Raw genomic sequence first — 52,067 nt, 5'->3', positions numbered from 1 at the left:
TATAGTTGTCTTGTGCTCGCTTTTGACAAGCTAGCATATTGCTTTTTTCTTCTTTTACATACTGGTTGTTTTGTTCAGTTTTCAATGATCAATGTAATTCTTTCGTCGTTTTTGGCGACCTCTTAAATATATCACATACACTTTTTGAAGTCAACAACTTTTTTAAAAAAACTTATTTAGGTTGTTTCATGTAAAAAAGCGACTTTTACATTCTGTCATATTCAATTAAGAAAAGCAAGTCTTTTTTTATTATCTTAGTATGAACTTTTTATAGAATGACTATGCAGATATTATCCTCCCTTCTTATTTCTTTTAATTTAAAAGATCCACTGTTGATAGTCTCAGAGCAAGTATGATACAATTACGGAAACATAAAATAGGTTATCATGTGACTAACTCGATTAGGCATGGTGAGTATATTGGCCTTTAAAAGCTGATGTTCTCACTATGCCTTTTTTTATTTATCTAAAACAAAGGGGGGTAGAAGGAACAGCTGGTTATGACCTATTTTATTAAAAATCATTTCAGGAGGCTTTAAATTAATGAAAACGAAATTTTTAACCTTATTGTTCAGCATATTTTTAATAGCTGGTTTAGCAGCATGCGAAAATGCAGAAAATGATACAACTGAGCAGACAGACTTGTCGGGTAACACAAGTACAGAGGAAACCGACGCAGAAGAACAAGATGTGGATGAACTCTTTAACCAAATTAGAAACAATTCTCCTACCAGCGAACGTATTCAAGCCTTAAAAGATATTGCAATGCATTACTATTGGTATGGCGGTGATTTAAAAGAAGCGGAAGCAGAAGTATTTAAAGGCATTACCTTACACGGTGACTATGATGTTGTTGAAGAAGCGTTTAAACAAGCAATAGCTATCGAACCACATGATATGGACTTAAAATTTGCTCTAGCCTCCGCTCAAATTTTGCAAACAGAGGTCTCAGAAGCTTTAAACACTTATGAAGAAATCATAAATTATGACGAAGAGTATTTTAATGCTTGGTTAATGCATGGAATTTATTCAAAACTAGAGGAAGATAACGAAACTTTCGAAACCGATTTTGAACAATTAAAAGAGTTAGATGAAATAAAAGCCGAGGAATATGCGGACAGAATCACTATGGTTGATGAAATAAAAGGAGTTACATTAGAAACCGAGATACCCAGCGATTTAAATGAGGAAAATCATGCCTTTGTTCTTCTAGGATATGCACTTTCTGATGATGGAGAAATGGAAGATACGCTCCTTAAGAGACTAGAGGTTGCTAAAGAAGCTGCCGAGGCCTATCCTAATTCAAAAATTATTGTATCTGGCGGTGTACCAAAACAAGGAATTACAGAAGCCGATGTCATGTTTGATTGGCTTGTTGAAAATGGCATTGAAGAAGAGCGGATTATTAAGGAAGAACTTGCCACCGATACTATCGAAAACGCATTATTCTCTATGAACATTGCTAAAGAAGAAGAAATCAAGGATATTACCGTCATCTCCAGTGCAACACATATGAGAAGAGCTTTAGTTATTTTTAATGAAGTAAATAATATGCTGCAAAAACAAGGAGAAAATATCGAACGGGATATCAGCAATCTAGTTTACATGGATTTCGATAATGAGGAAGAAGCTGAAAAAGCTACGAAAGATGAGGAATTGGTGATCTACCGTGACTTAATTCGCGCAAGTGGTATTTGGCAGTTCCCTGGCATGCAAAGATAAGCAGTATTTTAAACAAAGCGCTGGGCACAGTCAGTGCTCAGCGTTTATCAATTAGAGACCAGCAAGGTAAAAGGAATGGTCTCTTTATTGCTTCATCTAAAGAGATCAAGGAAAACCCCTGCCGGTAAACACCTCCATTTACGTGGTTTCTACTTCTATTTTTTTAACTGTAGGAATACCTCGGATGATCGAATAAACATCATTGGCGTTTAAACTTTGGTGAAGTGTAATATTTAACTGCAATAAACGCTCATTCTTATCTACATCCTTCACTCTCATCTTATTTATAATCATGTCATGTGACTTCATTTTCTGCAGCACATTATCAAACACATTTTCTTCGTTCGAATAAATCGTAACCTTTAAGTCTTGTCGATTAAATTGTTTTGGTCCAAACTTTTTCACTAAATATGGAAGCACCTCTACACTAAACAAAATAATGAGTGCCCCAATAATCGACTCCAAATAAAAACCAGCCCCGGCGCCGATACCTAAGCCAGCAGCTCCCCAGATAATGGCGGCAGTCGTAATGCCGGAAATCACATTATCTCCTCGTTTCAAAATTACCCCGGCACCTATAAAACCAATACCACTCACTATTTGTGCCGCTAAACGCATCGGATCCGTTCGCATCGTATGGGTCATTTCCCCATATCTTACCGCCGCCTCAATGGAAATAATAGTTAACAAACAGCTGGATACTGAAATGACAATACATGTTTTTAACCCAAGTGGCTTATTCTTCAACTTCCTCTCCAACCCGATCATAATCCCTAATAAAGCAGCTAATCCAAGCCTAAGCAAACTTGTTCCTATGTCCATTTTTTTCTCTCTCCTAATGATACTCTTCTAAAAGGGTAATACCCTTCTATTCCATACCTATACAGAATAGGAATAATTAATGAACACAAATTAGTGTTTCATCATTATTCCTATTCTGGGTTATCACAATTAAAGTAACTGAAGAATTCGCTTACATTCCTTTAATATTAAGTATACATCATGGAGGCGGTGAAAATCCAATAAGGCACACACATAGTGATTATTATTTTTTCTATAGCTGAATCATCATCCCATCATACGCAACATTAATTTTTCCTTTTTTAAGACAAGCATTCATAATTAGTTGATCATAAGGTTCACCATCACTTAAATGCACCAAAATCACTTGTTCTATATCTTGCAAAGGATGAAAGTCGATTATTTCCCTTAAACTCGTATGATAAGGCAATTTTTCCTGTGCAGTGGTTGCTTCATGTATAAGAAAATCAACCTTTTTAAAATTTTTAATAATTGGATTGATGGACGTATCGGATGAATATACGATTATCTTCTCTTTGCATTCGATGAGTAACCCGACATTCGGCATACCATGTATTGCCGGAAATGTAGTAATAGAAAGTTCTTCCTCTGTTAATATTTTATTTTCCTTTTCCCAATCAAAGGTTTGAATCTCGATTTTAATTGAGTTTAACCATGTATCCACCTCTATTGCTGCCTAGCTAATATGCTATAGTAATGGATTTGTAATTATCCAATCAAAATGCCGATTATCAAAAGCAATCAAAAACTAAACATTCTAATGTTACCAAGTCCTTCAACAGAAGGGTTAAAGAAATTGATACCACACTTCAAGAAAACGACAGGAATTAGTAAATATATGGAGTATTATTAAATATTGGAACGTACAAAAATATGACATCATCCGAATAGATATGGCAAGCCTGCCTTGGTTTGCTGAAAATGCTTTTAAGCCCTTAAACGATCATTTAAAGGAGTTAGTTTTTAATTATCCTCAATTGATTTTGGACCACTTTTCTATAGTAAAGGGGACACCATTCGCTGTTCCTTTAGATCCTAGTATCCAGATGCTGTTTTATCGCAAAGATATCTTTCAAGACTCTATGGTCAAGCGTATGTTTTATGAGAAACATAAACAAGAATTAAAACCGCCCGTAATTTTTGAAGAATATAATCGCATAGCACAATTTTTTTCAGAAGATTTTTCTACTGCCAATATGGAATTACAAGGAACTTGTGTCACAACTGGCAATACAGAAATTATCGCATCTGAGTTTTTACTAAGGTATTATGCAGAAAGTGGTTCGCTATTTCAATCTAACAATAAAATAGGCCTAGACAAAGACAAGGCTCTTAAGGCCTTCAAAACCTATTTTGACAGCCTAAATCAAGCGCTGAATTTATCTGCTAATTGGTGGGATGCGTTACTGAATTTATCAAAGGAAATGTGGCTATGATCATTGTTTATATGAACCTTTTTTCGGGAATCAATCAAAACACTGATTTTCCCTCATTCGGTTATTCAGAAGTACCAGGCGGAAAGCCATTATTAGGAGGAGGATCTTTAGGAATCTCTAAATTGACTTAAGAAGGGTGGAGAAGATTATAGGACTTGGTGTGAAAAATGTCCTCCACTATATTATGAATATCGATCAAGCAATCACCTATATTAATGACCGCTTAGCAAAGGAAGTACATCCGAAGTAGTATGGACAAAGCCCCGCATTTAGTTGTTTCTCTCTAACATGCGGGGCAATTAAACAATTGCCTTCTCTATCAACTTCTTACTTAATTTATTTAATGCCTGTACTTGCCGCTGCTTTAAAGGAAGAAATAAGCTGGTAGTCAAATTCTGTTGTAATGAGCTCGGCAGTTCTGACAGATAATGATCAAGCACTTTACCTCTTGATGTTGCGAAATATAGTCCCAAGGCTTCTCCAGACATTTGCCAGTATGTATGAAAATACTGCCTCTTATCACTTAATCTCTTTATTTTCTGTTCACAGAGCCCATGGTGGAGATCAGCTAATTCATAATGATTATAGCCTGCTGCTCGTAAGAAATCCCGGTACTCACGCAATACCAGAGATATCTTCGCAGGAGTCAGTTCACCTGGGACAGAAATGATTTGCTGAAATGCTGTTAAATCATATTGCTCTTCCATAAAAGGAAGCAGTGCACCTGTAGCAACAGAATGCTTCTCGAGAAACAGAAGTAAAAAGGCAGCCTCTGTCCATGCACCCGCAGCTGCAATATGGGCGGCATAATCAAATCCTTGTTCACTAAAGGCATATGCTGTTTGAGACCTTTCTTCCACTATACTTTTCACTTGTTTTATCATTTGCTGCTTTCCTTGATCGGAAAGCAAATAACTCTTTGCCCAATCTGTTAATTCTTGATAATGGTGCGCGGAGTCTGTGATAATAACTGTTTCGATAAAAGACCGATAATCCCATGGGTTGGCAGTAATCTCTTCCTGAAGTGGCAGTTCTTTTCCCCCTTGGATATGTAGTTGTAAAATTTCTCCCTGGTAATAAGTATCCATGGAATATGCAGAGGCTTCTCCTTCCAGATAAACCGTTAAATCGGCATCACTATACTGATCTGCCTCTCCCCTGGCAACCGATCCATGCAGACTAGCATATAAAACAGGCTTTTCCCATTCTTGAATATATTTTTTGGCCAAATCCGTTAAATATTTACTTCGATAAGACATGCTCTATCCCCCTCTCTCAAATAGGCAAACATAAAAAAAACCAAGAAAATCTCTTGGTCAACAGACGCCTAGCAAGAAGGTAAACAGGTGCTGCTTTAGTTTCGTTTCTCTCTTTTCCTCATATTACCCAAAAATGCAGAGCCGTTAAACACACAATACCCGGAATCCCCAGTATACCGGCAATACCAGCCGTAAATAGGTTAATAGGCACATAGAGTCCAAAAGATGCACCTAACAAATTAACAAAAAATAAAAACAAGACACCGATTGTTATTTTCATCACTATGCGCCCGCTGCCTTTAACCAGATTGGCAGGTATGCCCTTTGCCAATAACAGCCCGATCAGAATAACTATTCCGCCAATAATCCACCAATTCATAAACCCGTCTCCTTTTCTCTATCAAGGTTGTATTATATATATATGAGACGAGCCCATGAAATATACCCCTTACAGGCAGAGGTACATTGTCTTTATTTGATGGCAGACAGCTTCTGGGCTTTGGCTTCTCTTAATAAGTAAAAATATTTCACCTTAGTAATAGCCAGATCAAATTGCCCTTGCTCTGTTGGTTCGATGCTGCGTTGCATAATGTCTTCTAAGTATGACCATTCCTTTTTCATATGAAAAATCTGATCCAATAGTTGCTGGTTAAATTCTGTCTTCTTGATTTTTTTTGAACGAAACATATCTCTCACCTACTGTTTAGACTTCTCTTCTTCCTTCCAGCGCCTTCGACAACGTGACTTCATCCGCATATTCCAGATCGCCTCCCATTGGCAAGCCATGAGCAATTCTCGTTGTTTTAATACCAGACGGTTTTACTAACCGTGATATATACATTGCCGTTGCTTCCCCTTCAATATTCGGGTTCGTTGCCAAAATCAGTTCCTTGATTTCCTCATCCTTCAGGCGGTTGATTAAGGAAGCAACATTAATATCTTCCGGACCAATACCATCCATTGGGGAAATAGCCCCGTGTAATACATGATATTTGCCATTAAACTCTTTCATTTTCTCCATGGCAATTACATCCTTTGGATCTTGGACAACACAGATAACCGATTGATCACGCAAATCATCTTGACAAATCGCACATGGATCTGTATCTGTAATATGACCGCAGACACTGCAGTGTGTCAGCTCCCGCTTGGCGGTAGCTAAGGCCTTGGCAAAATCAAGCACATCATCTTCTTTCATACTCAAAACAAAAAATGCCAGGCGGACGGCGGTTTTGGGACCGATTCCTGGCAATTTAGTAAAGCTGTCAATCAGCTTTGATATCGGTTCAGGATAATACATAAAGAACCCTCCTAGAACATGCCTCCAGGTAAATTTAATCCTTTTGTGAATTTACCCATGGTGTCGTTCGTTTTATCTTCTACTTCTTTTAACACTTCGTTTGTTGCGGCAATAATTAAATCTTGCAGCATTTCCACATCATCTGGATCTACTACTTCTTCTTTGATTTCAATATCTGTAATCTCTTTCTTTCCATTAGCAACTACTTTAACCATTCCACCGCCGGCTGTTGCCTCAAACGTCATTTCCTGTAATTCTTCTTGTGCCTTCAGCATATCTTTCTGCATTTTCTGCATTTGCTTCATCATCTTGTTCATGTTTCCTCCACCACGCATGGTAATACCTCCTAATATTTATCTTTTATTTTTTAATCATGTATTTCTAACAGGTCGTCTCCAACTAGTTCCCTTGCCGCATCTATTAATGGATCGGCTGACTCTTCCGCTGGGGAAGTCTCCGGTTGATCGGCTGATTCCTGTTGCTTCTGTTTACGAACATATTCTTCCCGCAGACCGGTCCATTCTGTTTCTGGAATAGGAATAAAGCTAAAGGTCTGACCCATTGTTTCTGCTAACATTAATTCTATCGTTTGTTTATGTTCTAATGCAAGTGAACAATGTATCTCATAACGAAAAGCAATCACTACTACATCCTCGGAAGCAGCACTTGGCTTACTGTTTTGAATCGTTGCATGTGCTGGTGCACTCTGACGCTTTAATGCCTCCATAAACGATGACCATTGAGAACGGACCTTTTGGAGAGCAGGTTTAGAGGCCTCATTTAATACATGCCGTATGCGGTCAAAAGGTACCTTGTAGCTATTACGTGTTGCTGGTGCATTTCGTTTCTGTTTTGCTTGCTGTGCCGCTTGGGACGGTTGGGACGGTTGGGAAGGCGGCTGAGATTGTATCTGCTGCAGCTGCTGTTCTAATTGTTTGATACGTTCATTCAATTGTTCAACTTGCGGTATAGATGTTACGGACTTGCTGGCTGGGTCTTGGCTGCAAATTTTTAATACAGCTACTTCGATAAATACCTTAGGACTATTGGTCCATTTGATTTCCTGCTGACACTGATTAAGTTCTTTGATCGCCTGTTGAATCCAATGAGAATCCAACTGCTCTGCCAGCTGCTGGAACATATCATCTACGATCGCTCGTTCTAACACATCAGCAAGGCTTGGTGCTGTTTGGTATAAGAGTAAGTCACGTAAATAATAAATTAAATCAAAGACAAACCTGCCGGGATCTTTCCCATCCTGAATCAAATGGTCAATCTCTATAATAGCTTGATTGACATCATTTGCCTGCATCGTTTGGACAACCTTGGCTAGTTTGGCCTGAGAGACAGATCCTGTAACAGCTAAAACGTCCTCCACCTCAACTTGATCTTCACTATAGGATATCGCTTGATCTAAAAGGCTAAGTGCATCACGCATACCACCTTCTGCTGCTAAAGCAACAGCTTCTAAGGCTTCATCACTTACCAAAATACCTTCCGCCTCAATGATACGCTTCATTCGCTCTACTATCGCTGCTTGTGCAATTCTTTTGAAATCAAAGCGCTGACACCTCGAAATTATCGTTAATGGTATCTTATGCGGCTCAGTGGTAGCCAGAATAAAAATGACATGCTTTGGCGGTTCTTCCAGCGTTTTGAGCAATGCATTGAAGGCACCAATGGACAACATATGCACCTCATCAATAATATATACCTTATAAGTCACGACGCTCGGTGCATATTTTACTTTATCACGAATATCACGAATCTGCTCTACCCCATTGTTTGAGGCAGCATCAATTTCGACTACATCGGAAATTGAGCCATCCTGAATTCCTTTACAAGCGTCACATTGATTGCACGGCTCCAAGGCAGGTCCATTTTGACAGTTTACCGCCTTGGCAAATATCTTGGCAGCACTTGTCTTACCCGTTCCTCGGGGACCTGAAAAGAGGTAAGCATGGGTAAACTTGTTCTGCATAATCGCATTTTGCAAAGTACGGGTAATATGCACTTGCCCTACTACATCTTCGAAATTCTTTGGACGCCAGACGCGATATAATGCTTGATAGCCCATAACGTTTCCCCTTTACTAAATAAATTCCTCATTATTATATTGTAGCAAATTAACCCTTGAAAAACGAGTGAAAATATCCTGACATATAGAAAGGTTGTTGTTACTTAGTCCGTTTACCTCTTGCTTCCTAACCATATGAAGCCATGTTTCTTGCAAGAAGTTTATTATTTCCTGAAAAAAAGCATAGGATATTACGAATACCACTCGAAACAGCAGTTGTTACTTTTCTATTGACATTTGTTATGAGAGTTTGTTGTACTGATAATGAAGGCGGTTACTCATGTCATCATAAAGTTAAGATGTCCTTCAAAAAGGCCTATTTTCCTTGCCGATGGTTCGCGTGAAACTTATCAAGGCGTAACAACCTTGATAAAGTGGAAGACTACTTAAATATAACGGAGTCAAAAACTACTTTCATCAAGGAGGAATTTTCATGAAACGAAAAGAAACACAGGCATTAATTGAAATGGTAATGAGCAGCTTAAGTCATCAAGACAATTTCTTAGGGATTTCTGATCCAGAGAAGCGAAAAACCATCTGTGGATCTGCCAAGGAAATTATTAAGACAACCGACAAAATCATTAAATGTTACATAAGGGTTTCCACAGAGAAAAATGGCATCGTCCGTATACCCGCTTACCGTGTACAGCACAACAATATCAGTGGCTACTATAAAGGTGGAATTCGATTTAGCGAAGTGGTAACAGAGGAAGAAGTAGAGAACTTAGCCATTTTAATGACCTTAAAAAACGCACTGCATCGGCTTCCTTTCGGCGGTGCCAAAGGCGGGGTACATATTAATCCCCGTTTGGTATCAGAGAGAGAACTTAATCTGATCAGCAAAAAATATGTACAGAATTTCTCCCGTGATATCGGGCCAAATCAAGATGTACCTGCCCCTGACCTAGGAACCAATGAAAAAGTGATTGACTGGATGGTAGGAGAATATAAAACCATTAATCCAGGAAAACCCTATGCAGGATCCTTCACTGGTAAAAGTGTTGCTAATGGCGGGGTCAAAGGCAGGCGCGAATCAACAGGAAGGGGAGTGTTTCTAAGTTATTCCTGGTTAATCGATCATTGGGCCAAACAGTATGACAAGAATCAAGCCATCCCGCGTACTAAACAATGGCAGACACTCCAAGCCCTGCGTCAAAAGACGAAAGAAGGAAAAAATATTAGAGTAGCTATCCAAGGCTTTGGCAATGTGGGAAGTGTATCCGCTCAAGAAGCGGTTCAATATGACAAGAATAAATACACTGTCGTCGCCGTAGGGGATCATGCAGTTACATTATATCATCCAGATGGCTTAGATATTGAGGCCTTAATTACCTTTACTAATCAATCTGGCGGTGATCTGCCTACAAATGCTGCTGAATTAAAACAGGCAGGCATTAAAGCAACGCTCCTGCCGGCAACAGCTGTACTTACTGCAGATTGCGATATTCTCGTTCTGGCCGCGATTGAAGGGCAGGTTCATAAAGAGAATATGGATCAAGTGCAGGCCTCGGTATTAGTAGAAGGAGCCAATGCACCGATCTCTACGGAGGCCGATAACTACCTCGAAGCAAAAGGGGCTGTTATCATACCAGATATCCTTGCTAATGCAGGGGGAGTAATTGTCTCCTATTTAGAATGGAAACAAACACTTGCTGTCCATAACTTTACAGAAGAAGAAATTATTGCAGCGATGTCTAAACAGATGATCACTACCTTCCAAAATGTATATGACAGCTACTTTCTTTCTAATGAATATTCGATGAGATATACCTGTTATTTGTTATCCTTAGAAAGACTGACTACCTTATTATATCGGCATGGCAAGCTCTTTTAAATACCTAAATTAAGAAGCAAAAGACTACTCACCAAACAAGCGGTAAATGGATTAGCACCATAATCGTTATTCAGAATGTAATGGTAAAATCCAATTGTTGAGGGTGCTTTGCTTGATTGTTTCTGTGATAAATGCCTTCCTATTATCCGTGGTGAGTTATTTTTGACTGCCGCTGATGTTAGTTGGGCTTTTTTTATGGTTATGCAATTGTTACAGTGGTGTATGGAAAGTTAGCCGATTGAAAGTAAATGGTTGCAATAAAATAAGCGATAATGAATGCCATATCACTTCTAACGCTCTTCTCAATATGATTCGGTGATTTGTCCGAAGAAATTTTTTAACTATTTAAACGGTCTTGTACTATTTGCAGTCTTTTTTCAAATTTTTCACCCCCTCCATAAATTAAAAGACAACCTTAATAGATACATAGCAACACATTCTGCCGTGATCTATTAAAGATTGTCTCATTGACTCAAAACCATTTCTTATCTACTTGCCTTCTTAATTATAGAGAGCTTTCATTGAACCGCCATAAAACAAAAGTAAATATATTGTAAACGATAAAGCGGGCTTATCGGTATTAGCCGTTATCCCCCCTTAGACTACTTTAACATCTCTCCAAGTCTGGAAGTGAAGAGCTTACGGAAGATTAGTTTTCAGCTTTATAGTCTTGACCCTTTAGTAACTGAAAAGAAGAGAGCTTTTCAAAATATTTTAGTAATGCACTATGATCACTTTTTTCTTGCCTATCTTTTATTAACTCATCAACAAATTCTGTTACCATTGAGGTTAGTGGCATTTTATAATTTATTGAATCAGCAGTGCTTAGAACATTATCTAAATCTTTCTTATGTAGCTCCAACGTAAACCCTGGTTCATAATTATTTTCCATCATCATAGGAAACTTTGCGTTTAATACATTACTTCCAGCTAAACCTTCATTAATTGCCTTATAGATATCCGGAGGATTTACTCCACACTTTGCACCTAATAAAAGCGCTTCCGATATAGCTGCAATATTTAGCGCAACGATCGATTGATTGACTAGTTTAACTACATTGCCACTCCCGATTTCTCCAACTCGTGTGACAGTTTTACCCATAGCAGATAATATGCCGTAGCATTTAGAGAAATCCTCTTTATTAGCTCCAACCATGATGGCCAAAGTACCTTCTTTAGCTCCTGGTTCTCCACCACTTACTGGTGCATCTATCATAGCAATGTTCTTTTCATGAAGAACACCAGCTATTCTTTTAGCAACAATAGGTGAAATTGAACTCATATCAATTACTGTATTCCCTGGCGATAATCCTAGAATTGCCCCATCTTCCCCTAATAGAACTTCTTCCACATCAGGGCCATTCGGTAACATAGTTATGAGTACATCCACCTTATTAGCAACTTCTTTAGGAGAATGACCAAATTCTGCTCCTTCTTCTGCTAGCTCAAGAGTTGCTTCTCGACTTCTATTATATATAACTAATTGATAACCACTTTTAATTAAATTTTTAGCCATTGGTTTTCCCATTATACCAAGACCTATAAAACCAATACGTTCCACATTATCACCTCTTATTTTCATAATTAACCCTTAATAGAACCGAGCATAACACCTTTCGCAAAATGCTTTTGCAAGAATGGGTAAACTATTAATATGGGCAGCATTGATAAGACAATAGATGCCATACGAATCGTTTCAGAAGGAGGTTGAGTTGAATCATCACTAACTGCTCCACTAGATGCTGCCCCTATTGCTTCTGAATCAATTACAAGGGATTTAACTAAAACTTGCAAAGTCCATTTCTCAGAATCAGTTAAATAAACTAATGCTTGGAAATATTGATTCCAATGTGCAACAGCGAAGAATAAGGTAAATGCAGCAATTACTGGCATACTTAAAGGCAAAATCACTTTTAAAAACACACCTAGTTCATTGCAGCCATCTATAATCGCGGCTTCCTCAAGTTCTGTTGGTAAATTATCTATGAAACTTTTGACTACAATAAGGCTCCATGCATTGGTTAAATTAGGTAGTATGAGCGCCCATAATGAGTTCAAAAGCCCTAATTCTTTTACGAGCAAATAATTAGGTACAATCCCAGCACTAAAAACAAGCGTAAAAATAACACACCCCATCATAAACTTCATTCCAGGAACTTTCTTTTTTGTTAAAGCATAAGCCATCGTCAACGTAAAAAGTAAATTTAGGATGGTACCAACAACTGTAATAAAAACTGTACTCATCAAAGAATTAATAAAACTAGCAGTAGATAGAATATATTTGTATGCTGCTAGAGACCAATTTTCTGGGAAGAGGTAAAGTTTTAAAGGGATATATGATTCAGGATCTGTAAATGAAACACTGAATACATAGACAAAAGGGAACAAACTTATGATTGCTATGATCGCCAATAAGACGTAATTAATCCAGTCAATGGTTGTTAATCTTTTTTTATAAACAAAGCTCAACTTATAAACCCTCCGTTAAATATTTAGTATAAACCTTCATAACCCATGCGCTTCACAATTCGGTTTGCTGCAACCACTAATATTAAGCCTACTACTCCTTTAAACATCCCTACCGTAACCCCAACACTTATCTGTCCGCGTAAGATTCCTTGTGTATAGGCATAAGTATCAAAAACTTCTGCAACATCACGAACAACAGGACTGTACATGAGTAAAACTTGTTCGAATCCTATATCCATCATACTACCAAGACGCAGTATCAAGAGAATGATTATGGTAGGTCTTATAGCTGGCAGTGTAATATGCCATATTTGTCTCAGTCTACTTGCACCATCCATCACTGCTGCTTCATATCGTTGTGGATCTACACCTGCTATAGCTGCCAAAAATATAATCGTACCCCATCCAGCATCCTTCCAAATGCTTTGAAGAGTTAGTAATATCCAAAAGTACTTTGAATCTGACATTAAGGCTACTTGATTCATACCTAGTTGATTCAATAACTTATTTAATACTCCTACATCGGCAGACAACATAAAATATGTCATACTTACCACGACAACCCATGATAGAAAATGAGGTAAGTAAACGATAGATTGGTTTACTCGTTTAAAAACTTCATGCCTAACTTCATTAAGCATTAAAGCTAGAATAATAGGAAGGGGAAAATAGAATACTAAACTAAAAATATTGATCACTAAAGTATTTCTAAACATCATATAAAATTGCTCACTAGTAAACAAATCTTTAAAGTTTTTGAGTCCAACCCATTCACTACCAATAATCCCTTGAAAAGGGTTATACTCTTGAAATGATAGAATTAACCCCCACATCGGAATAAATTTAAAAATAATTAAGAATAAAAAACCAGGCATTACGAGTAAATATACATATCGGTATCTTAGTATCCTTTTTAATAACCCATTTGCTTTCGAAGATATATTTTGTGTTTCCATTCCTAATTGGTTCATATATCCTTCTCCCTCCAAGGAATTACTGAATTACCCTCTTATTATCTAGTCAGGTTATTTATTTAAAATGAGGCAGTGGTATTTATAGTTGGTGAATCTAGATTAACTATTTACTTTTTCTTACTCTAACCCTCGCTTAGAAATACCACTGCGATTACCTACAGTAAATAAGAGAAATTAATCTAATATCAGTTCTCTATCTTTATGAGGTTCATATGATTCTGCAAATTCTAAAAAGGCTTGTTTAATCTGTTCGTCATTCCTCAGTTCTTCCACATAAGATCTAAAATCCTCGATTGATATTTCGCCAACAATTGCTTGAGTTACTTTACTATCAAATTCACTTTGGTAATTAGGCCAAACATCCACCCATGTTGAAGAATGTAACCAATTGAAGGGATTCTGCTTTCCAAGCTCCTCATATCCAGCCACTTCTTCTTCCTTTGCTTCATTTTCTTCTTTAGATGCACCTGGGTAATGAACTTTCCCCCATTTCACATAACCTGGAGTAAATGGCTGTAATGCAGTTGTATCAACCTGCTCTCTACCTAGCTCAGTTAATACTTTCATGTCATTTTCTATCTCGTGATGTACACCTTCTATTCCATAATAGGCAAAGTCAGTCATCTCTTCACTTGCTGTTTGTTCAAAATACTGAAGAATTCTTCTGACTTTATCCTCAGGTACTTTTTTAGATATATAATATGCTCCACTTGACCCTGTAGCTAATTGAGCTGTATAGCCAGCCGGTCCTTCTAAAGGTGGGAGGGTCATTAATTCCCCTTCTGGTTGCACTTTTTGTATATCTTCCGTCCAAGAAAAATCTCTGTAAATACTATAGGTATAACTTGCTAGCCTACCAGAACGAAGCATGTCTTGTTGCTGAAATCCATTTAACCCTGAAAACTCTGTTGCAATAAGCCCTTCTTCATAAAGTCCGTTCAACCATTCAATCAAATCAATATACTGTGGCGTTAAGATATCTTTTATCATCCCGCCTTCTTCATTATAGGTAGGTGTTGTTGCACCGAATGCCATCAATAATGAACTAGTAACTCCTTCTGCAACACCTATTGTTCCCTGGCCACTAGGATCATTTTCGACAATAATAGAAAGTGCCTCTTTATAATCTTCTAAAGTTTCAGGAATTGGAATATCATACTCCTCCAACCAATCTTTTCTGAACTTTATACCTGAATCAATTAATGATCGTGATCTAGGAATACCCCAAATTTGTTCATTTTCTGTAACAAAATCCCAGATGCCTGGTGTTACATTGTTTGCCAAATTTGGAAACTCTGAAAAATCCCCCAAGAAAGGCGCTAAATCCCAAAATGCCCCTTGCTCTATGGATTGCAATAATGTGGGCTTTGTAAAATCTAATTGCCAAATAACTTCTGGGATATCACCTGACGCTAGCACTAGATCAAACCTCGTATTATATTCAGCATCTGGCACCCATATCATATCTAACTCTGTATCGGTCTTCTCTTGAAGCTCTGAGAAAAACTCGTTATCCATATCAGGCACTTCGGAAAATAACCCTGTCATAATCTCTATATTTAGAGTTTCTTCACTACTCTCCACATTTGATTCGTCCTCTTGAACATCAGAGCTACTTCCTGTATTTTGATTAGAACAGCCAACTAGAATCATATATGACAAACAAATCATAAATCCGCATAAGAGCAATTTTCTCATAAGCAAATTCCTCCCCATATTAATGATAAAATCAAATTTGCAAAACTAATGCTTCGTATTTTTCTATTTTATTAACTTTTAACTTGAGCCTATCTTTCTGTATTTCAAACGGAATTGTATTGTTTTTAACTAAACTATAAATATTTTTTATTGCGCAATCATTTATACTTACGTTCACTTCCCTTATTTCATTGGCAGCATGATAGGTGGTTCCATTAAACCCAGAAAGATTTAAAAATTGTAGTAAATAATTCTTATTGTCATACTTGTTTAAGAATATCTCTACACTTTCAGGTGCATCTGTTGTCAATACAACATGGTCCTGAAGGAGATTATCAATAAGATCTGTCATAATATTTTTGTGATCTTCAAATCCATGTTTGTAATATAGGCAACCTATTTTCCATGGTATATAAACGCTTTCACTTTCTTCTAGCGTATGTCTACCCATTCCAAAATCATTACTTTTACGATGTCCTCCAACTCTCTCAGGGGGGCCAAAACGGGCTGTTTCTATATGCGGCAATAATCTTGTGACACTCGATTGGAACTTTATCCTAGTGAATTCTTCATCAATAAAAATCCAATCTCGGTTTTTAAAGCTTGAAAATACGCTTTTATTCTTCACTTCAAAATAATCGGAACGAGAATTTTGTTTAATACCTTTAAAACTGCCACCAAATACATTAGATAGCTTATTACGATTAAATGAATTCCCTGTAAAGGATTGACCAGTAGCAATCATAGAAACACCTGATTTTAAGGAGGATTCCATTATATTCCATTCATTTTCTTTCAATTGTTTTATATTTGGAAAGATAACTGCTTTATATTCATTTAGAGAACGGACAGGGGTTTTCATGTTCTCTTGTAATAAAACATCAAATATAACGTGCTGCTCCTTTAACATTTTATAAATACCCAAATACTCCATTACAGAATCTCTTCCCGCGCTTTGTTCAGGCTTAATCAATAATACATCAGCAACTGAGCTGAAGTTGCCAAAGTACCTTTCATTCTTTTGGTGAAAGTGGAAGATATCTTTTACCACCGAGAAATTATCACGATCAGGATAGCCTTCAAAGTCACCTATTATACAAAAATCCAGTCCTGAGCCACTCGCTATACTCTCATATAGTCTAATTTCAATTTCATGTTTTGAAACCCCAACAAATCTATAGAAGATATCAACTGCATTAATAACACAATTACTAATTAATTTATCTTGCCAGGAATCTTCTATTGATTGTACGTTTTCCGATGCTGAATACAACCACTTAGGATAAGGTCTATCTATTGCTGTGTTGGATTCCTTACGAACAATATCCACTTTTTGGTCATGATAAGTTGAAATTGCAATATTTTTATTTTTTGCTTTAACTAATGTATGAATGCGATCTAGCATTTCATTTGTCGTGATATCTTTAAAAGCAATATAATCTTGATACACTGGATCATCAGGGTTTTCTTCAGTTGGTAACATTTGATTAAACATTTCTTTAAACCTTGTTTTACAGTTATTACAATGACAAATTCCATAATAATTATTACTATAATCTCTTGTCTGATAGCCAAACATATTAAAGAAGATTCCATCTACATCATATAGATCAATAACTTCCTCAATTATTTTTAACGCATACTCCTTCTGGTAAAAACCATTTACACAAGTGTGAATCATCTCATTATAATTTACGATCTCTTTATCCTTTGAAAGATAAAACCACTCCGGCTTCTTCGCATAAATGCTTTCATGAGCTTTGCTAAAATCAAATCGAGCTATGAATTTAATATGATTGGCGTGACATTTTTGAATAACTTCTTTAATTAGATCCTTCTCTAGATATGGTGAAGAATACTGATATTCTAATTTAGTCGGATAAAAAGCCTCTATTCCACCTGTATTTAACATAAGCGTATTTGCTGAAAATTCTTTTAGTTGTTGAATTAATTGATCAACATCTAAATTGGCATTTGTTTCACTTATATTATTTTGAATCAATCTTAGGTGGTTTTCTGTCCACCACGTCATGTCCTCACCCCCAAAAATTAGTCATTTCATGTGTTTCTAATTAAATTTAACCTCTCCTCCTCTAGCTTAAGTAAACTTCGTTATTAGAATACCATCACTATTCTACATTTGTAAGCGCTAACTTTTTTAGGTTTGTTCTGTTTTTTTTGGATTTTTCAGAAGTAGGTAGAATGTTTATTCGTAAACCTTTGTTCACTCTATTATGTTTTCCATCTGTTTTTGGTTTAATCGATGAAGTTGATACTATTTCGTTCCTCAGCGTTATGTACCCCAATCCATGTAGGTGTAAAAAAATAAACAACACTTAATAAATTGTGTTGTTTGACTGTTTTCTATATTGACCTGGTGTTAATCCTGTATTTTTCTTAAATAACTCACTAAAATATCTATGATTGATATAGCCTACTTCTTCGCTAACTTTGTGAATACTATTTCCTTGCTTTAACATTTCTTTTGCTTTTTCAATCCTTATATTGGTTACATATTTAATAAAAGTCGTTCCAACCTCCTCTTTAAATAGAATACTAAAATAAGACGGATTCATTTTAACCATTGAGGCTATCGATTCAAGAGAAATATCATTAGGAAAATTTTGTTCTATAAATGCACAAGCTTGTTGGACAGATATATGTCTTTGTTTATTCCTTAATTTCCTCATCCAGTTTAGCATGTCATTAAAACGGTTTCGAAGCCATTCCTCAATGTCATCTAATGAGTTTAGTTTTTCAATATCTTTATGTGGAATAAAACCATTTCCTATCGGGTATTTTACGCCTGTTTCCTGTACAACCTCTAATCCTAAATAAATTAATCTAAGACATTCTTGTTTAATAACGTCTGGTGATAAGTTATTTTGTTGTATGTCTACTAAGAATCTTTGTAATAGTTTTAGCATCTTTTCACTATCAGCTGATCTGATACTAAATATAATATTCTGTTCCAATGTAGTTAAGGTCTCTGGTAGTCTGTGATTAAAATTTAGTTCCTCAAACCCAATAATACCGACATCTCTAATAAATTTCCCCATTCTAAGTGCATCAAGGGCTTCCAAGTACGACTTCCTTAGATTTTTAGGTTCCCTATAAATTGTTCCTACACCAATTAATATACTTAATTCCGTTAAGTTCTCTATTATGTTGGATATTCGATTTGGATGACTAGTCTGAACCCATAGAATTATTCGATGGTTTCCATTCTTTATAAGAAACACCTTCATATCAGGATATGATTTCGAAACTGTCATTAACTCAACAACATCCTCATAAGATGACTGATTTGAATAAAAGACACCAACTCTCACTCCGCTAATTAATTCTTTATTAATCCCAAGAAGCTCATTCCACTGTTCTTGAACAAAATCACCTTGATTTAGGATATCAAGTACTTTTTTCTCTACGATCAAACTTTGAGAATCATTCCATTTCTGTTTTAAGTGCTGAAACTCATAAGTTGCTTGGATTTTTTTGAACATCTTGTCCAAGCTCTTCTCGATTCTTTCCACAGTTATCGGTTTTTCCAAATAATCCACCACATCAAACTGGATCGCTTTCTTATAATACTCTATCTCATTGAAACCACTCATTATGACGCATTGGGTAGTTGGAGCCATTCTATTTATTTCCTCTATTAGTTCTAAACCATCTAGACCAGGCATTCTTATATCTGTAAAGATAATCTCAGGTTTTTGCTCCTTTACTATCTCTAAAGCGTCAATACCATTTGCAGCTGTCCCCACTAAAGTTAATCCCCACCGTTCCCAATCTATAATTGTTTGGACTCCATCCAAAACAATTTCCTCGTCATCAAAAATCACTACTTTTGTCATCTAATCTACCTCCAACTTTAATGGAATTCTCAATTTTACAGTGGTTCCTACATTACGTTCGCTTTTCACCTCAACCGAGCTCTTCTCTCCATATAATAAATCTAAACGCTCCCGAACATTTTTAATTCCATACCCGCTATTTAAGAAATTAATATCTTCCACCCCTACTCCATTATCTTTAATTACAAAAATCATACAGTTATTCTCCAAATATCCTGTTAATTTAACATAACCTTCCCCCACCTTCGTTTCCAAACCATGATAATAAGAATTCTCTACGAAAGGTTGAAGTACTAATTTAAGTATTAATTTATCCTTCAGTTCCGGTTGAACACATTCAATATATTCAAACCGTTTTCCATATCTAATTGATTGAATCGAACAGTAGTGCTGTATATGTTCTAATTCTTCTTGAACCCTAAGAAATTCTTTTCCTTTATTTAAGCTCAATTTAAAACTTTCAGATAAGGAAATAGATATTTTTGCAATATCATTTTCATTATTTTTACGTGCCATCCAATAAATAGTCGATAGAGTATTATATAAAAAATGTGGTTTTATTTGTGCTTGTAACGCCCTTAATTCTGATTCTTTTTCTTTTAATCTGGATTCCATTAAATTTTCACGCAAATCCAAATTATTTTTAACAAGTACATTGATTTGATTTCCGATTTTCCCAACTTCATCATCATCAAATACTTCTTCAAAATTTGAAGCTGGATTTCCAGTATTAGCAACCATTTTCTTCAATTTTAGTAAAGGATATAAAATAGATCCTGAAAGATATATAGATACTAATACCGCAGTAGTTCCCATTATTCCCACAATTGTAAAGGTAATCAAACCAATTTTATTTGAATCTTTCAACAGATGGCTTTGTTTAATGAGATGGATGTAAGACCAGCCGGTTGTTGGATTTGTATAATAACTACTAACATAACCATTATTTTGAAATGACTCCATATCAATGCCCTCTCCATCTTTCCAATCAATACTAGTAAGTCCATCATGTTGGTTATTAACATATATAGGTGATGTTGCACCATCATCACTAGAATCTACTATCATAAAGGTATTATCTCTATAGTTTACTGATATAGCATCAAACATTTCTTTATTTAAATTTATAACGAGTACGCCTAACTCATCTTGATATAAATTGTTTGGATTTCTTAAAAATTTCACAGAGGAGAAACTATCATTACTTCCATTTAAAATATTATACCCAAGAAAAATTTCTTTCCCTTCAGCTAGTTTTGCCTGTTTATACCAATTTTTTGTTTTTATCTCCTGTACGTTATTAAAAAAATATGTTCCTCTTCTAGATATACCATAACAATATGAATTATCTTCAATATCAAATAAACAGACGGATTCAATATATTTGGTGTTTAAGTAATATTTTGAAAGAATATCATGGAGAATAATTGCAGTTTTATAATATTCAGCAGATTCATTGGATGCTAGTAACAATTCATTTCTAATCTCTTCATTGGATAGGATTAACCTGTGTAGGTTAATCACATTTTCATATGTAAGTTCAGACATTTCACTCGAAATTCTTAATAAATCTTCATAATTTTGAACATGATTATCTACTATTGTTTGTTTAGAAATAAGATAAGAAATCGCCCCTAGCACAATCATAGAAGGTATAGCCAGGGAAATCATTGCAACCCAAAAACGTGTCCTTAACCTTTTTATTCTTGGCTTGATAAAAAATTTTCTATTCAATGTGACGTCCTCCTTTCAGTCTGTTTTAATTAATATACGCCCATTAAGGAAGCGTTTACAAAAATTGTATTATAGCATTATTATAAATAATACTTTATATTTATCAAACATTTCTTCTAAACATTTCTTCTTATTAAAAGTATTTTGTAACAAAGTATGTAAAATCAATACAAGAACACACGGATAACGATAGGCAAATGGCATACAATAATCGATTTTTCTCAAACAGTTGATTAAAAAGTCAGATACAAAGGACACATCTTAGTGGAACTTCCACTAAAACCGCCGCTGCCCTTGGACTACGGTTATTCGTCTCACCGAAAACCTTTGTGTGCAACTAGAAGTCACCAACTTCTGTGAAAGTCCGTTACTCAAAGCCGCGCTATCTCTGGTAAGTCTCTCAAACAGTGTAGAATCAAACCGGAGCGGAGGCCGACCGTTTCTCCTGTTTGAAAAGTGAAGTGCCGGGGGGAAGATGAGCAATGATAAATGCAATTTTACATCAACTATTACTTATATTTAAGTGCGTGTTCAAAACCAGTATGTCCTGACAGATACCACTATCCATTAACTAAGTGCAAGCAATAAGTCAGCGTTTACGTATAAAATATTCGGAAAATAATTGTTTTTAATTCTGAAAAGCATGATGAATGAGTTGTATTTTTTAGGTCTCCCCAGAGACATTCTTCTTATTGGCTTAGTACCCCCAATAAACACCAGGACATAACTAAATAGGGAGAATGAGAATTCTAATAATCATAATTTTCTGACGCAGCGTAGACAAAATACGTATCCTCTTGTGGAACAACACGGGCTGAGGATCCACTTTGAAAAGTTAGCAGAACCGTGCCCACATATAGGAAACACTGCGAAAGTTTACTGAAGCAATGTTGACTGGTGCCCTATGAGTAAAAGCGAAGTATATTGCCGGAGCGGTGACCGTACATTCTAGAAAGCCGTAAACTGCATTAGGTAAATAAATCCAAAGTGTATTAGTAAGAAAATTCAAAGAAAATATTAGAGTAGCTCCTTTTAAGTTAAAAATAGCACTAATAACACCTAGAATACTTATCAAAACAGGGTAAGAGTACTTACTTCATAAATGTATTCCCAAAGATTATTTTCCAATCTAGAGAAAGTAAAGGAAAAAAATGCAAAATCACAAGCAAACAATTGATAAAGCAGTAAAAAAATTCTTATTTTATCATCACATTTAGACAATCCTTTGCTCTTCAAGCTTTGTTAATGCATTTCTGACTGTCATTCTAGGCACTCTGTATTTTTCTGAAAGTTCATTTTCCGACGACAGCTTAACTCCAGCTCTTAATGTTTCTGAAACAATTTGTTACATTATATTATCTATGATTTGCACATCTGATGTAATGGAAACCGCCTCCTTCCAAGCGATTGATTTTTCGCTCGAAACTAACATGCATGCTGATTTTGAAGACACAACCTTATACTATAACATGTTCATAAAATTGATTTTCTCCTGATACATAAAAACAGGACATCCCATTTTAGACGGATGTCCTGTTATGTACTAGTGTTATATGTAACGCCGTGCGCCAAGCTTCGATGGCGTTACCCTATGCGTTACGTAAGTTCATAGCTAGACCCAGGCTTCCCCACGGCACACAGAAAGATTCGCTTAATGCTGCTTCCTTCCGGACCTGACATGGTTCACGAGTTCCTGTTGCGCAGGACCCGAGCGTCAACACTACTCCGTTACGGCAGACCATAAAATAACGACACCTCAGCAAGGCAACTCAGTCTCGCTCTAGCGGATTGCGAGTACAGGGCACCGCTACCTCCCCACCTAGCACGGCAAGTTTTTAGATGCATACAGAAATGCGCTAATTAAGAAGCGCAATAACTAGTATACCCTGTTTTACGCAAAAATGCAATCCATACCATCAAAAAGCTACTATCATGCCGGCTCAGTATCCCTTGATCCATATACAAAACAGCCCGTTTTCTCCACAGTTACTCTTGCCATACAGGTACATGGTTTTCAGCGCCTATATTCGGATTGTTTTGCAGTGGACCGATCGGATTAACTAGCTCCATTTCTCTTCGGATACTACCTTCATCCAATTGCATTGCGGTGGTTCGACACCTTCCAGTGTGTAATCAAGGCCGAGATTCTCCAGCTTGTGACAAGGTAATTCCTCCATTTTTTTCCTCATTATTTAAGGTAGCGATAAAGTCAGCTAACCGTTGTAAATAGACCACTAAAATATCATTCTATACTATTCCTGTATATTGGACTCTGCCTTTTTCTTTTCTCTCAACCTTTTAAAAAAGTCGGTCAGTAGCTGACTGCATGCTTCCGCCTCTACACCTGGCACCACTTCTGCCTGGTGATTAAAACGATCATCCTCTAATAGATTCAGCAGGGAACCGGCACAGCCTGCCTTTGGATCCTTTGCTCCGTATACAATCCGCGGGATTCTTGCCTGCAGAATGGCACCAGCACACATCGGACACGGCTCAAGTGTAACATATAATGTACAATCTTCTAACCGCCAGCTGCCAAGCACTTGGTTTGCCTTATCAATCGCTAAGAGTTCTGCATGTGAGTTAGTCGTCTGCAGCTTTTCGCGCAGGTTAAAAGCCGTCGCGATCACTTCCTCCTGATGAACAATAACCGCTCCAATCGGAACCTCACCCAATACGGCAGCTTTATTCGCCTCTTCCAATGCCAGTAACATATATTCTTGATCAGTCATAAGAATCCTCCTTCGTACACATTCCTTAGTCCTATAGTGCCGAAAAAAAACCAAGAGTGCAAGTAATCGATGCATGTTTTCTGCTAAGATAGGGTATCTTGCAGATAAGAGAATAACCTCTAGGGAGTGTCTATATGAAGAAGGCCTTATTAGTAATTGATTTAATCAATGATTTTAATTTTCACGAAGGGGAACAATTACTGGAAAATACCAAACAAATCTTACCTAACATTCAAGAAATAAAGAACTATGCCAAAGCCAATCAGTATCCAATTATTTATATCAATGATCACTATGAGACATGGGAAACGGACTATAAGAAAATTGCCGAGACATGCAGAACAGCGAAAAATGCGGAAGTAATTGAGCTTGGACTACCGGCAGAGGAAGATTATTTTATTATGAAACCTCAAATGTCCGGATTCTTCCGTACCCCTTTGCGTTCGCTATTGGAGCATTTAGGCATAGAACATCTTATTCTCACCGGAATAGCAGGCAATATCTGTGTATTGTTTACTGCCAATGATGCGCATATGCGAGGCTATACCCTCCATATTCCGGAAAACTGTGTTGCTTCTAATACAGATCAACATAATCAAGAGGCATTAAAATTAATGGCAGAGGTATTTAAAGCTAATATCAGCCCGATTTGATCCTAGTTCTATTTCTCCTTTTTTATCATACATATAAGTGATAGGAATATCTTTTTCGATAAGAAGGGAGAACAGCTTTGTGCAAATTTATGTCGTGAAACAAGGAGATAGTTTATATCAAATTGCCAATCAATTTGGTATTTCAAGTGAGGCGATCGCAACCGCTAATGAAATTAATCCTGAACAGTCCTTAGTAGTAGGTCAAGCCCTTGTGATTCCAACCTATGGCCGTTTCTATACGGTTCAGCCAGGAGACAGTTTGTATACGATCGGCCAGCGTTTCCAGATCTCCGTAGCAGAACTTGCCAGCATCAATCAAATTAATGTTTATCAGCCACTTTCAATCGGTATGACCTTATATATCCCGGAACAGGCTAAAACAGACATTGTTGCAAATGCTTATATTGAACCGACTGGAAATACCGTCTCTCCTGCATTGGAAAGTGCCGCCAGAAAACATGCTGAAAAACTTACGTATCTAGCCCCTTCCTTCTATCGTGTAGATCGGGAAGGCAACCTGACTGCCCCGCCGCTCAATGACTTTCCAGCGATTGCCCGAGAAAATGGGGTTACGTTGATGATGCCTATTACCAACTTGGAAGAGGGAGCCTTCAGTGCAGATTTAGGACAGATTATCTTAACCAATGAAACAGTGCAGAATAGGCTGTTAGATCAGATTATTGCCACTGCAAAGGAAGTTGGCTTTGGCGATATTCACTTTGATTTTGAGTTCCTGCCTCCAGAGAATCGAGAAGATTACAACCGCTTTTTAGAAAAAGCAACCGAGCGGCTTCATCAAGAAGGATTACAAGTTTCTACTGCTTTAGCACCAAAGACCAGTGCCACCCAAGAGGGAATGTGGTATGAAGCTCATGACTATAAAGCACACGGGGAAATTGTCGACTTCGTTGTGTTAATGACCTATGAGTGGGGATACAGCGGCGGCCCGCCAATGGCGGTTTCTCCTATTGGCCCAGTCCGTGATGTTGTTAATTATGCCTTAAGTGAAATGCCTGCCAACAAAATTCTTTTAGGTCAGAATTTATATGGGTACGACTGGACACTTCCATATGAGCCAGGCGGAGAATACGCCCGAGCCATCAGTCCGCAGCGGGCCATCCAGATTGCCAGAGATTATCAGCAAGCTATCCTGTTCGATGAGAGGGCAATGGCACCTTACTTTTTCTATACGGACGAAGACGGCAATCGGCATGAGGTATGGTTTGAGGATGCTCGTTCGATTGAAGCAAAATTTGACTTAATTAAGGAAAAACAGCTATTAGGGATCAGCTATTGGAAGTTAGGACTGTCCTTCCCGCAGAATTGGTTACTGTTAACCGATCAATTCTATGTCCAAAAACTTCGGTAGCCGGCATATATAAATATATCTTGAAGGCAGCGGATTTTGTAAATAGAAAAAGTATCTCTTTTTAAAAAAACGGATTGCTCAGGAAGTGTTGACTTCTGATGAAGGTGATCTTAGTAGCGGTTCCACTACCAGCTCCAACCATTCGCTACACTATTTTTATGAAACTTTTTCAGCAAAAAAATGGAGCGGCTCTTTTTTAGGGCTGCTCTATTTCTATTCCCATCAATGTTTGCAATTCCTCTTTGTTTGCCAACAAGTCAGACAAAGTATATTGATGTAATACGTCAAAAAAGGCGTGCATAGCTTTTCCTAGTAAGCCGCGCAGTTTACATGCTGGCGTAATTACACATTGATTCTCCCCTTCATTAAAGCATTCCACTAGGTAAAAGTCATTCTCCATCAACCGGACTACATCACCAATATTAATATCTTCTGGCTTTTTTGCCAGTCTGATACCGCCATTCCTTCCTCTTGTCGTTTGAATATAATCATTCACACTTAACTGATGAACGACCTTCCGGATATGTTCTGTCGATATAAAAAAGGTTTCAGAAATTTCCTTGATGCTGACCTTCTTATCACTAGAACCTGTATATATAAGTACCCTTAACGCGTAGTCTGTATATTTTTTCAATCGCATAAGTAAACTCCCCCCTCTTCCATTCTACCGAAAAATCATTAGGATCGCTATGCTTAACAAAATTGTCATATTTATCTAGAAAATGCTATTGAATCAAATTTTTTCTTCTCCTATAATTAAAGATGTATAATAAATACATGTTTAAAAGTATAGGAGTGTTACTTTTGACAACGACAAACCTTGATCAAAAAACAATTGAAACTATTAAAGCTACCGTACCAGTACTAGCAGAACGTGGTAAAGAAATTACAGCTCATTTCTATCAACAATTATTTATTACTCATCCTTCGTTGAAAAACATCTTTAATCAATCTAATCAACGTAAAGGAGAACAGCCGCAAGCATTAGCTAATGCCGTATATGCAGCAGCGGCGAATATTGATCAGCTGGAGACCATTTTACCAGTTGTCCAGCAAATTGCCCATAAACACCGCAGTCTCCATATTAAACCTGAGCACTATCCGATTGTTGGCGAGAATTTATTAAAAGCCATGAAACATGTCTTACAAGAAGCAGCTACAGATGAAATTATCGAGGCTTGGGCAAAAGCATACAATGTAATTGCAGACGTATTTATTCAAGTAGAAAAAGAAATGTATGAGGAAATAGAACAGAAACCAGGCGGCTGGGTAGGCTATCGTTCCTTTTTTGTTGCCAAAAAGGTAAAAGAAAGTGATGTGATTACTTCTTTCTATTTAAAACCGAATGATGAAGGGTTACTGCCAGACTATGAACCTGGACAATATATCACAGTTAAAGTAAATATTCCAGGTGTCCCTTATACCTGTCAGCGTCAGTACAGTTTATCATGCAAGCCAAATCCTGATTATTTTCGCATCAGTGTCAAACGGGAAGAAGGAACAGTAGGAAATCCAGACGGTGTTGTATCACATTTCTTGCATGAGACGATTCAGGAAGACGATATCCTTGAATTAAGTGCACCTGCAGGAGACTTTGTATTAGATAACGAAGAGCGGCCGCTTGTATTAATCAGCGGTGGTGTCGGCCTAACACCGTTAATCTGTATGTTAGAAGCGGCCGTCACAGAACAGCCGCAGCGGGAGATTTATTATATTCATGCTGCAAAAAATGAACGGGTACATGCCTTACAGCAAAGGATAAACGAAATTACAGATCAGTATAAACAAGTAAAGGCATTCACTATTTATGAACAGCCAGAACAAGCCAATAACTGTGACAAAACAGGCTTTATTGATCTGGATTTTATTCAATCCGTTGTACCGCATAAAGAGGCATCCTTCTATTTCTGCGGCCCTACACCCTTTATGCAAACCGTTAGCCAAGCATTAAGCAACTGGGGAATTAATCCGGCGCATATTTATTACGAATTCTTTGGTCCAAAAGGAAGCTTAGGGGCATAAATTCATCGTCTGCGCTGCTTTAAAAAGTAGCGGACATTAGCTTTATCGTAAAAACAGCAAGAAACCTTCTGCTCATGACAGAAGGTTTCTTTCCTATATTTATTCTTCTAATGTAGAGGTATCGCCTGTCGGCAGTCCCAACTCCCATGATTTCAGCAAACGGCGCATAATTTTACCGCTTCGTGTTTTTGGAATACTATCCTTAATCTCAATTTCACGTGGAGCCGCATGAGCACTTAGACCGGTCTTTACAAATTGGCGGATATCGTCCAGTAATTCATCTGACGCTTCATATCCCGGATTTAAGGTAACGAACGCCTTAATAATTTCACCGCGCTCCGGATCTGGCTTACCAATAACCCCTGCCTCAGCAACAGCTTCATGTTCAATTAGTTTACTCTCTACCTCAAACGGTCCTACACGTTCACCTGACGTATTAATTACATCATCTAAACGGCCTTGGAACCAGAAATAGCCATCTTCATCCATATAGGCACTATCTCCTGAAACATACCAATCTTTAATAAAATAGCTCTCAAATTTACCTGGGTTCTTCCATACTGCCCGCATCATCGATGGCCAGCCTTTTCTAATTGCCAAGTTCCCCATCTGATTCGGCGGCAATATATTACCCTCATTATCAACAATGGCGGCTTCTACACCTGGAACTGGTTTCCCCATCGAACCAGGACGGATTTCCATACACGGAAGATTCACAATTAATTGTCCGCCAGTCTCGGTCATCCACCATGTGTCATGGATACGCAGATCCAGCACCCGAAGTGCCCAAGTAATAACCTCTGGATTGAGCGGTTCACCTACACTCAGGACATGACGTAAATGCGAAAAATCATATTGTTTCACTAAATCCTCACCAGCACTAACGAACATACGCAAAGCGGTCGGTGCTGTATACCAAATCGTTACTTTATATTTTTCTAATGTTTCATACCATGACTCTGGTGTAAAACGTCCGCCTCTCACCACATTGGTTACACCATTAAGCCAAGGCGCAAAGATACCATAACTAGTCCCTGTAACCCAACCTGGATCAGCTGTACACCAGTAAATATCATCGTCCTTTAAATCAAGCACCCATTTACCGGTAGCATAATGCTGAATCATCGCATGGTGAACATGATAAACCCCTTTTGGCTTACCGGTAGAACCAGATGTATAGTGGATTAACATCCCATCTTCCAAGTCCACCCACTCGATATCAAAGGATTCTGAGGCTGTCTCCATTTCTTTATGGTAATCGATATAGTCTTCCTCTACATCGTCACCGATTAATACAACATTTTTTAAGTTTGGCAATTCATCTACAGGAACCCGGTGTAATAGTTCAGGCGTGGTGATCAACATAGATGCCTCACTGTCTTCTAAGCGGTCACGAACCGCTTGCTCCATAAATGCCTCAAATAAAGGGCCGGCAATCGCCCCTACCTTCAATATTCCAAAAAAGGAGGCATAGAATTCAGGTGATCTCGGCATAAATAAGAAAACTCGGTCTCCTTTTTCCACACCATATTTCTTCCATATATTTGCTGTTTGATTACTTAGTTTGCTTAATTGCTCAAATGTCAGGGTTTCTTCTCTGTCTGGTGCAGAATATATTAAGGCCGCTTGATCCTTCTTCTCAGGATTTTCTGCATGACGATCAATAGCTTCATAAGCCATATTGACCTTACCGGTTTCACTCCAGCTAAATTCTTTTTTAATCTCTTCCCAATCGAAACTTTCTCTTAATGCTTCAAGGTCAGCGACATTATGGTTACCTGATCTTGAAGGTACCTTTGTCATATCCATCTAAATCACCTCTCCAATAATGTTAACGCATACATAAATTAATCAATAAATGAATGTAAACTCTTACAAATACATTGTAACGCAATCAAATGAGAAAGCAAGAATTTCCGCTAGAAAAAATTACAACAAAAAGGAAAAATCCCCGCGAATCATTGGTATAGAGGTGTGGATCGGTTGTAAAAATTTTTTGATAAACATAAAACTCCCTTTTTCAGGGCTAACACTCTACATAGCTAAAATTGGAACAAAATTCCTTTTGTGTTTATCTTGCTCTCACAGCTGTAGATGCCGGAAATAACTGAATTTAAAACGACATGCTCATTCTGGAATAAGGCTGCGAGTTTACCTATCTTACTATCTCTCGTACTAGGAATGGTATGACTAGAAAAACCCTTCCGATAAATGGTAATATGGAAGCGCTAAATATAAACAAAGAGGATGTAAATAATTAAGAAATGCAGCGTATACCAAATCATAAGCATAATAGGCTTAGGTATTTTTTTCTTTTTTGTTGAAAAGATAGGACATGACTTTTTTTCTTCACTTGTATCCTCTCAGCAAGGAAACGAAATGCAACTAAGTATTGCATTATTTATATTGGTGATTTTAGGATTTAATTACCTTATGCTTTTTTTCAAATCAAGAAACATCAAGACTTTTTTAAAAATAAATTTTGGAAAAAGGCACCGTTTATTTTTATAGCGGCAGAACTATTTCTTATGATTCTTTTTATTTTATTTGGGGTTACTGGAGGTCTTTTTGTTTCGATCGAAGAGCAAAGATGGTTAATTTCTCTTTTCGCGGCCCTGTTCATATCGGGATTTTATTTAATAGTGGTTTCGCTTCTATCCAGATATAACCATTCAGCAGAATCTATTACAAGAATTGGGTTTTATGTTACATTAATTTTTTTAATGATCAGCATTTTTTTGATTTGATGTGTTCAGAAGGGCAGATTTCTGATATAGGCAGCATGGGTTTCTTTTTCAATATGGACCAAAAAAACGCCTATCCGTTGCAGGACAAGCGTTTTACCTAGCGACCTCGAGAGGATTCGAACCTCCGACACCTTCTTTAGGAGAGAAGTGCTCTATCCTACTGAGCTACGAGGTCATGGAGAAAAGAAATATTGCTCGCCTCATCTATGATAATAAAAAATAGGCCATTTTGCAATATTTCTCTTCTAATCTTTAGTCTTCAAACATCTCCCGCATTTCCTTCGATCGCTCAGCTGTACGATCTAAACAGGCGATCACCGCTTGCTTGAACTGATGATCGGCTAACGTATTTAAGCCGGCCTCTGTCGTGCCGCCTGGACTGGTGATTTTTTTCCGTAAGACGGCTGGTGAATCAGTAGAGACTGCCAGCATTTCGGATACACCCTTAATAGTCTGATTAATTAATGGTTTGGCTACTTCTGGATCAAGTCCTTTATCCTTCACAAATGCTTCGATCGCTTCCACCATATAATAATAAAAGGCTGGTCCGCTGCCTGCAATAGCCGTAAAGGCATCCATATCTGCCTCATTGATCCTAGTCGTTGTCCCAATCGATTGCATTAACTGCTCCACTAATACTGTCTGTTCAGCCGTCACATGCTGTCCAACAGCAATCGTAGTAGCAGACTCCCCGATCATTGCAGAGGTATTAGGCATCACACGGATAACTGGATTATCCAATGGTAGCTGCTGCTCAATAAAGGCTGTAGAAATACCAGCCAATAACGACACAACCACATGATCTTCTGTCAGCCAATCCTTGATCTCAGCCAGTGATTCCTTGATATGTTTCGGCTTCATCGCTAGAATGATCACATCACTCTGTGTCAATAATGCTTGTTTTGATGTAGTGGTTTGAATCCCATATCTTTGCTGTAATTCCTCGAGCCGCTCCCGATTTGATTGGTTCGTTGCAAAGATTTGTTTTGCTGGAATAACTGCCTTGGCCGTCATTCCGGAAATAATCGCCTCTGCCATCGACCCTGCCCCTAGAAATCCTACTATTGTTTTCATCACGACACATCCTTTGTTTGTTGCTGTATTGTTATTATAATTTATGACAGACATACTTTCCATACTGAGTATGTATACAGATTTACCACCTGGTCAAGCATATTTGTTATGCTTCCTTTGTTTGACTTCCGCCATTTTTTTATAAAAACTATCCTCTAAATCAATTTCAAAATAATTCACAAACTTAAGCATATAAGCCAGACAATCGGCAAATTCTTTACTGATATCTTCCTTCACCTCTTGTTTGGCCCATGTGAATGCCTCTTCTGGATCTGCACCAGCTTCGATCTTCTTATGGGCAATTGTAAACGCCTTACGCAACTCCTCTGCCACTTCTGCTACCTCAGTTGTTAATAACATATAATTTTGTAAAAGTGAAGCTTTTGACTGCTCATACGTCTCATTAGAAATCTCCCAATTCATCTCCTGATGGTACTGCTTAGCAAATTGTTGTAACTCTTTCAAAGCTTACTCCCTCGCTCTCGTTTTATCCAAAGTTAGTTATTATTATCCTATCATTCTTGCTATAATAAAGCGAGACTGCCATCAGTGTGGATCTTACCTACAATGAAAGACCTTTATCCTGACATCAGCAAAATCAAACAAAGCCCCCTTCCATAAAGTAATGAGGCTTTGTTTGAATAGAATGATCCGCAGCTGTCTAAATAAGAAAACGCATAAAGGCTGTTGCTAAACCAAAATAAATAAAAACGGAAATTAAGTCATTCAACGTAGTAATAAACGGTCCAGAGGCAACAGCTGGATCAATCTTTAAGCGGTGCATAATTAACGGAATAACCGCACCAGATATGGTGGCTACCAATAAGGTTGCCATAATAGAAATACCTACCAGAACGCCCAAGAAAAAATCACTATATAAGAAAGCGATCAGCAAGGTAATGATGCCGCCACAAGATACACCTGTAATCATACCAGTCTTCGTTTCCTGCCAAATAACAGACGCCTTGCCTCTTTTGTCCATTTCACCAGTTGAAATACTTCTTACTGCAACTGCTAATGCTTGTGTACCTGTATTACCAGCCATCCCAGCAATCAATGGAATAAACACAGCCAGAATCGCTACTTGTTCTAATGTTGCTTCAAAACGACCAATTACACTAGCCGTTACCATACCAAGAAATAATAAAATAATCAGCCATGGCAGACGCTTCTTAGCAGACGAAAAGGCCGTATCGCCACTGCTGTCTACATCTGAAATACCAGCCAGTTTGGAATAATCCTCACTTGCCTCTTCCTCCATAACATCCATAATATCATCAACCGTAATAATCCCCAGCAAATGATTCTGAAAATCAACAACAGGCAAAGCAAGGAAATCATAGTCACGCATCATTTGGGCAATATCTTCTTGATCTTCCCCAACTGGTACGGAAACAACCCGGTCACTCATAACATCTTGGATTTTCAGGTTTCCTTCTGCAATAATCAAGTCTCTTAATGAAATAACCCCAACTAGCTTCTCATTGGAATCAACGACATAAATATAATAGATCGTCTCTGCATCAGGTGCTTCTTTCCTTAAATGACGCATGGCTTCTTTTACCGTCATTTGTGTATGGATAACCACATATTCCGTGGTCATAATACTTCCAGCTGTTTTCTCTTCAAAATGCAAAAGCTTCTTTATTTCATCCGCCTCTTCTTGATCCATCATCGTTAAAAAGCTGGCTAGTTTGTTGTTGTCTAAATCATTCAGTATATCTACTGCATCGTCAATCGCCATATGTTCTAACACCTTGGCAGCAAAAGCCGGCACCATTTCTGTAATAAAAGTGGTTTCCAAATCCCGGTCTACATTTTCCATTACCTCTGCCACTTCCTCCGGAGATAAATAGGAATATATTAAAAAACGAATATCTTCTTGCTGTTCTTCAAAAATCTTTGCTTGATCATATGGATGCAAAGCTAAAAACTCAGCCCGAAATTGGCTAATCTGTTCCTCCATTAATGCCTCTTGAATCTTGTTCCACATTTCCATTCTTTCTTGTTTCTCTAAATGTTCCATCGATTCCTCCCCCATTTCTTGTTGATTTTATGGTGACATGAAAAAAAGCCTCAACTATCTTAGATACCACCTATTCTATTTACCATAAAAGGTACCCAAACTCTTTCATCAGTTTGGGTACCTCAATTTTTCTATATCAATTGTTTTGGTTTCACCCATCTTGAAAGTAAGCCATGCGTGGGCGATGAAAGAAAACTAACAATAAAGATCAGTCCTGTTGTTAGTGCCATCGCACCAGAAATAGATGTATCTAACCAGGCAGCAATACCATAACCAATAAAGGCCGACAGCACGCCAAAGCCTCCGCTCAATATCAACATCAACATTAATCGATCAGTCCATAGATAAGCCGTAGCTGCCGGTGTAATTAACATCGCTACTACCAAGATAGCTCCTACTGCATCGAATGACGCAACGGTAGTGATAGACACCAATGTCATAAATAAATAATGAAGCAATAGAACAGGCAGCCCCAAACTTGCCGCCAATACTGGATCAAATGATGTGATTTTCCATTCTTTATAAAAGACGATAATAAAGAACACAACGATAAGCAGTACCACCATTAGTAATAAGGTTGCCTTAGGTATATCCCCTAACCCCGGTACATAGGTAGTTGTAAATGGTATAAAGGTTATCTCTCCCATCAATGCATGCTGTACATCTAAATGTACATTACCTACCGAAGTAGAAATCAAGATAACCCCAATCGCAAACAAGGTCGTAAACACAATACCTAAGGAGGCATCATGCCGCACTTTCATCGAATGTAGAGACTGAACAAGGAAAGCCGTTAATAAGCCGGCCAATATACCGCCAATCAACATAGACATTCCTGTTATTTGCTGAGACACCATATAAGCAACGACAATGCCTAATAATACCGTATGACTAATGGCATCGGCCATCATTGCCTGTTTACGCAGAATCAAAAAGACCCCCATTAAACCACAAGAAAGACCGACTAAGGCAGCCGTTACAATAATCCAAGCTGTAAATGTCATGACACTTCCTTCTTTCTAACCGTAAATTGTTTTTGTTGCGATTTAAACTGAAGGACGTGAATAATAAGACCCTTTTCTTTACCAAACAGCAGGGCTATTAAAAAGAGTCCCGCAGAAACAATCACAATAAACGGACCTGTTGGCAGTCCGCTTCCAGTTGCACTGATCCATGTACCTAGCGCACCTGCCATTCCTCCAAATATGCCGGACAGCCAAATCATACTCTTAAACGAATGAGTCCAATAGCGAGAACTAACTGCTGGAATAATCAGCATAGCTGCCATGAGAATTACACCAACTGCTTGAATACCAATCACAATTGTAATGACTAATATAATCGTATATAAGGTATTCATTCCTTTGATGGAACGTCCCAAACCTTGAGCAAATCCAGCATCAAACAAATACAGCTTCCACTCTTTGAATATAACAGCAATAAGAAAAATAACAAAACCAGCTAAGACAATCATGGTGATTACGTCCGACCTTACCATGGCAGCAGCCTGCCCATAAATAAAATTGTTTAAACCACTTTGATTACCTCCTGCCGATCGGTTCGCAATCGACAGCAGCATAACGCCGAAGCCATAAAACACCGATAACACAATCCCCATTGCTGTATCCTCGGTAATACGGCTGGATGTGGTGACCCATTGAATCAATAACGCTCCAACTAAGGAAGTAGCTGCAGCACCAATCACTAATATCAGCAGATTTTTTTCTCCGATAATTAAAAAGGCGATCACTACTCCAGGTAATGCTGCATGTGACAAGGCATCACTCATCAGATTTTGCCGCTTCCAATAGGCTAAGCAGCCGACCACACCAGCAGCAATGCCTAGTATGGTAGTGCTAAGCATAACCCAAATGGTATTACTATGAAGTAGTATGGACCACATTTTTATCTCCCTCTCTCAGCCAAGACATATTACCGCCATACGTTTTTATGATATTTGAATCAGTAAATGTCTCCTCTACTGTACCGTGGGCATATACCGTGTGATTTAAAAATAACACATGATCAAAATATTCTGGTACAGTCTGCAGGTCATGGTGAACTACCATGACTGTTTTGCCTTGTTTTTTTAGTTCTTCTAAGATAGCCATAATCGCTTTCTCTGTGGAGGCATCCACCCCAGCAAGCGGCTCATCCATAAAGTAAAGATCAGCTTCTTGTACCAAAGCCCGGGCGAGAAACACTCGTTGCTGCTGTCCACCGGATAATTGGCTGATCTGTCGGTTAGCATATGCAGACATTCCCATTTTTTCAAGGGCTTCAAAAGCTTTCTGTTTATCTTTTTTCATAGGAATACGGAAAAAACCAATTTTGCCGTACAACCCCATGGTAACGACATCTAAGGCATTGGTTGGAAAGTCCCAATCAACGGAACCTCGTTGCGGGACATAACCAATTTGTTTTTTTGCCTTTTCAAACGATTTTCCAAAAAAACTAACCTTGCCAGTTAAGGTTGGATGTAAGGCTAACATCGTTTTGATTAAAGTAGATTTACCAGCACCATTAGGACCAACGATACTTGTTAACGTACCTGCCTTCACTTCAAAATTGATATCTGTTAATACTGTATTTTTTTGATAGGCAGCTGATAAATGTTCCACTTGAATAATGGAGTTACTCACTATCATTTCCCCCTCCTGTTAATGCATCATGGATGGTGTTTACATTGTATTTATACATTCCAATATAAGTACCTTCTTCCGTGCCTTCTTCACCCATAGCATCGGAATACAATTCTCCACCGATTGATACATCTGCACCGTTATTTTTGGTACCTTCCACCACGGCATTAATGGTGTCTTGATTGACACTGCTTTCTACAAAAATAGCAGGTACTTGATACTCTTCAATTAAAGCAATCGTATCATTGATATCAGAAACACCCGCTTCTGATTCGGTACTCAATCCTTGCAATCCAACTACTTCCATATTGTGTGAATTGCCGAAATATCCAAATGCATCGTGAGCTGTTACTAGTACTCTTTGTTCTTTAGGGATCTCTTGCAGAAGCTCTGCTTCCTCTCTTAGTTCTTCTAGCTGCACAGAATATTTTTCCATATTGGCGTCAAAATCATCTGCATATTCTGGGGCATATTCCTTTAATTTTGCTACAGCTGCTTCTAATCCCTGCTCCCATAAATCAATATCAAACCAAATATGCGGATCTGTTGCTCCTTCTTCATCTTCCAATAATTGATCTTTCGAAAGAGCATCTCCTAATGCCAGCACAGGTTTTTCTGAGGCAATCGATTCAAGCATTTCTTCCATCTGTGCCTCTAAGTATAACCCATTATAAAAGACGACATCTGCCTCATTTACTTTATTAATATCACTATTCGTTGGGTTATATAAATGAGGATCAACGGATGGCCCCATTAGAGTTTCCACTTTCACATGCTCGCCGCCGATAACAGATAATGGCTCACCAATTTGCGCAATCGTTGCTAATACATGAATGGGTTCTTCTGATCCTGCTTCGGATGATTTATTTGATGAACCACAAGCTGCTAAAAATAATACAAACATAGCGAAAAAAACACTTATTTTTTTCCAATTATTCATATGACCCTCTCCTTTTCCATTAGGAAACTTTTTGTCTGTCTACTAATTTACACGCTAAATTTCCCTTTGTCAATAATGTTTCCTTAAGGAAATAATTTATTTTATTTATATGTTGATATCATGGGCTTTATGCTGATTTATTTTTTTAGAAAAAGGCTGCTTTGCCTTAATGAGATACGTTTTTACACAAATTTCTCTAACATTCACTTGACAATTAATTGTCACACTGTTATGGTTATACACATAAGTATATAACCATATAACAGTAATACCTAATTTCCAAAAAGGAGGGAATATATATGGGTTATTCTGTAGAAGTAAAAGATGTAACCTTAAGTTATAAACAGTTTAAAGCAATTGATCAATTGAGTTTCCGTCTAACAGCAAACAAGATTCATGGCCTGTTAGGAAGGAATGGGGCAGGAAAGACAACCTTATTAACGGTGTTAGCTTCCTTTCGCCCAGCAAAACAAGGGACCGTCTTAATTGATGGCGAAGATCCCTTTGAAAACGAGCGCATTATGGAAGGTACAGCCTTTATTTATGACCAAGATCATACCTACAATTACGACAAAGTCGATACACTGTTAAAAGAAATGCGTTATTTTCGACCGAATTATGATGTAGAATATGCCCACAGTCTGGCAAAAAAGTTCAAGATTCCGTTAGATAAAGGCCTCGATCAATTATCAAAAGGAAAGCAATCAGCCTTTCAAGCCACCATTGGTTTAGCAAGCCGCGCTCCGCTTACAATCTTTGATGAGGCCTATCTAGGGATGGACGCACCGACAAGAGAGCTGTTCTACCAAGAGATATTAGCAGAACAGGAACGATATCCACGAACCATCATCTTTTCTACCCATTTGGTGTCAGAGATGGATTATCTGTTTGATGAGATATTGATTATCAATGAGGGAAAACTACTGCTGCAGGACAGTAATGAGCGAGTAATGGAAAAAGGCGTCTCTATTACTGGAGCACAAGCTGATGTCGAGTCCTTTACCGATACCCTTGAGGTAATTAACAGCCACAGCTTAGGCGGAACGAAATCAGTGATGGTTTATGGTGCTTTAACCGAGCAACAACAACGAGAGGCGCAAGAATTGGGATTAGAAATAGGAAGATTATCTCTTCATGACTTGTTTGTACATGTAACGAAGGAGGAAGAATCATGAATCAGACTATAACAAGATCCAAGAAGTTAGGCTGGGGATTATTAAGTGAACAGTTAAAATGGGCGGCATGGTTTTTAGTAATTATGTTTATCATTTTGATTGGACTTACTTTTATTGCAGGAATTCAATTAGAAGATTTTTTGATTAGTAATAATGCTTCGGCTATCTTTATGCTAATTGTCGGAATCCTGTACACATATGGATTCCTTGATTATTATGTTAAATTCGGAATAACTCGAAAGAATTTCTTTAAGGCAGCCCTTTTCGCCTCTGTCCTATTGTCGATCGTCTTGGCCTTTTTCTTTGTCCTAATGGTCCTTTTATTAGAAGGTGTGTTTTCATTAATAGGCATTCCGATCCCTTGGACAGAGGGAATCAGTGAAAATGGCATTCTATCGGCGCTGACTAGCTTCAGCACCTTCACGATCACTCATTTCGCTTATTTTTTGATTGGCTGGCTAATAGGTCTTGGCTTTTATCGTTTTCTCTGGAAAATTGGCTTACTGTTTGTTGCGGCCAGTGTTGTATTAGTCAGTCTGTTGGAACTATTACACGGCAGCTTATTTAGCACGGCTCCGATCTCACTTTTTCCGGACGCTTGGATGATTACAGGTTTTCCTGCTTATCTTATCACAGCACTGCTTTTTCTTGCCTTAATTACTGTCAATTATCGATTAGTAAAGGATGTAACGATTCGACTACATTAAACAAGGAGTGTTTCACGTGAAAAAATTGCTGCGCGATTTTGTTTATTGCAGCGATTCTAATCCTAGTTCTCGTCATTACTTTATTTAGTTTGAGATTCTATAACGTCAATAAATATAATGTCTCAGACATGCAAGAAACAGAGAATTATCATGACTTGTCCGATTATCCAGAACAATTTTCATACGGAACAGTCCGGTACTTTAAAAACGGAATGGCAAGTGGTTTTCATTTACAACCAGATACACCGATAGCGGCGGAACCCATTGTTGTCTTTGGCGGCTCTGAAGGAAGCAGTAATTTCCCTTTGGCAGAACAAATATCCGAACAAGGCTATGAGGTGTATTCCTTGTTCTTTTTTGGAGCCGATAATCAGGTGGATACATTGAACAAAATACTATTGGAATTCTTCCAAGATTTCTTGGATGAGGCCGAATTAAATAATGAGGATATAACGATTATTGGAGGCTCAAAAGGTGCAGAGCTCGCTTTAGTGCTTACTAATTATTATAACGAAGTCCATCATTTGGTGTTATACACACCTAGCAGCTATATCTATCAAGGCTTAGTTTTTAACGAGGAAGCAAGATCTTCTTGGATATGGGAAGATACCGAGATGCTTTATATTGATATAACACACAATCCAGTTTCCCTTCTTTTATCAAATTGATGTTTGATATGTTTGTGTTAAACCCTGTATCCTATCGTCCCACTTATGAAACAGCTGTTGAGATGAATGATCACAGCCAAGAAGCGCGAATTGATCTATCTCACATTGACGGTCATGCCTTACTGTTAGCCGGTGAACAAAACGAAGGGGATATTGCTGCTAAGGAAATCGGGGAAGTCTTAGATGATCAAGCAAAGTGGTAATTTATCCAGAAGCAGGACATGTATTTGGTGCACCGCCTCAACTGGTCGGGATGAAATTAGGCGATACAGAAGAGCAGAAGAGGCCAATATGGAGGCAAAACAGGATAGCGATCAGAAACTATTCGAATTTTTAAATAAATACAGCGCGGATTAAACGGGACGAAAGGATGGTGAAAGACAGATGTCTACTTCATTTCACGATAGTAAACCTATTTTTGTTCAAGTACGTGAACGAATTGAAGACCAGATTGTTAATGATCAGCTGAAAGAAGGAGAGCAAGCCCCTTCTACTAATCAACTGGTACAGTTTTATAAAATTAACCATGCGACCATTTCCAAAGGCGTCACTCAATTAGTTGAGGAAGGAATTTTGTTTAAGAAACGGGGTGTTGGTATGTTTGTGGCAGAAGGAGCTAAACAAAAGCTCATACAGAAACGGAAGCAAGCCTTTATGGATAACTATGTAATTGGCTTAGTACAAGAAGCTAAGAAGCTGCAGATTAGTGAGAATGAAATTATTGAATTAATTAAACAGGCAAAAGGGAGGTAATTAACATGCGGCCTACCCCGAGAAATCTTTTATCAAGAAATATTGGTTGATCAAGAACGATACCCTCGTACGATCATTTTATCCACGCATCTTGTTTCTGAAATGGAATATCTATTTGATGAGGTGTGATCATTGATCAAGGAAAAGTGATCTTACAAGATACAAATGATAATTTGATGGAACATGGAACAAGGGGTCTCCATTACAGGAACAGTCAAAAGCAGTTGATACCTTTACTTAACCCTTCCAAGTCCTGAGCACACACCAATTAGCTGGAATGTGGTCTACGGCTCCTTAACAGAGCAACAGCACAGCTAGGCGCAAACACTGGGCTTAGAAATTGGACCGATATCACTGCATGATTTATTTGTCCATTTTACCTGTTTCTATTTGTTCATGAAGCCGGTTAATCTTGATTTCCTTGCGGATAACAGGATCGTCTCCACTTACATGCTTGTGCTGGGAATTATTCATTTTTATGCTAGCTTCGATTTCTATACAAAAAACGGGGGCACACGAAGGAATTTCTCTTGGCAGGTCTGTTAACCGGAGCAATCTACTAACTAGTCAAAAATGCAGATATGCGTTTTTCATAAGGAAGATGAAGGGCATCCCCTCTCTTTCTAATCGACGGAATAGCAATCTATCCATTCAACACGAAAAAAACGCCAAAAAGTCTGTACTTGGCGTTTTTTTTCTAAATATTAAGTCAATTGCTGTTCAGCAAAAGAACGATACAGTTCATGCTGCTCCAATAACTCTTGATGAGTCCCTCTCCCTGTAATCTTACCTTGCTCAATAAAAATAATTTGATCGGCATGGACAATGGTTGCCAGACGGTGGGCAATAACAAAGGTTGTTCGGCCTTCCATTAAACGATGCAATGCCTTTTGCACCACTTGTTCTGACTGGCTGTCAAGACTTGCCGTCGCTTCATCCAGCAACAATAATTTCGGATTGCGCAGGAAGGCGCGGGCAATATTGATCCGTTGGCGCTGTCCGCCTGATAATTTGGTTCCTCTTTCTCCTACTTCTGTATCTAATCCTTTCGGAAGCTCTTTGATAAATTGTTCGGCATAAGCCATTCTTGCTACTTCCCATAGCTGTTCATCTGTTACTTCACTGGCATTCGCTAGGCCGTAGGTTAAATTCTCTCTGACTGTACCAGACATCATGGAGCTTTCTTGTGATACATAACCAAGCTGTGAACGCCAAGATCGCATCGATAATTCATCAATCGACTGATCGCCAATCAATACTTGACCCTGGGTTGGATTGTAATAGCGCTCGATCAAACCGAATACCGTTGTTTTCCCGCCGCCACTAGGGCCAGCAAAGGCAATCATTTCGCCAGAAGCAGCCGAAAAAGACATATCGGTAATAACCGGCTCTCCCTCTTCATAAGCAAAATGAACATTTTGGAAGGTTAGCGGTAACCCATCAATCGAACGGTCTACCCCTTGATTCCTTTCTTCTACATCTTCATCTAGAATCTCCATAATACGGCCAGTAGCACCTTTTGCTTTTTGTAATTCGGTAAAGAACATAGCAAAGGTTGTAATCGGGAAAACAATTTGGAATAGATATAACAAGAAGGCAACCAATGACCCCGTTGACATCGTTCCTTCTTCGACCCGAATCCCGCCATAACCGATAATAGCGACGATCACCAACATAACGATCATATACATAAATGGTGCGATTACAGAAAAAATCTTTGCTTCCCTTAATCCAGTTTTAAGTAAATGAAGAATACCTGTGTTACCTTTTTTAGCCTCTACATCCTCTGCGGTAGAGGATTTCATTAACTTAATTTCACTAATGGTTTGCTGGATTTCTCCTTGAAAGGTAGCAGTCTGATCCTGCAATTTTCTGGATATTTTCGACATTTTTGAACCTAATGGCATCATCACGGCTACGGTAAGCGGCACCGCGATAAACATCATTAAGGTCATGCGCCAATCCATTACTAAAAGTATAATGACCGCACCGATAATCGAAATTAAACCAGATATAAACTGGGGAAAATGTTGAGATACCAGATCTTTCACAATTCCGGTATCATTAATGACACGACTGACCGATTCGCCACTCGGCTGTTGCTCAAAATAACGTACTGGCAGCCGAATGAGCTTAGACCAAATCGATTCCCGCAATCCAGCCACTACCTTTTGCCCGACAAAAGCCAGCGCATAGGCAGAAAAACCATCTATTAAGGCATGCAGAATAAAGATACCAATGATCAGCGCGATAAATCCGATACTGATAGACGTAATAGAAAATCCATCCACTAATTCTCTGGTCAGTAATGGAATGGTTAAGCCTACCAATGTGGTTAACACACTGCCTAGTAAACCGAGCACTAAAACAAACTTGGGCAGTTTAAGTGAAAAAATGAGTGATACAAAAGCTTTAACTGATTGGTTTTCCATATCATATCTCCTTATGCTTTACTTTTTTCTTCATCGACTCTACTATCAATACATAAATACCCACATCATTTGGACATCCGTCATTACTGCATTCCTCCTTTACCTTTTCTTCCTCTATCATATAACATTTATGCAAGTGCCGGCTTTTTCATCCATACCGCTTATTTTACAAATGACCACACAGAAAAACTCGTCACGGTACTAGAATGTTTTAGTTTAAAGTTTTACTTCATAGTGTAATCATCTGTTTTAGAACTTTCAGATTGGAACGAAAAGCGCAAAGTGCCCTTTTAAAAACGTAGAGATTGGAGCGTCACAACGGAGATAAAGGCAACACGACGACGGAAGGAGTCGATGTGGACTTATCGTAGGGCGTGACATGAAATCTCTAAAGTGTGGCGCTTGGAGCTGGAAATGGCTATTCTTAAATAAAAATGTACGCATGAAAAATTATATACTTTCTGACCTTGTAAAAAAGACTGTCGAAATAAGTTTTTCTATCCATCCGTTTGTCTTTCCCTGATAGACTCTAACAGCTTCTCGGGCTGATCCGCCCTAAACACAACAGAATTTACCAACCTCTGCTTGCCAAAAAATCCTTTCACCTGTACTGGTTGTTTTAAGAAAATCTCATACTGTGGTGAATCGATCTTTAATAAAGAATCATAGGTATGTTTTACTTCTTTTTCAAATAAATCCCCTGCCTTAGCATGCTTAATGCTTTCAATATTGTCAACAGCTACAGTAATACTGCTCTGGTATCCTAATCGAATAAGCAGTGCATCTTGTTCTAACTTATGTGGCAAATAACGGACCGAATTATAGAAACCAATCATATACAATAGGCCATAAATATGCAGAATTGTAAAAATCCAAGCCGCTATACTGCTCCACTGATGAAGGAGAAAATGAAACAATGTTCCCTCCACCGTAATTAGAATCAAACATAGGATAATGATGGTTTTTATTTGCGAATCCTTATGATACGTAAAATCTCTTTCTGTATCCACATTAGGCGGTTTAAACCAAATAAACAGGGAGTAATAGATTACACGAAATTCCCTTAACACGGCATGCAAGACCAAACGCTTAGACATCGCATGCGGCCTAATCCATAAGACATATATTGATAATGTGGCAATAAATATTATCGCAAGTGTTATAGCAATATAAATTATGTCGTTCACCATCCCTACATGCAGCAGATAATAACTGCCCCCAAAATCAGCAGCAGTAATACAAATAAAACAGATAATCTTCTCATTCTCCTACATCCTTATGAGCATTTTCTTCCTTTTCCATCATATAATTCATCGTTTCTTCGAGCCACTTTTTATACACGCCGTCAGGAATAACTTCCATCACCTCATCCTGAATTTCAAGAAAAGCCTGATGATCTGGATTCAGACCTCCGACTGATTTGGAATGATCGGTATAGTTCACGGTAAGATAAGCAAAGCGTCCATCTTCCGAATTAGTCGATAAATCTTCCGTTAATGTATGGAATGAATGATCCGTAATACTCTTTTTTACTTGTTGTACTTGTTCTGGGACAATTTGTACTTCTATTATCGGGGCTTTTGGGTCTATATCTCCATCGTTTTCTTCTGTTGAGTATACATTTACACGTCCGTCCTCATAAAGAGCTATATTACGGTAGAATGATTCATGAATTTGAATCGGCCCAGCTGGTGCGGTTGTTGCGATAATAACAGGCTGATCCGTTGAAAAATCCGATTCAGCATCGCAGCCCAGCAAAACAGTCAGCAGCAGCAGACTAGATAGGACTGCTTTCATTGTTCATTCTCCTTTTTAGCACTTTCATAAAAATGGCCAAAGGCTGCTTCCAGCCATGCTTCTTCTTGTTTTGTTAAGGGGATATAGGTTAGCTTCTCCATCTCTTTCAAAAACTGATTGATTTGTTCCTCATTCTCCTGTTGATATATATCTATTTGAAAGATATGTTCCAAATCTTCCAGACTATCTAATCCTAACAACTCGACCAAATAGTTAAGGAGCTGCTTTAGCAATGTGGTTACTTCTGGATCATCAACCGGCATGCCAGCTACCCGTTTCACCTCTTTTAGAAATTGAAGCATAAACTGCTCCCATCGCATCTTTTCTGTTACGCTGGAGTCAAATAACCTAGACCATACCTCTTCTTTCATAATCGGTTTGGCAATCTCCATTTGTCTTTTCTCTGATTGCATATTTGACAATAGACTGAACAGAAGCTGACTGTCAATTTCCTGTTCTTGATCTATTAGATGAACGGTACGCTCAATCGTTTCTAAGGCCATTTCAATCCGTTCTTTATCCTCTTTTAATTTAGCTTCCTGCATCCGTAAGGTATCTTTAAAACGTAAATCCAGCTGGTCGGATTGGATATACTTTTTGATTTCCCCTAACTGGAAACCGAGAAATTTCATCGTCATAATTTGATGTAATCGAATCGCATCATCCTTCTTATATGTGCGATGACCAGTTGTTTGGTTACGGTTCGGCTGCATAAGTCCCTTCTCTTCATAATAGTGCAAGGTTCGAACAGAGACACCGGTATAGGTCGCAAATTGACTAACGGTAAAGGATTCTTCCTCCATCATACATTACCTCCTATTCGTTAATCTTATCCTATCATCTAACGTAACGTGAGATGCAAGGGATTTTATAAAAATTCTTTCAAAAAGCGATTTCCCAATTAAGAAAAAGCAAGTAGTACTTGGGACTTTTTAGCCAAGTGTGGTGTCCGCTCCGAAAAGTCGCTTTCCGGGGGCATGGCTTCAACCCTTGGAAAACGGAGCCTATTTCTGGAGAAATTACACACCCATTTTTGATACTCTCCCTATATACTAAAAAAAGTCGCTACCGATAAAGATAGCGACTTTTCTATGTATGTATATTCATTATTTTAATGGTATGGCGGAGGAGGAGGGATTCGAACCCCCGCGAGCCGTGAAGCCCCTGTCGGTTTTCAAGACCGATCCCTTCAGCCGGACTTGGGTACTCCTCCGTATCACTGACGACAAATAACAATATAGCATATACAGTAAGACAAGTCAAGAATATTTTTAAAGAATCTATGTGTCTTGTTCCGTTAATTACAGCCAATAGAATTAATTAATTTTTTACAGATAGAGTTAATACTTTTTTTATTTCTGCTCTTTTATTTTAGCAAGCATGTACTCATTCCTCACAGACAAGCTGCTGTTATGAATGTTTTAATAAACCTACCGGAAAATCCGAACTCATTCACATACTAGCATTTAATGATCATTCGAATTTTTCGTTTAATAAAGTCTAGTCTTCTTATCCCTTATACCTTTCTTCTGTTACTCCCATCGTCAGAATAAACTTACCGATATAATCCCCATTGGCATATCCTGAAGTGATTGACCTGCAGCAGCGTCTCTGCTGGTAAATCAAGCAGCAGTTGAATCGATGTCTGCGTATCCTTTACCTTAATAATTGTATCTGGCGCCACTGAATAGGCGGTATAATCTCGGTTGTTGTGATTGATTCTTTGGACTCTTCTTTAGTGTTTTCTGGTGCTACTTCTACAACTACTTGACTTAACATATTATTTAAAAGTAATATACAAAAATATTTCTTTCTATGAAATTATAATCCATACAATATTATCACTCTCCTTGAAGAAAATTCATTTTTGATTAAAACGACCTATATAATCTGAAACTAATCACCTATAAAAATAGGCCAGATACATATTAGTGGTTATTTGTAAAATAAGTACCTTTTGGTTAATACATGGTTTTCAGATTAATGAATAAGTCGTCCAAATACAGCTTTTTTAATTATATTAGTTGAATATTACTTATAAGTAATATAAAATAAGTAGTAAATTTGCACGAGAAAATCCATCCCACAGTTAATCTATATCTGTGACTGTAAATACCTTTTGTAGAACTTTTGATCTAATTTTTATAAAGAGGAGGAGTCAGAATGAAAAAAAAGAAAAGAGTGTTCACAGCCAAGTTTAAAAAAGATGGAACCGTTATTATCACTGAATCGAATGCCTTCAATCATCTGGATGTAAAGGGCTGGACAGTACTACAGAGGTCATCACTGGCAGGCCATACGATTGGGCTTAATTAAAAAACTTAATTACTGGTGGAAATAATGATTTATGGTCAAAGGAAGGTAGAAAACTGGGAGAACATTGTTCAAGTCGCTGCTGGTGGAGATCATACAGTTGGCATGAAAAAAGCAGCCGACTTCCCCCGTGCAAGTACTCATTGTACAAATATATAAATTAGGAAGACTAATACGCCGCGATTGGACAGGAAAGGATGGATAAAATGTCGAAACGAAAATGCAAAACAGGAATTTTTTTGCTGATTATCTTACTGATCAGCGCGTTATTTCCCCCAATAGAGACACAGAATGTTTATGCTGAAGAATCAGGACCTAAACAATTGCAAGAGTTAGAACAAGGAGAGGAAATCATTTTTGCTAGTGCGGAATGGATTGTGCTAGAGCCGAGCGAGGGCTATATCTTAAGGAAGGAATCAATTGGAAATAGACAGTTTGATAACGGGACATCTTTGTCGAACCGATTTGACCCATCGGATGCAAGCAATCTCGCTCACTATTTAAATGGGGACTACTATGATGAGGCGTTCACATCTGCGGAACAAGCTGTCATTGAAGAAAGAATTTGGGGAATTGGAGATGAACATGATGAGAATGCGGATCAAGTCAACGCCAATATAGGTTTATTATCCTATGAAGAATGGCGTGCGTACAGCAAATCTTATAATAGCAGTGATGGTTTTTTAGATGATCCTGCAAGCAGGATGTGGTTACGGACACCGACTTCCTCCACGGATGGTGCTGTTTGGACCGCTTGGTACGGGAGTCCAATGGGAGCTCTTGTGTACAATCTCAGCTTAGCTATGCATCCCGTTTTAACATTGAAATCTGACATCGCAGTATCTGATGACAATGAAGTAATATTGCCTCCCAAACAATTGCAAGATTTAGAGCAAGGAGAGGAAATTACCTTTGCCGGTACAGAATGGATTGTGCTGGAGCCGGATGAGGGGTATGTCTTAAGGAAGGAATCGATTAGAAATAGACAGTTTAATACAAATTGGTGGCTGGAAAGTTCAAACCGATTTGATCCATGGAAGCAATATAATCTTGCTCATTATTTGAATGTGGATTACTATAACGAAGCGTTCACCTCTGCGGAACAATCTGCCATTGAACCGAGAGACTGGGGAATTGGAGATGAGACAGATGAGAATGCGGATCAAGTCAACACCAACATTGGTTTACTGTCTTATGGAGAATGGGAGGAGTACAGCAAATTTTATAATAGCAGTAATGGTTTTTTAGATAACCCTGAACGTGAAATGTGGTTACGGACACCTTCTTCCAGTCGTAATACTGACGTTTGGTATGTAGGGCAGACTGGTATTCTGGGTGCTTGTCATGTGAGCGTCTGCAACTTCGCTGTACGTCCAGCTTTGACTCTGAAATCTGACATCTTTGTATTGGATGAGAAGGAATTGATTGTGGCAGATATAACGTTTGATCCAAACGGAACAGGGGATACATGGACACAGGAACACGAAACAACGGTAACAGTAAACAAATTTGTTAAGGCTTCTGATGTGCAATATACATGGTCGACAGAAACAACGAAACCAAATGAAGAGGAAGACTGGAAAGCATTAGAAGTAAATGAGGAAGGTAGAGCAAAATCTATCAAAACGCCAGAAAAAGCGACAGGAGAATATTATCTCCATATGCAAGGGAAAGACATCACCGATAGAGATTTTCATATACATTCGAAAGTGTTTAAGATAGATAATAGAAACCCAACAGCCCCATCAATCGACACACCAACCGAGTGGACGAATGTTCCAACAGTGAAAATTACAGCTGGAGAAGATGAAGACAGTGGTGTGGATGATACGAAATATCGACTTCAAGGAAATGATGACGAGGAATGGGGAGAATGGCAGACACTTGATGAAACAGGTAAAGTGAAGATAGAAGCAGAAGGAGAAACAATGATACAAGCACGTACGATTGATCGGGCAGGAAATCAGAGCGAGGTGACGGAGGTAACAGTCAAAATCGATCAAACGAAACCTGATATTGCTTTTAATCCGAATGGTAATAATAAAGTGGCAAAAGAAGGCTCTACAAAGGTAACGGTGACAGATGAGGGAAGTGGTGTAGACGAAGATTCTCTTTTCTATATTTGGTCACAAAGTGAGACGTCACCAGACGAGGAGGCGGAATGGTCTGCCTTTACCAATGGAGAAAAACTGACAAAAACAAGAGCTGATGGTGACTGGTATTTGCATATTCAAGCGACAGACCGTGCGGGAAATCAAGCATATGCGGTGACTAATGTTTTTGTGTTGGATAATACGCCACCAGAGGCTCCAGAGATACATCCAGATACAGCCGATTGGACAAATAACGATGTCACTGTGCGTATCGAGGGGGAGGAAGAAGATGCGACCATTCAATACCAACTCAATGGAACAGAGGATGAGGCTTGGAGAGAGTATAAAGAAGAACTGGTTATTACAGAGGAAGGCGAAACAACGATTTATGCCCGAGCAATAGACGAAGTAGGAAATATCAGTGACATAGCTGACGTAACGGTAAAAATCGATCGAAGTAATCCAGAAATTACGATAGACATGACACAAGGTAACGATGGAACGGCCTATGAAAACGATACTTGGACGCATCAAGCCGTACATCTATCACTGAAAGTGACAGATCAAGCCATCAAGGATTGGACGATTAAGGTCAATGGGGAGATTGTGGCAGATGTAAACAACTTTACGCATGCTTTTTCCATCACAAAAGCAGGAACACATTCGCTAACAGTGACAGCGGCGGATAAGGCAGGAAATCAGGCGGAAGAAACCCGCACCATCCGTATCGATCAAACACCTCCTTCTAAACCAGTCATTCAGTTGAGTGCAGAAGGTTGGACGAATGCCGAAGTGGTAACAGCAACCATCATTGCCGGAGAAGATCAAGAAAGTGGTGTAGACCAGACACAGTATCGGATCGGGGAAGGAGAATGGGCGGCCTATGATCAGCCTTTATCCATCGACGAAGCAGGTGAGACAAAGATCGAAGCACGTACCATTGATCAAGCAGGAAATATCAGTGACATAGCTGAAGTTATTGTAAAAATAAAACGGAACATACCGGCTAAACCAGTGATCCATGTGGAAACAAGCGATTGGACGAATGCAGAGATGGTTTCTGTGGAGCTGACAACCGATGAAGCGGGTGGAACGCTCGAATATCAGTTGAATGATACAGAAGAAGGCTGGTTGACCTATACAGAAGGAATGGCAATTTCAGAAGAGGGAATAACAAAAATTTATGCCCGAGTGGTAGACCAAGCAGGAAATGTAAGTGAGGTGGCCGAAGCCATGGTCAAAATCGACCGTCACGCTCCCACACTAACCTTGTTAGGTGATAATCCTATGTACGTTGGATATAAGGAAATATTTGAAGATCCTGGCTACGAAGTGGAGGATAACTTTACTGAGGATGTAACTGTGAAAGTGACAGGAGAAGTAAATACCAGCCAAGTAGATGTGTATGAGCTGACCTACAAGGTGCAAGATATGGCAGGAAATGAAACAAGCAAGACCCGATCAGTACATGTCGTGTATGAGGAATCTCCCATCATCCTCTTAGATGGAGAAAACCCACTCATATTAGAAGTGGGTACAGCCTACGAAGAACCCGGTGCAACTGCAACAGATCAAGCAGGGAACGACATTAGTGAACAAATGAAAATTACCGATACTATCGATACGTCCAAACTAGGAAGCTATCAAGTCACCTATGAGGTGGAAGATGACTCTGGAAACAAATCCAAAGCCACTCGTAATGTAGAAGTAGTTGACACAACAGCACCAGAAATCACCCTGAATGGCGAAGCAGAAATTACGCTAGAACTAGGTGACAGCTATCAAGAAGCAGGAGCTGTGGCCTCTGATAATTATGATGGCAATTTGAACGAGGCTATTCGAATCACAGGAGATGTCCTTACCAACAAAACAGGAACCTATCACGTCACCTATACTGTAACAGATAGCTCCAATAATGTTGCCAGTGTTACGCGTACCGTTTATGTAATAGATACGACGGCACCAAATGATGTGACGCTGGAAATAACGGAAGTCACTACAGAGAAAATCACGTTCATTTTTTCCGCACAAGACGCAGGGGGAATTAAGGAGTACATTCTATCCAGAAATGGCATAGAAATCACGCGTATCAACGGGGAAGCGACCACCTATACAGATCAGACCGTGGAAGCAGGTACGACCTATCTCTACAAACTCGAGGCAATCGATCCATCTGGCAATGCTGCTTCTGCAACGGTGGAGATAACGACAAAGGAAGCAGAACCAACACAAGGCGCACCAATAGAAGTAAACTATGTAGATGAAACAGGCAAGGCAGTAGCTGAACCCGAAAAACTAACTGGTAACCTGGGAGAAGCCTATAAAACTGAGCCAAAAATAATAACAGGTTATCAGCTGATTGAAACACCAGAGAATGCAACGGGTACGTTTACCGAAGAAGCACAAACTGTCATCTATGTCTATGCACTAATAGAAGAGGAACCAACACAAGGCGCACCAATAGAAGTAAACTATGTAGATGAAACAGGCAAGGCAGTAGCTGAACCTGAAAAACTAACTGGTAATTTGGGAGAAGCCTATAAAACTGAGCCAAAAGTAATAACAGGTTATCAGCTGATAGAAACACCAGAGAATGCAACAGGTAAGTTTACCGAGGAAGCACAAACTGTCACCTATGTCTATGCACCAATAGAAGAGGAACCAACACAAGGCGCACCAATAGAAGTAAACTATGTAGATGAAACAGGCAAGGCAGTAGCTGAACCTGAAAAACTAACTGGTA

Annotated in this window: 44 protein-coding genes, 2 tRNA genes and 1 other RNA gene; 14 read left to right on the top strand and 33 right to left on the bottom strand. The window is 38.4% G+C overall.

Annotation, left to right across the window (positions count from 1 at the left end):
• Positions 1 to 542: 542 nt before the first annotated feature.
• Complete coding sequence (locus tag JOD18_RS20505) at positions 543 to 1,721, top strand: ElyC/SanA/YdcF family protein (protein WP_204670992.1); 1,179 nt, start codon at positions 543 to 545, stop codon at positions 1,719 to 1,721.
• A gap of 138 nt (positions 1,722 to 1,859) precedes the next feature.
• On the opposite strand, the gene JOD18_RS20500 is transcribed toward JOD18_RS20505, so the two are convergent.
• Positions 1,860 to 2,543: an MgtC/SapB family protein gene (locus JOD18_RS20500; protein ID WP_204670991.1), complete on the bottom strand. Its 684-nt coding sequence runs from the start codon at positions 2,541 to 2,543 to the stop codon at positions 1,860 to 1,862.
• A 232-nt stretch (positions 2,544 to 2,775) separates the two neighbouring features.
• On the bottom strand, positions 2,776 to 3,207 hold the full coding sequence (locus JOD18_RS20495; RefSeq protein WP_204670990.1) for an MBL fold metallo-hydrolase: 432 nt from the start codon (positions 3,205 to 3,207) through the stop codon (positions 2,776 to 2,778).
• A 229-nt stretch (positions 3,208 to 3,436) separates the two neighbouring features.
• On the opposite strand from JOD18_RS20495, the gene JOD18_RS20490 reads away from it, so the two are divergent.
• Complete coding sequence (locus JOD18_RS20490) at positions 3,437 to 3,979, top strand: type 2 periplasmic-binding domain-containing protein (protein ID WP_204670989.1); 543 nt, start codon at positions 3,437 to 3,439, stop codon at positions 3,977 to 3,979.
• Between the two features lie 299 nt (positions 3,980 to 4,278).
• Here the strand turns inward: JOD18_RS20490 and JOD18_RS20485 are convergent, their stop codons facing one another.
• The 6 genes from JOD18_RS20485 to dnaX all read right to left on the bottom strand — a co-directional run bounded on the left by JOD18_RS20485 (position 4,279) and on the right by dnaX (position 8,615).
• Positions 4,279 to 5,238: a nucleotidyltransferase domain-containing protein gene (locus JOD18_RS20485; RefSeq protein WP_204670988.1), complete on the bottom strand. Its 960-nt coding sequence runs from the start codon at positions 5,236 to 5,238 to the stop codon at positions 4,279 to 4,281.
• Between the two features lie 118 nt (positions 5,239 to 5,356).
• Entirely contained in the window at positions 5,357 to 5,617 is a 261-nt protein-coding gene (locus tag JOD18_RS20480; RefSeq protein ID WP_204670987.1) for a pro-sigmaK processing inhibitor BofA family protein, read from the bottom strand.
• A gap of 92 nt (positions 5,618 to 5,709) precedes the next feature.
• A complete protein-coding gene (locus JOD18_RS20475) occupies positions 5,710 to 5,925 on the bottom strand; it encodes a YaaL family protein (protein ID WP_204670986.1) in 216 nt (71 codons plus the stop codon).
• Positions 5,926 to 5,941: 16 nt separating this feature from the next.
• The gene (recR, locus tag JOD18_RS20470) at positions 5,942 to 6,538 is read right to left on the bottom strand and encodes a recombination mediator RecR (RefSeq protein ID WP_204670985.1); all 597 of its coding nucleotides are present in this window, start codon (positions 6,536 to 6,538) and stop codon (positions 5,942 to 5,944) included.
• An 11-nt stretch (positions 6,539 to 6,549) separates the two neighbouring features.
• Positions 6,550 to 6,873, bottom strand: coding sequence for a YbaB/EbfC family nucleoid-associated protein (locus JOD18_RS20465; RefSeq protein WP_204670984.1), 324 nt, complete (start codon positions 6,871 to 6,873; stop codon positions 6,550 to 6,552).
• Positions 6,874 to 6,905: 32 nt separating this feature from the next.
• On the bottom strand, positions 6,906 to 8,615 hold the full coding sequence (gene dnaX / locus JOD18_RS20460) for a DNA polymerase III subunit gamma/tau (protein WP_204670983.1): 1,710 nt from the start codon (positions 8,613 to 8,615) through the stop codon (positions 6,906 to 6,908).
• Between the two features lie 433 nt (positions 8,616 to 9,048).
• Between dnaX and JOD18_RS20455 the strand changes: the two genes are divergently transcribed.
• Positions 9,049 to 10,449 carry a Glu/Leu/Phe/Val family dehydrogenase gene (locus tag JOD18_RS20455; RefSeq protein ID WP_204670982.1) on the top strand — a complete coding sequence of 467 codons (1,401 nt, stop codon included), beginning with the start codon at positions 9,049 to 9,051 and terminating at the stop codon, positions 10,447 to 10,449.
• Positions 10,450 to 11,098: 649 nt separating this feature from the next.
• Here JOD18_RS20455 and garR read toward each other — a convergent pair.
• From garR to tadA, 10 genes are all read right to left on the bottom strand, one after another.
• On the bottom strand, positions 11,099 to 12,010 hold the full coding sequence (gene garR, locus JOD18_RS20450; protein WP_338029584.1) for a 2-hydroxy-3-oxopropionate reductase: 912 nt from the start codon (positions 12,008 to 12,010) through the stop codon (positions 11,099 to 11,101).
• Between the two features lie 23 nt (positions 12,011 to 12,033).
• On the bottom strand, positions 12,034 to 12,918 hold the full coding sequence (locus JOD18_RS20445) for a carbohydrate ABC transporter permease (protein ID WP_204670980.1): 885 nt from the start codon (positions 12,916 to 12,918) through the stop codon (positions 12,034 to 12,036).
• Positions 12,919 to 12,941: 23 nt separating this feature from the next.
• Positions 12,942 to 13,889: an ABC transporter permease gene (locus tag JOD18_RS20440; RefSeq protein ID WP_204670979.1), complete on the bottom strand. Its 948-nt coding sequence runs from the start codon at positions 13,887 to 13,889 to the stop codon at positions 12,942 to 12,944.
• A gap of 177 nt (positions 13,890 to 14,066) precedes the next feature.
• Positions 14,067 to 15,590, bottom strand: coding sequence for an extracellular solute-binding protein (locus JOD18_RS20435; protein WP_204670978.1), 1,524 nt, complete (start codon positions 15,588 to 15,590; stop codon positions 14,067 to 14,069).
• A 31-nt stretch (positions 15,591 to 15,621) separates the two neighbouring features.
• Positions 15,622 to 17,622 (bottom strand): family 10 glycosylhydrolase, encoded by a 2,001-nt coding sequence (locus JOD18_RS20430; protein ID WP_204670977.1) that lies wholly within the window; start codon positions 17,620 to 17,622, stop codon positions 15,622 to 15,624.
• Positions 17,623 to 17,926: 304 nt separating this feature from the next.
• Positions 17,927 to 19,447: a response regulator gene (locus tag JOD18_RS20425; protein WP_204670976.1), complete on the bottom strand. Its 1,521-nt coding sequence runs from the start codon at positions 19,445 to 19,447 to the stop codon at positions 17,927 to 17,929.
• On the bottom strand, positions 19,448 to 21,181 hold the full coding sequence (locus JOD18_RS20420; protein WP_204670975.1) for a sensor histidine kinase: 1,734 nt from the start codon (positions 21,179 to 21,181) through the stop codon (positions 19,448 to 19,450).
• A 1,213-nt stretch (positions 21,182 to 22,394) separates the two neighbouring features.
• Positions 22,395 to 22,523: a GntR family transcriptional regulator gene (locus tag JOD18_RS24450; protein WP_338029585.1), complete on the bottom strand. Its 129-nt coding sequence runs from the start codon at positions 22,521 to 22,523 to the stop codon at positions 22,395 to 22,397.
• Positions 22,524 to 22,742: 219 nt separating this feature from the next.
• Positions 22,743 to 23,009, bottom strand: an RNA gene (gene ffs / locus JOD18_RS20410) — signal recognition particle sRNA large type.
• A gap of 424 nt (positions 23,010 to 23,433) precedes the next feature.
• Complete coding sequence (gene tadA / locus JOD18_RS20405) at positions 23,434 to 23,913, bottom strand: tRNA adenosine(34) deaminase TadA (protein ID WP_204670974.1); 480 nt, start codon at positions 23,911 to 23,913, stop codon at positions 23,434 to 23,436.
• 134 nt (positions 23,914 to 24,047) lie between these two features.
• Here tadA and JOD18_RS20400 point away from each other — a divergent pair, with 134 nt between their 5' ends.
• Both JOD18_RS20400 and JOD18_RS20395 read left to right on the top strand, forming a co-directional pair.
• Positions 24,048 to 24,566 carry a cysteine hydrolase family protein gene (locus JOD18_RS20400; protein ID WP_204670973.1) on the top strand — a complete coding sequence of 173 codons (519 nt, stop codon included), beginning with the start codon at positions 24,048 to 24,050 and terminating at the stop codon, positions 24,564 to 24,566.
• 79 nt (positions 24,567 to 24,645) lie between these two features.
• Complete coding sequence (locus JOD18_RS20395) at positions 24,646 to 25,935, top strand: LysM peptidoglycan-binding domain-containing protein (protein WP_204670972.1); 1,290 nt, start codon at positions 24,646 to 24,648, stop codon at positions 25,933 to 25,935.
• A gap of 196 nt (positions 25,936 to 26,131) precedes the next feature.
• Here JOD18_RS20395 and JOD18_RS20390 read toward each other — a convergent pair whose 3' ends face one another.
• Positions 26,132 to 26,575 carry an RrF2 family transcriptional regulator gene (locus tag JOD18_RS20390; RefSeq protein ID WP_204670971.1) on the bottom strand — a complete coding sequence of 148 codons (444 nt, stop codon included), beginning with the start codon at positions 26,573 to 26,575 and terminating at the stop codon, positions 26,132 to 26,134.
• A gap of 164 nt (positions 26,576 to 26,739) precedes the next feature.
• Between JOD18_RS20390 and hmpA the strand changes: the two genes are divergently transcribed.
• A complete protein-coding gene (hmpA, locus tag JOD18_RS20385) occupies positions 26,740 to 27,957 on the top strand; it encodes an NO-inducible flavohemoprotein (RefSeq protein WP_420827815.1) in 1,218 nt (405 codons plus the stop codon).
• Positions 27,958 to 28,056: 99 nt separating this feature from the next.
• On the opposite strand, the gene acsA is transcribed toward hmpA, so the two are convergent.
• The 9 genes from acsA to JOD18_RS20340 all read right to left on the bottom strand — a co-directional run bounded on the left by acsA (position 28,057) and on the right by JOD18_RS20340 (position 37,386).
• A complete protein-coding gene (gene acsA, locus JOD18_RS20380; RefSeq protein ID WP_204670969.1) occupies positions 28,057 to 29,766 on the bottom strand; it encodes an acetate--CoA ligase in 1,710 nt (569 codons plus the stop codon).
• Between the two features lie 1,039 nt (positions 29,767 to 30,805).
• Positions 30,806 to 30,879 (bottom strand) — tRNA-Arg (locus tag JOD18_RS20375).
• Positions 30,880 to 30,956: 77 nt separating this feature from the next.
• Positions 30,957 to 31,778: a pyrroline-5-carboxylate reductase gene (proC, locus tag JOD18_RS20370; protein WP_204670968.1), complete on the bottom strand. Its 822-nt coding sequence runs from the start codon at positions 31,776 to 31,778 to the stop codon at positions 30,957 to 30,959.
• A 93-nt stretch (positions 31,779 to 31,871) separates the two neighbouring features.
• Entirely contained in the window at positions 31,872 to 32,243 is a 372-nt protein-coding gene (locus tag JOD18_RS20365) for a MazG nucleotide pyrophosphohydrolase domain-containing protein (protein WP_204670967.1), read from the bottom strand.
• Between the two features lie 196 nt (positions 32,244 to 32,439).
• The gene (gene mgtE, locus JOD18_RS20360) at positions 32,440 to 33,804 is read right to left on the bottom strand and encodes a magnesium transporter (RefSeq protein WP_204670966.1); all 1,365 of its coding nucleotides are present in this window, start codon (positions 33,802 to 33,804) and stop codon (positions 32,440 to 32,442) included.
• A gap of 131 nt (positions 33,805 to 33,935) precedes the next feature.
• Positions 33,936 to 34,808, bottom strand: coding sequence for a metal ABC transporter permease (locus JOD18_RS20355; RefSeq protein WP_204670965.1), 873 nt, complete (start codon positions 34,806 to 34,808; stop codon positions 33,936 to 33,938).
• A complete protein-coding gene (locus JOD18_RS20350; RefSeq protein ID WP_204670964.1) occupies positions 34,805 to 35,707 on the bottom strand; it encodes a metal ABC transporter permease in 903 nt (300 codons plus the stop codon). Before JOD18_RS20350 ends, JOD18_RS20355 begins: the two co-directional genes overlap by 4 nt.
• Positions 35,685 to 36,446 carry a metal ABC transporter ATP-binding protein gene (locus JOD18_RS20345; protein ID WP_420827814.1) on the bottom strand — a complete coding sequence of 254 codons (762 nt, stop codon included), beginning with the start codon at positions 36,444 to 36,446 and terminating at the stop codon, positions 35,685 to 35,687. Before JOD18_RS20345 ends, JOD18_RS20350 begins: the two co-directional genes overlap by 23 nt.
• Entirely contained in the window at positions 36,439 to 37,386 is a 948-nt protein-coding gene (locus JOD18_RS20340) for a metal ABC transporter solute-binding protein, Zn/Mn family (protein ID WP_204670962.1), read from the bottom strand. Before JOD18_RS20340 ends, JOD18_RS20345 begins: the two co-directional genes overlap by 8 nt.
• Positions 37,387 to 37,685: 299 nt before the next feature.
• On the opposite strand from JOD18_RS20340, the gene JOD18_RS20335 reads away from it, so the two are divergent.
• The 5 genes from JOD18_RS20335 (at position 37,686) to JOD18_RS20315 (ending at position 40,689) form a co-directional block, all read left to right on the top strand.
• Positions 37,686 to 38,561: an ATP-binding cassette domain-containing protein gene (locus JOD18_RS20335; RefSeq protein WP_204670961.1), complete on the top strand. Its 876-nt coding sequence runs from the start codon at positions 37,686 to 37,688 to the stop codon at positions 38,559 to 38,561.
• The gene (locus JOD18_RS20330; protein ID WP_204670960.1) at positions 38,558 to 39,268 is read left to right on the top strand and encodes a hypothetical protein; all 711 of its coding nucleotides are present in this window, start codon (positions 38,558 to 38,560) and stop codon (positions 39,266 to 39,268) included. Before JOD18_RS20335 ends, JOD18_RS20330 begins: the two co-directional genes overlap by 4 nt.
• 128 nt (positions 39,269 to 39,396) lie before the next feature.
• Entirely contained in the window at positions 39,397 to 39,936 is a 540-nt protein-coding gene (locus JOD18_RS20325; protein ID WP_204670959.1) for an acyl-CoA thioester hydrolase/BAAT C-terminal domain-containing protein, read from the top strand.
• An 8-nt stretch (positions 39,937 to 39,944) separates the two neighbouring features.
• Positions 39,945 to 40,139, top strand: coding sequence for a hypothetical protein (locus JOD18_RS20320; protein ID WP_204670958.1), 195 nt, complete (start codon positions 39,945 to 39,947; stop codon positions 40,137 to 40,139).
• A gap of 181 nt (positions 40,140 to 40,320) precedes the next feature.
• Entirely contained in the window at positions 40,321 to 40,689 is a 369-nt protein-coding gene (locus tag JOD18_RS20315) for a GntR family transcriptional regulator (RefSeq protein WP_204670957.1), read from the top strand.
• Between the two features lie 704 nt (positions 40,690 to 41,393).
• On the opposite strand, the gene JOD18_RS20310 is transcribed toward JOD18_RS20315, so the two are convergent.
• The 5 genes from JOD18_RS20310 to JOD18_RS20290 all read right to left on the bottom strand — a co-directional run bounded on the left by JOD18_RS20310 (position 41,394) and on the right by JOD18_RS20290 (position 46,131).
• A complete protein-coding gene (locus tag JOD18_RS20310) occupies positions 41,394 to 43,121 on the bottom strand; it encodes an ABC transporter ATP-binding protein (protein ID WP_204670956.1) in 1,728 nt (575 codons plus the stop codon).
• Between the two features lie 497 nt (positions 43,122 to 43,618).
• A complete protein-coding gene (locus JOD18_RS20305) occupies positions 43,619 to 44,311 on the bottom strand; it encodes a hypothetical protein (RefSeq protein ID WP_239588267.1) in 693 nt (230 codons plus the stop codon).
• Positions 44,312 to 44,381: 70 nt separating this feature from the next.
• Complete coding sequence (locus tag JOD18_RS20300) at positions 44,382 to 44,918, bottom strand: hypothetical protein (protein ID WP_204670955.1); 537 nt, start codon at positions 44,916 to 44,918, stop codon at positions 44,382 to 44,384.
• The gene (locus tag JOD18_RS20295; RefSeq protein WP_204670954.1) at positions 44,915 to 45,724 is read right to left on the bottom strand and encodes a MerR family transcriptional regulator; all 810 of its coding nucleotides are present in this window, start codon (positions 45,722 to 45,724) and stop codon (positions 44,915 to 44,917) included. Before JOD18_RS20295 ends, JOD18_RS20300 begins: the two co-directional genes overlap by 4 nt.
• Positions 45,725 to 46,038: 314 nt before the next feature.
• A tRNA-Ser gene (locus tag JOD18_RS20290) sits at positions 46,039 to 46,131 on the bottom strand.
• 950 nt (positions 46,132 to 47,081) lie between these two features.
• On the opposite strand from JOD18_RS20290, the gene JOD18_RS20285 reads away from it, so the two are divergent.
• The 3 genes from JOD18_RS20285 to JOD18_RS20280 all read left to right on the top strand — a co-directional run.
• On the top strand, positions 47,082 to 47,234 hold the full coding sequence (locus JOD18_RS20285) for a hypothetical protein (RefSeq protein ID WP_204670953.1): 153 nt from the start codon (positions 47,082 to 47,084) through the stop codon (positions 47,232 to 47,234).
• Positions 47,235 to 47,258: 24 nt separating this feature from the next.
• Entirely contained in the window at positions 47,259 to 47,390 is a 132-nt protein-coding gene (locus JOD18_RS24700; RefSeq protein WP_275583067.1) for a hypothetical protein, read from the top strand.
• A gap of 47 nt (positions 47,391 to 47,437) precedes the next feature.
• Positions 47,438 to 52,067, top strand: a 4,630-nt coding sequence (locus JOD18_RS20280; protein ID WP_204670952.1) for an OmpL47-type beta-barrel domain-containing protein, incomplete at its 3' end; no start/stop codon positions are given.

Origin of the sequence: Gracilibacillus alcaliphilus (assembly GCF_016909015.1) — a bacterium.
Lineage (GTDB): Bacteria > Bacillota > Bacilli > Bacillales > Amphibacillaceae > Gracilibacillus > Gracilibacillus alcaliphilus.
This window is presented reverse-complemented; position numbering and strand designations above follow the sequence as displayed.

Coding starts and splice junctions, on each gene's coding strand:
- JOD18_RS20505 (WP_204670992.1), top strand. CDS start 543: ATGAAAACGAAATTTTTAACCTTATTGTTCAGCATATTTTTAATAGCT.
- JOD18_RS20500 (WP_204670991.1), bottom strand. CDS start 2,543: ATGGACATAGGAACAAGTTTGCTTAGGCTTGGATTAGCTGCTTTATTA.
- JOD18_RS20490 (WP_204670989.1), top strand. CDS start 3,437: ATGGCAAGCCTGCCTTGGTTTGCTGAAAATGCTTTTAAGCCCTTAAAC.
- JOD18_RS20485 (WP_204670988.1), bottom strand. CDS start 5,238: ATGTCTTATCGAAGTAAATATTTAACGGATTTGGCCAAAAAATATATT.
- JOD18_RS20480 (WP_204670987.1), bottom strand. CDS start 5,617: ATGAATTGGTGGATTATTGGCGGAATAGTTATTCTGATCGGGCTGTTA.
- JOD18_RS20475 (WP_204670986.1), bottom strand. CDS start 5,925: ATGTTTCGTTCAAAAAAAATCAAGAAGACAGAATTTAACCAGCAACTA.
- recR (WP_204670985.1), bottom strand. CDS start 6,538: ATGTATTATCCTGAACCGATATCAAAGCTGATTGACAGCTTTACTAAA.
- JOD18_RS20465 (WP_204670984.1), bottom strand. CDS start 6,873: ATGCGTGGTGGAGGAAACATGAACAAGATGATGAAGCAAATGCAGAAA.
- dnaX (WP_204670983.1), bottom strand. CDS start 8,615: ATGGGCTATCAAGCATTATATCGCGTCTGGCGTCCAAAGAATTTCGAA.
- JOD18_RS20455 (WP_204670982.1), top strand. CDS start 9,049: ATGAAACGAAAAGAAACACAGGCATTAATTGAAATGGTAATGAGCAGC.
- JOD18_RS20440 (WP_204670979.1), bottom strand. CDS start 13,889: ATGAACCAATTAGGAATGGAAACACAAAATATATCTTCGAAAGCAAAT.
- JOD18_RS20435 (WP_204670978.1), bottom strand. CDS start 15,590: ATGAGAAAATTGCTCTTATGCGGATTTATGATTTGTTTGTCATATATG.
- JOD18_RS20430 (WP_204670977.1), bottom strand. CDS start 17,622: ATGACGTGGTGGACAGAAAACCACCTAAGATTGATTCAAAATAATATA.
- JOD18_RS20425 (WP_204670976.1), bottom strand. CDS start 19,447: ATGACAAAAGTAGTGATTTTTGATGACGAGGAAATTGTTTTGGATGGA.
- tadA (WP_204670974.1), bottom strand. CDS start 23,913: ATGACTGATCAAGAATATATGTTACTGGCATTGGAAGAGGCGAATAAA.
- JOD18_RS20400 (WP_204670973.1), top strand. CDS start 24,048: ATGAAGAAGGCCTTATTAGTAATTGATTTAATCAATGATTTTAATTTT.
- JOD18_RS20390 (WP_204670971.1), bottom strand. CDS start 26,575: ATGCGATTGAAAAAATATACAGACTACGCGTTAAGGGTACTTATATAT.
- acsA (WP_204670969.1), bottom strand. CDS start 29,766: ATGGATATGACAAAGGTACCTTCAAGATCAGGTAACCATAATGTCGCT.
- proC (WP_204670968.1), bottom strand. CDS start 31,778: ATGAAAACAATAGTAGGATTTCTAGGGGCAGGGTCGATGGCAGAGGCG.
- mgtE (WP_204670966.1), bottom strand. CDS start 33,804: ATGGAACATTTAGAGAAACAAGAAAGAATGGAAATGTGGAACAAGATT.
- JOD18_RS20355 (WP_204670965.1), bottom strand. CDS start 34,808: ATGACATTTACAGCTTGGATTATTGTAACGGCTGCCTTAGTCGGTCTT.
- JOD18_RS20350 (WP_204670964.1), bottom strand. CDS start 35,707: ATGTGGTCCATACTACTTCATAGTAATACCATTTGGGTTATGCTTAGC.
- JOD18_RS20340 (WP_204670962.1), bottom strand. CDS start 37,386: ATGAATAATTGGAAAAAAATAAGTGTTTTTTTCGCTATGTTTGTATTA.
- JOD18_RS20335 (WP_204670961.1), top strand. CDS start 37,686: ATGGGTTATTCTGTAGAAGTAAAAGATGTAACCTTAAGTTATAAACAG.
- JOD18_RS20330 (WP_204670960.1), top strand. CDS start 38,558: ATGAATCAGACTATAACAAGATCCAAGAAGTTAGGCTGGGGATTATTA.
- JOD18_RS20325 (WP_204670959.1), top strand. CDS start 39,397: ATGCAAGAAACAGAGAATTATCATGACTTGTCCGATTATCCAGAACAA.
- JOD18_RS20320 (WP_204670958.1), top strand. CDS start 39,945: ATGTTTGTGTTAAACCCTGTATCCTATCGTCCCACTTATGAAACAGCT.
- JOD18_RS20315 (WP_204670957.1), top strand. CDS start 40,321: ATGTCTACTTCATTTCACGATAGTAAACCTATTTTTGTTCAAGTACGT.
- JOD18_RS20310 (WP_204670956.1), bottom strand. CDS start 43,121: ATGGAAAACCAATCAGTTAAAGCTTTTGTATCACTCATTTTTTCACTT.
- JOD18_RS20305 (WP_239588267.1), bottom strand. CDS start 44,311: ATGGTGAACGACATAATTTATATTGCTATAACACTTGCGATAATATTT.
- JOD18_RS20300 (WP_204670955.1), bottom strand. CDS start 44,918: ATGAAAGCAGTCCTATCTAGTCTGCTGCTGCTGACTGTTTTGCTGGGC.
- JOD18_RS20295 (WP_204670954.1), bottom strand. CDS start 45,724: ATGATGGAGGAAGAATCCTTTACCGTTAGTCAATTTGCGACCTATACC.
- JOD18_RS20285 (WP_204670953.1), top strand. CDS start 47,082: ATGAAAAAAAAGAAAAGAGTGTTCACAGCCAAGTTTAAAAAAGATGGA.
- JOD18_RS24700 (WP_275583067.1), top strand. CDS start 47,259: ATGATTTATGGTCAAAGGAAGGTAGAAAACTGGGAGAACATTGTTCAA.